Annotated in this window: 58 protein-coding genes, 1 tRNA gene and 1 pseudogene (1 of these 60 cut by a window edge); 42 read left to right on the top strand and 18 right to left on the bottom strand. The window is 46.2% G+C overall.

Features of this window, described 5'->3' with window-relative positions:
- Window positions 1-574: the 3' portion of a homoserine kinase gene (locus A3Q3_RS0111430; protein ID WP_020183722.1), read on the top strand. The gene continues 353 nt to the left of window position 1, outside the view; the window shows 574 of its 927 coding nt (coding positions 354-927); its start codon lies off the left edge, out of view; it ends in the stop codon at window positions 572-574.
- 47 nt (window positions 575-621) lie between these two features.
- Window positions 622-1,419: a BPSS1780 family membrane protein gene (locus tag A3Q3_RS0111435; RefSeq protein WP_020183723.1), complete on the top strand. Its 798-nt coding sequence runs from the start codon at window positions 622-624 to the stop codon at window positions 1,417-1,419.
- 56 nt (window positions 1,420-1,475) lie between these two features.
- Here the strand turns inward: A3Q3_RS0111435 and A3Q3_RS0111440 are convergent, their stop codons facing one another.
- The 7 genes from A3Q3_RS0111440 to A3Q3_RS0111470 form a co-directional block, all read right to left on the bottom strand.
- A complete protein-coding gene (locus A3Q3_RS0111440; protein WP_020183724.1) occupies window positions 1,476-3,641 on the bottom strand; it encodes a UvrD-helicase domain-containing protein in 2,166 nt (721 codons plus the stop codon).
- 325 nt (window positions 3,642-3,966) lie between these two features.
- Window positions 3,967-4,668 carry a uracil-DNA glycosylase gene (gene ung, locus A3Q3_RS0111445; protein ID WP_369751680.1) on the bottom strand — a complete coding sequence of 234 codons (702 nt, stop codon included), beginning with the start codon at window positions 4,666-4,668 and terminating at the stop codon, window positions 3,967-3,969.
- Window positions 4,669-4,706: 38 nt separating this feature from the next.
- Window positions 4,707-5,024: a hypothetical protein gene (locus A3Q3_RS0111450; RefSeq protein WP_020183726.1), complete on the bottom strand. Its 318-nt coding sequence runs from the start codon at window positions 5,022-5,024 to the stop codon at window positions 4,707-4,709.
- Between the two features lie 146 nt (window positions 5,025-5,170).
- Complete coding sequence (sodC, locus tag A3Q3_RS0111455) at window positions 5,171-5,692, bottom strand: superoxide dismutase family protein (protein WP_020183727.1); 522 nt, start codon at window positions 5,690-5,692, stop codon at window positions 5,171-5,173.
- Between the two features lie 48 nt (window positions 5,693-5,740).
- Window positions 5,741-6,181, bottom strand: coding sequence for a hypothetical protein (locus A3Q3_RS0111460; RefSeq protein WP_020183728.1), 441 nt, complete (start codon window positions 6,179-6,181; stop codon window positions 5,741-5,743).
- 179 nt (window positions 6,182-6,360) lie between these two features.
- A complete protein-coding gene (groL, locus tag A3Q3_RS0111465) occupies window positions 6,361-8,007 on the bottom strand; it encodes a chaperonin GroEL (protein WP_020183729.1) in 1,647 nt (548 codons plus the stop codon).
- A gap of 77 nt (window positions 8,008-8,084) precedes the next feature.
- Entirely contained in the window at window positions 8,085-8,372 is a 288-nt protein-coding gene (locus A3Q3_RS0111470; protein ID WP_020183730.1) for a co-chaperone GroES, read from the bottom strand.
- 187 nt (window positions 8,373-8,559) lie between these two features.
- On the opposite strand from A3Q3_RS0111470, the gene A3Q3_RS0111475 reads away from it, so the two are divergent.
- The 4 genes from A3Q3_RS0111475 (at window position 8,560) to A3Q3_RS0111490 (ending at window position 11,869) form a co-directional block, all read left to right on the top strand.
- On the top strand, window positions 8,560-9,153 hold the full coding sequence (locus tag A3Q3_RS0111475) for a hypothetical protein (protein ID WP_020183731.1): 594 nt from the start codon (window positions 8,560-8,562) through the stop codon (window positions 9,151-9,153).
- Window positions 9,153-10,211, top strand: a complete 1,059-nt coding sequence (locus A3Q3_RS0111480) for an aldo/keto reductase (protein WP_020183732.1) — start codon at window positions 9,153-9,155, stop codon at window positions 10,209-10,211. The genes A3Q3_RS0111475 and A3Q3_RS0111480 overlap by 1 nt, the downstream gene beginning before the upstream one ends.
- A gap of 79 nt (window positions 10,212-10,290) precedes the next feature.
- Complete coding sequence (locus A3Q3_RS0111485) at window positions 10,291-10,632, top strand: zinc ribbon domain-containing protein YjdM (protein WP_020183733.1); 342 nt, start codon at window positions 10,291-10,293, stop codon at window positions 10,630-10,632.
- A gap of 106 nt (window positions 10,633-10,738) precedes the next feature.
- Entirely contained in the window at window positions 10,739-11,869 is a 1,131-nt protein-coding gene (locus A3Q3_RS0111490) for a phospholipase A (RefSeq protein WP_020183734.1), read from the top strand.
- Between the two features lie 28 nt (window positions 11,870-11,897).
- Here the strand turns inward: A3Q3_RS0111490 and A3Q3_RS0111495 are convergent, their stop codons facing one another.
- Entirely contained in the window at window positions 11,898-13,826 is a 1,929-nt protein-coding gene (locus A3Q3_RS0111495; RefSeq protein ID WP_020183735.1) for a U32 family peptidase, read from the bottom strand.
- Between the two features lie 102 nt (window positions 13,827-13,928).
- On the opposite strand from A3Q3_RS0111495, the gene bioA reads away from it, so the two are divergent.
- The 6 genes from bioA (at window position 13,929) to A3Q3_RS0111525 (ending at window position 18,749) form a co-directional block, all read left to right on the top strand.
- Window positions 13,929-15,248: an adenosylmethionine--8-amino-7-oxononanoate transaminase gene (gene bioA, locus A3Q3_RS0111500; RefSeq protein WP_033425146.1), complete on the top strand. Its 1,320-nt coding sequence runs from the start codon at window positions 13,929-13,931 to the stop codon at window positions 15,246-15,248.
- Complete coding sequence (gene dacB / locus A3Q3_RS0111505) at window positions 15,245-16,642, top strand: D-alanyl-D-alanine carboxypeptidase/D-alanyl-D-alanine-endopeptidase (RefSeq protein WP_020183737.1); 1,398 nt, start codon at window positions 15,245-15,247, stop codon at window positions 16,640-16,642. Before bioA ends, dacB begins: the two co-directional genes overlap by 4 nt.
- A gap of 173 nt (window positions 16,643-16,815) precedes the next feature.
- The gene (locus A3Q3_RS0111510) at window positions 16,816-17,130 is read left to right on the top strand and encodes a hypothetical protein (RefSeq protein ID WP_020183738.1); all 315 of its coding nucleotides are present in this window, start codon (window positions 16,816-16,818) and stop codon (window positions 17,128-17,130) included.
- A 116-nt stretch (window positions 17,131-17,246) separates the two neighbouring features.
- A complete protein-coding gene (locus A3Q3_RS0111515; protein WP_025223712.1) occupies window positions 17,247-17,717 on the top strand; it encodes an FKBP-type peptidyl-prolyl cis-trans isomerase in 471 nt (156 codons plus the stop codon).
- 199 nt (window positions 17,718-17,916) lie between these two features.
- Window positions 17,917-18,348 carry an OsmC family protein gene (locus tag A3Q3_RS0111520; protein WP_020183740.1) on the top strand — a complete coding sequence of 144 codons (432 nt, stop codon included), beginning with the start codon at window positions 17,917-17,919 and terminating at the stop codon, window positions 18,346-18,348.
- The gene (locus A3Q3_RS0111525; RefSeq protein ID WP_026361896.1) at window positions 18,348-18,749 is read left to right on the top strand and encodes a VOC family protein; all 402 of its coding nucleotides are present in this window, start codon (window positions 18,348-18,350) and stop codon (window positions 18,747-18,749) included. The genes A3Q3_RS0111520 and A3Q3_RS0111525 overlap by 1 nt, the downstream gene beginning before the upstream one ends.
- Before the next feature lie 7 nt (window positions 18,750-18,756).
- Here A3Q3_RS0111525 and A3Q3_RS0111530 read toward each other — a convergent pair whose 3' ends face one another.
- The 4 genes from A3Q3_RS0111530 to A3Q3_RS0111545 form a co-directional block, all read right to left on the bottom strand.
- Window positions 18,757-19,083, bottom strand: coding sequence for a DUF2322 family protein (locus A3Q3_RS0111530; protein ID WP_020183742.1), 327 nt, complete (start codon window positions 19,081-19,083; stop codon window positions 18,757-18,759).
- 28 nt (window positions 19,084-19,111) lie between these two features.
- Window positions 19,112-19,735: a 2-polyprenyl-3-methyl-6-methoxy-1,4-benzoquinone monooxygenase gene (gene coq7, locus A3Q3_RS0111535; protein WP_020183743.1), complete on the bottom strand. Its 624-nt coding sequence runs from the start codon at window positions 19,733-19,735 to the stop codon at window positions 19,112-19,114.
- A 9-nt stretch (window positions 19,736-19,744) separates the two neighbouring features.
- Complete coding sequence (locus tag A3Q3_RS13925) at window positions 19,745-20,935, bottom strand: (Fe-S)-binding protein (RefSeq protein WP_033424960.1); 1,191 nt, start codon at window positions 20,933-20,935, stop codon at window positions 19,745-19,747.
- Window positions 20,936-21,069: 134 nt separating this feature from the next.
- Window positions 21,070-22,491 (bottom strand): S41 family peptidase, encoded by a 1,422-nt coding sequence (locus tag A3Q3_RS0111545; RefSeq protein ID WP_020183745.1) that lies wholly within the window; start codon window positions 22,489-22,491, stop codon window positions 21,070-21,072.
- 137 nt (window positions 22,492-22,628) lie between these two features.
- Between A3Q3_RS0111545 and A3Q3_RS0111550 the strand changes: the two genes are divergently transcribed.
- Window positions 22,629-22,931 carry a SelT/SelW/SelH family protein gene (locus A3Q3_RS0111550; protein ID WP_020183746.1) on the top strand — a complete coding sequence of 101 codons (303 nt, stop codon included), beginning with the start codon at window positions 22,629-22,631 and terminating at the stop codon, window positions 22,929-22,931.
- 101 nt (window positions 22,932-23,032) lie between these two features.
- Window positions 23,033-23,494: a bacterioferritin gene (locus tag A3Q3_RS0111555; RefSeq protein WP_020183747.1), complete on the top strand. Its 462-nt coding sequence runs from the start codon at window positions 23,033-23,035 to the stop codon at window positions 23,492-23,494.
- Between the two features lie 124 nt (window positions 23,495-23,618).
- On the opposite strand, the gene A3Q3_RS0111560 is transcribed toward A3Q3_RS0111555, so the two are convergent.
- Together A3Q3_RS0111560 and A3Q3_RS0111565 are read right to left on the bottom strand one after the other, a co-directional pair.
- Entirely contained in the window at window positions 23,619-24,149 is a 531-nt protein-coding gene (locus A3Q3_RS0111560; RefSeq protein WP_020183748.1) for a C40 family peptidase, read from the bottom strand.
- Between the two features lie 60 nt (window positions 24,150-24,209).
- Window positions 24,210-24,497, bottom strand: coding sequence for a hypothetical protein (locus A3Q3_RS0111565; RefSeq protein ID WP_020183749.1), 288 nt, complete (start codon window positions 24,495-24,497; stop codon window positions 24,210-24,212).
- A 181-nt stretch (window positions 24,498-24,678) separates the two neighbouring features.
- On the opposite strand from A3Q3_RS0111565, the gene A3Q3_RS0111570 reads away from it, so the two are divergent.
- From A3Q3_RS0111570 to A3Q3_RS0111625, 12 genes and pseudogenes are all read left to right on the top strand, one after another.
- The gene (locus A3Q3_RS0111570; RefSeq protein WP_020183750.1) at window positions 24,679-26,622 is read left to right on the top strand and encodes an ATP-dependent DNA helicase; all 1,944 of its coding nucleotides are present in this window, start codon (window positions 24,679-24,681) and stop codon (window positions 26,620-26,622) included.
- Window positions 26,623-27,029, top strand: a pseudogene (gene arfB / locus A3Q3_RS14040) (alternative ribosome rescue aminoacyl-tRNA hydrolase ArfB). It begins immediately after the preceding gene.
- A 43-nt stretch (window positions 27,030-27,072) separates the two neighbouring features.
- Entirely contained in the window at window positions 27,073-27,762 is a 690-nt protein-coding gene (gene tsaB, locus A3Q3_RS0111580; RefSeq protein WP_020183752.1) for a tRNA (adenosine(37)-N6)-threonylcarbamoyltransferase complex dimerization subunit type 1 TsaB, read from the top strand.
- Window positions 27,759-28,235 carry a ribosomal protein S18-alanine N-acetyltransferase gene (gene rimI, locus A3Q3_RS0111585; protein ID WP_020183753.1) on the top strand — a complete coding sequence of 159 codons (477 nt, stop codon included), beginning with the start codon at window positions 27,759-27,761 and terminating at the stop codon, window positions 28,233-28,235. The genes tsaB and rimI overlap by 4 nt, the downstream gene beginning before the upstream one ends.
- Window positions 28,232-28,840: a hypothetical protein gene (locus tag A3Q3_RS0111590; RefSeq protein ID WP_020183754.1), complete on the top strand. Its 609-nt coding sequence runs from the start codon at window positions 28,232-28,234 to the stop codon at window positions 28,838-28,840. Before rimI ends, A3Q3_RS0111590 begins: the two co-directional genes overlap by 4 nt.
- A 117-nt stretch (window positions 28,841-28,957) precedes the next feature.
- Complete coding sequence (locus tag A3Q3_RS0111595; protein ID WP_020183755.1) at window positions 28,958-29,557, top strand: LemA family protein; 600 nt, start codon at window positions 28,958-28,960, stop codon at window positions 29,555-29,557.
- Window positions 29,558-29,603: 46 nt separating this feature from the next.
- Window positions 29,604-30,461, top strand: coding sequence for a YgcG family protein (locus A3Q3_RS0111600; RefSeq protein WP_081623309.1), 858 nt, complete (start codon window positions 29,604-29,606; stop codon window positions 30,459-30,461).
- 1 nt (window position 30,462) lies between these two features.
- A complete protein-coding gene (locus tag A3Q3_RS0111605; protein WP_020183757.1) occupies window positions 30,463-30,972 on the top strand; it encodes a TPM domain-containing protein in 510 nt (169 codons plus the stop codon).
- Complete coding sequence (locus tag A3Q3_RS13935) at window positions 30,941-31,564, top strand: hypothetical protein (RefSeq protein WP_026361898.1); 624 nt, start codon at window positions 30,941-30,943, stop codon at window positions 31,562-31,564. The genes A3Q3_RS0111605 and A3Q3_RS13935 overlap by 32 nt, the downstream gene beginning before the upstream one ends.
- Before the next feature lie 89 nt (window positions 31,565-31,653).
- Complete coding sequence (locus A3Q3_RS0111615; RefSeq protein ID WP_020183759.1) at window positions 31,654-33,363, top strand: proline--tRNA ligase; 1,710 nt, start codon at window positions 31,654-31,656, stop codon at window positions 33,361-33,363.
- Between the two features lie 20 nt (window positions 33,364-33,383).
- On the top strand, window positions 33,384-33,977 hold the full coding sequence (locus tag A3Q3_RS0111620) for a lytic transglycosylase domain-containing protein (protein WP_020183760.1): 594 nt from the start codon (window positions 33,384-33,386) through the stop codon (window positions 33,975-33,977).
- Between the two features lie 211 nt (window positions 33,978-34,188).
- Window positions 34,189-34,692: a DUF1097 domain-containing protein gene (locus A3Q3_RS0111625; RefSeq protein WP_020183761.1), complete on the top strand. Its 504-nt coding sequence runs from the start codon at window positions 34,189-34,191 to the stop codon at window positions 34,690-34,692.
- A 67-nt stretch (window positions 34,693-34,759) separates the two neighbouring features.
- Here A3Q3_RS0111625 and A3Q3_RS0111630 read toward each other — a convergent pair whose 3' ends face one another.
- On the bottom strand, window positions 34,760-35,617 hold the full coding sequence (locus tag A3Q3_RS0111630; protein WP_029647242.1) for a hypothetical protein: 858 nt from the start codon (window positions 35,615-35,617) through the stop codon (window positions 34,760-34,762).
- A 131-nt stretch (window positions 35,618-35,748) separates the two neighbouring features.
- Entirely contained in the window at window positions 35,749-36,780 is a 1,032-nt protein-coding gene (gene queA / locus A3Q3_RS0111635; protein WP_020183763.1) for a tRNA preQ1(34) S-adenosylmethionine ribosyltransferase-isomerase QueA, read from the bottom strand.
- A 49-nt stretch (window positions 36,781-36,829) separates the two neighbouring features.
- Between queA and A3Q3_RS0111640 the strand changes: the two genes are divergently transcribed.
- The 6 genes from A3Q3_RS0111640 to A3Q3_RS0111670 all read left to right on the top strand — a co-directional run bounded on the left by A3Q3_RS0111640 (window position 36,830) and on the right by A3Q3_RS0111670 (window position 42,125).
- Window positions 36,830-36,916: transfer RNA gene (locus tag A3Q3_RS0111640), tRNA-Leu, on the top strand.
- A 187-nt stretch (window positions 36,917-37,103) separates the two neighbouring features.
- Window positions 37,104-37,565, top strand: a complete 462-nt coding sequence (locus tag A3Q3_RS0111645) for a DUF2244 domain-containing protein (RefSeq protein WP_020183764.1) — start codon at window positions 37,104-37,106, stop codon at window positions 37,563-37,565.
- 22 nt (window positions 37,566-37,587) lie between these two features.
- Window positions 37,588-38,754 (top strand): cytochrome c oxidase subunit II, encoded by a 1,167-nt coding sequence (gene coxB / locus A3Q3_RS0111650; protein WP_025223730.1) that lies wholly within the window; start codon window positions 37,588-37,590, stop codon window positions 38,752-38,754.
- Between the two features lie 43 nt (window positions 38,755-38,797).
- On the top strand, window positions 38,798-40,390 hold the full coding sequence (gene ctaD / locus A3Q3_RS0111655; RefSeq protein ID WP_020183766.1) for a cytochrome c oxidase subunit I: 1,593 nt from the start codon (window positions 38,798-38,800) through the stop codon (window positions 40,388-40,390).
- Window positions 40,391-40,597: 207 nt separating this feature from the next.
- Window positions 40,598-41,143, top strand: coding sequence for a cytochrome c oxidase assembly protein (locus A3Q3_RS0111665; RefSeq protein ID WP_020183768.1), 546 nt, complete (start codon window positions 40,598-40,600; stop codon window positions 41,141-41,143).
- A 70-nt stretch (window positions 41,144-41,213) separates the two neighbouring features.
- A complete protein-coding gene (locus A3Q3_RS0111670; protein WP_020183769.1) occupies window positions 41,214-42,125 on the top strand; it encodes a cytochrome c oxidase subunit 3 in 912 nt (303 codons plus the stop codon).
- Between the two features lie 62 nt (window positions 42,126-42,187).
- On the opposite strand, the gene A3Q3_RS0111675 is transcribed toward A3Q3_RS0111670, so the two are convergent.
- Window positions 42,188-42,388, bottom strand: coding sequence for a twin transmembrane helix small protein (locus A3Q3_RS0111675; RefSeq protein WP_020183770.1), 201 nt, complete (start codon window positions 42,386-42,388; stop codon window positions 42,188-42,190).
- Between the two features lie 51 nt (window positions 42,389-42,439).
- Here A3Q3_RS0111675 and A3Q3_RS0111680 point away from each other — a divergent pair, with 51 nt between their 5' ends.
- The 6 genes from A3Q3_RS0111680 to A3Q3_RS0111705 all read left to right on the top strand — a co-directional run bounded on the left by A3Q3_RS0111680 (window position 42,440) and on the right by A3Q3_RS0111705 (window position 48,307).
- Window positions 42,440-43,210, top strand: coding sequence for an SURF1 family protein (locus tag A3Q3_RS0111680; RefSeq protein ID WP_020183771.1), 771 nt, complete (start codon window positions 42,440-42,442; stop codon window positions 43,208-43,210).
- Between the two features lie 3 nt (window positions 43,211-43,213).
- Entirely contained in the window at window positions 43,214-43,819 is a 606-nt protein-coding gene (locus tag A3Q3_RS0111685) for a hypothetical protein (protein WP_020183772.1), read from the top strand.
- 7 nt (window positions 43,820-43,826) lie between these two features.
- Window positions 43,827-44,810, top strand: a complete 984-nt coding sequence (locus tag A3Q3_RS0111690; protein ID WP_033424961.1) for a heme A synthase — start codon at window positions 43,827-43,829, stop codon at window positions 44,808-44,810.
- 35 nt (window positions 44,811-44,845) lie between these two features.
- A complete protein-coding gene (gene cyoE, locus A3Q3_RS0111695; RefSeq protein ID WP_051086479.1) occupies window positions 44,846-45,745 on the top strand; it encodes a heme o synthase in 900 nt (299 codons plus the stop codon).
- A gap of 96 nt (window positions 45,746-45,841) precedes the next feature.
- Window positions 45,842-46,858, top strand: a complete 1,017-nt coding sequence (gene galE / locus A3Q3_RS0111700; protein ID WP_020183775.1) for a UDP-glucose 4-epimerase GalE — start codon at window positions 45,842-45,844, stop codon at window positions 46,856-46,858.
- 57 nt (window positions 46,859-46,915) lie between these two features.
- Window positions 46,916-48,307, top strand: a complete 1,392-nt coding sequence (locus tag A3Q3_RS0111705; protein ID WP_020183776.1) for an undecaprenyl-phosphate glucose phosphotransferase — start codon at window positions 46,916-46,918, stop codon at window positions 48,305-48,307.
- A 9-nt stretch (window positions 48,308-48,316) separates the two neighbouring features.
- Here the strand turns inward: A3Q3_RS0111705 and A3Q3_RS13940 are convergent, their stop codons facing one another.
- Window positions 48,317-48,625: a hypothetical protein gene (locus tag A3Q3_RS13940; RefSeq protein WP_020183777.1), complete on the bottom strand. Its 309-nt coding sequence runs from the start codon at window positions 48,623-48,625 to the stop codon at window positions 48,317-48,319.
- Window positions 48,626-48,697: 72 nt separating this feature from the next.
- Between A3Q3_RS13940 and A3Q3_RS0111715 the strand changes: the two genes are divergently transcribed.
- From A3Q3_RS0111715 to A3Q3_RS0111730, 4 genes are all read left to right on the top strand, one after another.
- Window positions 48,698-50,176 carry a DUF4118 domain-containing protein gene (locus A3Q3_RS0111715; protein ID WP_081623280.1) on the top strand — a complete coding sequence of 493 codons (1,479 nt, stop codon included), beginning with the start codon at window positions 48,698-48,700 and terminating at the stop codon, window positions 50,174-50,176.
- A 37-nt stretch (window positions 50,177-50,213) separates the two neighbouring features.
- Window positions 50,214-50,903: a response regulator gene (locus A3Q3_RS0111720; RefSeq protein ID WP_026361902.1), complete on the top strand. Its 690-nt coding sequence runs from the start codon at window positions 50,214-50,216 to the stop codon at window positions 50,901-50,903.
- Window positions 50,904-50,988: 85 nt separating this feature from the next.
- Window positions 50,989-52,866, top strand: a complete 1,878-nt coding sequence (locus tag A3Q3_RS0111725) for a potassium transporter Kup (protein ID WP_020183780.1) — start codon at window positions 50,989-50,991, stop codon at window positions 52,864-52,866.
- Window positions 52,867-53,270: 404 nt separating this feature from the next.
- Window positions 53,271-56,918 carry an EAL domain-containing protein gene (locus A3Q3_RS0111730; protein WP_198288918.1) on the top strand — a complete coding sequence of 1,216 codons (3,648 nt, stop codon included), beginning with the start codon at window positions 53,271-53,273 and terminating at the stop codon, window positions 56,916-56,918.
- The last annotated feature ends 35 nt before the right edge of the window (window positions 56,919-56,953 follow it).

Below are 56,953 nucleotides of genomic sequence, written 5' to 3' on the forward strand. Positions count from 1 at the left end.
GGCAGTGGCAACTACGCTGGCCAATATGCATTTGGCTGGGTTAAGTTTTCATCAACAATCACACAATCAACGCGGACAGGGCTGGCGCACCATGACCGCGCAGCAAGTCATGCCTAAAATGCAAGCCGATCAAAGCGCTTTGTTGCAGGCAGAGTTGGATTATCAACATGGTTTAGATCTGACAGCACTGCCTCATGGCGTGATTCATGGCGATTTGTTTAGAGATAACGTGTTGTTTGATGGCGACCGGCTTGGCGGCTTTATTGATTTTTACTATGCGTGTCATGATGTGCTGGCTTATGATGTTGCGATTGCTGCCAATGAGTGGTGCATCAGTGAACATGGCAGTTTTGATACAGCGAAACGCGATGCATTTCTAGCGGCGTATCAAGCAGTAAGACCGTTTGAGCTGGCGGAACAGCAGCATTGGCAAGCTTTATTGCGTCGTGCGGCTTTGCGTTTCTGGTTATCGCGTTTATACGATTATCATTTTCCTGTAGCAGGCGAGTTAACGCATGCTAAAGACCCCATGCATTTTGAGCAAATCTTGAGACAACGCATTCAGAGCGTATAAACTAGCAGCAAGCACATCATTAATAGAAATACATTGGCAAGGTACCTATGGCAATTTTAGAATCTCGCACCAAAACCGGATTAAGCTGGGTCAAAGAAAGTCTAGAGTTGTTTAAAACACAACCATCCAGATGGATGCTATTGGCCATCGCTTATGTCGGCATTTTTATGATGTTGCCTTCTATTCCGGGCTTGGGTATTTTTGCCTTGCTCACAGTATTAATTTGGCCAGTATTTATTGCATTTGCCGTGATGATGTACCGCAACGCAGAAATGGGCAAGCAAGAAACCGTACAAGCTGTACTGGCAAAAATTCAACCTAAATTCACGCTGCTGATGTTATTGGGGCTGGCCTGTTTGGTCTATGCCACATTGGCTACTTTTCTATTGAATTCTGATATTCAAGGGCTAATGAGTTTTGCGGATAAAGGCGCGCAGATGAGTGAGTCAGAATATGTAAAATTCATGGATAAATTTATGCCGTTTATCCTCAAGCTGCTGTTGCTGTTATTCCCTTTGTTTATTGCCACCTGGTTTTCACCAGTGCTTATCGTTATCAATAACTACACATTGGTCAAAGCCATTAAATCCAGCATCGCTGGTGTGTTGCAATACACGGTAGCCATGGGTGCCGCGTGGTTAGTGCTATCAGCTGGCGTGATGGGCTTGATGTTAATCGTAGGTCTGGTGATTGGGGTGGTAGGCGCGCTGGTGCCAGCATTGGCACAGGCGCTGATGCCCATGTTGGTATTTGGCTGCTTACTGCTTGCTACAGCGCTCATGTTTGCGTTTCAATACGTCAGCTATCGCGATGTGTTTAGAGCAGCACCGGTTGAGTTACCCTAAACCTTAACTGCATTATCCTAATTGAGTAATCTTGAGCAAGCTGAGACTGGCTTGTGTTAAATCTTTTCCAATTTAGCGTATTCCATCATCAACGTCTTTAAGCCTTGGCGGCCAAAATTGATTTTGATGGCTAGGTCACTGGCATTGCCTTCGTAGCTCACCACTACGCCATCTCCAAATTTTGCATGCCGCACACTTTGCCCGATTTTAAACGGGTACTGCTGGCTTGCGGAAGGCTTGGCTTGGTAGTTACCACCAGTCGCATAAGCTTTAGGCGAAGGCTTGCTGTTTAGCCGTTTGAGCAGTTCGTCCGGGATCTCATCCAAAAAGCGTGATGGAATGCCATAGCGCACTTGGCCGTGCAACATGCGGCTTTGCGCATGGCTTAAATACAGGCGTTGACGCGCGCGCGTCACCGCCACATACATCAAGCGGCGTTCTTCTTCTACGCCGCTGTTTTCATAAGTACTTTGTTCGTGTGGAAATAAGCCTTCCTCTACGCCGCTAATAAATACCGCTTTAAATTCCAAGCCTTTGGCAGCATGCACGGTCATCAACTGTAGCGCCTCACGCCCAACGTCTGCTTGATGTTCGCCGGCTTCTAAACTGGCATGGTTTAAAAACTGTGTAAGTAAATCGGCATCTTCTTCTACGTTGTTGTGGTTACCAAAGTCTTGGTTGCTAAAGGCTACCGCCGCGGTGACCAACTCTTCCAAGTTGGCAATGCGGTCTTCCCCTTCTTTATCGGCTTGGTAATGCGTTTTTAAGCCAGACATTGTAGTGGCTAACTCTGCTAGCTCTGGCAACTTAATGCCATAAGCTTGATTCACCATCTCACGGATTAATCCAACAAAACCATCGATACCTTTACCGCCTAATGTGCCATTGCCCACTTTATTGATAGCGGCTTGCCACAGGCTGCAGTTTTGCTGACGCGCTGCTTCTTGCAGTTGCTCTAAGCTGCGGGCGCCAATACCACGTGCCGGAAAATTGATGATACGCAACAGAGCCGTATCGTCATTGGCGTTGGCAATCAAGCGCATATAGGCCAATGCATGTTTGATCTCTGCACGTTCAAAAAAGCGTAAACCGCCATATACGCGATACGGGATATTGGCTGAAAATAGGGTGTGTTCCAAGATGCGCGATTGTGCATTACTGCGGTAGAGTAAGGCCATATCCCCTAAGCTGGTGCCTTCGTTCTGCAGCATATTCACTTCATCCACAATAAACTGCGCTTCGTCCGTATCGTTATAGGCATCATACACACGCACAGGCTCACCTTTACCGGCGGTGGTCCATAAATTTTTGCCTAAGCGATGTTTGTTGTGCGAGATAATCGCATTCGCAGCATCCAAAATATTGCTGTGCGAGCGATAGTTCTCTTCCAGCTTCACAATATTTTCTACATGAAAATCAGATTCAAAATCACGCATGTTGCCCACACGTGCACCGCGGAAACCATAGATAGATTGGTCGTCATCACCTACTGCAAAAATACAATTGCTGGTGCCGGCTAACAGTTTTAACCATAAGTATTGTAGACGATTGGTGTCTTGAAACTCATCCACCAGAATGTAGTGAAAGCGGTTTTGATAATGCTGGCGAATATGCGCATCGCGCTCCAGTAGTTCGTAACAACGCAATAGCAATTCGGCAAAGTCGGCCACACCTTCGCGGTTGCATTGTTTATCGTATTCCTCGTAGATTTCTCGCAATTTTTGCGAATGTGCATCGTAAGCATCTACTGCATGCGCGCGCAGACCTTCTTCTTTGCAGCTATTGATATAGCCTTGCACTTGTTTGGGCGGATATTTCTCATCGTCCACATTCATCAGCTTAATTAAGCGCTTGATGCTGGACAATTGATCCGCAGTATCTAAAATTTGAAACGTGCTGGGTAAGCCAGCCTCGCGATAATGTGCACGCAATAGACGATTACATAAGCCGTGAAAGGTACCAGCCCACATGCCACGCGTGTTGATCGGCAACATAGCGGTTAGGCGCGTCAACATCTCTTTAGCCGCTTTGTTGGTAAAGGTCACCGCCATCAATCCCATGGGCGATACCTGTCCGGATTGAATCAGCCAAGCAATACGGGTGGTCAGTACACGCGTTTTTCCACTGCCTGCCCCAGCTAAAATCAGCGCGGATTGTCGGGGGAGGGTAACGGCTTCCAGTTGTTTATTATTGAGGCCGGATAAGATTGAGTCGGTGTCCATAGCGGTATTATCGCATGGCTACCGGTTTCAATTAACTGTGATAATAAAAATAGAAATTTAGACTAAAAAAGTTGGAACTAAGCCCGAAAAGGCTTAGTCATAGAGTACATGATGTGCAAGTTGACGCTTGCCATCTTTCCGCTTCTTTCCTCCCTGAGCGGAAGCCTTAGACGATGAGGCTATTTGCCCCGATTTAATCCCCTTAATCGGGGCTTTTTTTGTGCGGCGTTTATTTGTAAATAAATCTTAATTAAGTGTAAACAAGTTGTAATGCCATGACAAGCGGTTTATGTGCGTGCGCTCATGACACACACCACTCACAACGTTAAAGCTGCCAATCAATAGGCGCTTGTCCATGCTCAATTAAATATTGATTAATGCTAGAAAACTGGTGGTTGCCAAAAAAACCACGATGCGCAGAGAGTGGCGATGGATGCACAGATTTAAGCACCAAATGGCGTTTTGCATCAATCACATCGCCTTTTTTCTGTGCGTAACTGCCCCACAATACAAACACCAAACCTTCCCGATGCTTGTTCAATGCAGCAATCGCTGCATCGGTAAACTGCTCCCAACCTTTGTTTTGGTGTGCACCTGCTTTGGCTTGTTCTACTGTCAGCGTGGCATTGAGCAACAACACACCTTGATCTGCCCACGGCGTTAAGTCACCATTTCTGCTCATCTTAATATTTAAATCGGCTGAGATTTCTTTGAAAATGTTGAGGAGGGAAGGGGGTAAATCCATGCCTTGCGGCACCGAGAAGCTTAATCCATGCGCTTGTGGCTGTCCTTTATTATCTTGCCCATGGTAGGGGTCTTGCCCAATAATCACCACGCGCACTTGATCAAACGGCGTGTGATTAAAGGCATTGAAAATCAGCGGGCCTGGGGGAAAGATGATTTTCCCAGCCGCCTTTTCTTGCTGAAGAAAAGCACGCAAGGCTTCCATATAAGGTTGATGGAGCTCGTCACCAATGACGGCTTGCCATGAAGGGTGGAGCTGTCCGGATTTTTGGAGTGCTGTCAAAATAATACTTCTTGGGTTAGACGTGAATAATGTTTTGCTTATTGAACGCGTTTAAGTGTGCCCAGCTCGGTCACAGCAGAATCGTCGCCAGTGATGGTGTATTTTACAACGGTGCCTTTTGCTACCCCTGTTTTGTAAGTCACCAATATATCTCGCCCCTTGGCTTCATAGGTGACTTTCTCTGTGATATCGAGCGCGGTTACTTCACCTTGTTTGAATTCCATGGGGATGGAGATCAATCCATCCAAACGCCACTTACCTGCTAACTCTCCAGGGTTATCCAGAGTATTGTTTGCGCAGCCAATGAGTAGCGCAATGCAATAAAACGTAGTGAAAAAATATTGTTTGAATGGCATAGTGCCGAGCCTTAAATGTGTGGAGACTGCAATAGATGCCCGTATCGTAATTGACGCTGTATTAATCGTCAAACTTAACGGTTTGGTAGGTTTATGTATATTGCATGCGGCGCACTGAAAATGAGTGCGCCTAAAGTGCTACTGTTTTAATTGCCAATTACCCCGCACGCCACGCGCGCGCCACCACCGCCAAGAGGCGCAGGGTGATCGGAGTGGTTATCACCACCGGCATGAATCATCAACGCGCGGTTTTTGACATCTGCCAGCTTTAGTCTTGGTGCAAGCACCGCATTGCTTGCGCTTCCATCAGTAGCTACGTATAGCGGCGGAAGGTCGCCAAGATGTCCGTCACCCCAAGGCTCGCCATGACGCTTGGTTGCTAGTGGGTCAAGATGAGCGCCCGCACCCAATGCGGCTACTGGAGCGCCATCTTTTTCTGCTGCTGCACACGATGGTTTCTCATGCACATGAAAACCATGAAGCCCAGATGGGAGGCCTTTGAGGGTCGGGTAAAAAGCAAGGCCGTAAGGCGTTTCAACAATACGGATGGTGCCTACATCTGCGCCTGTTCCTTGTGTTTCTGCTATGTTTAAACTAACGGTTATCTCGGCAGCGGTTGCTAAAGAGCTAATAAGCAATAATGCAGCAAGTATTATTTTGTTTTTCATGATGTTTCCTTGGCGATGACTATTGAAAATCGGAGACTAATGTTTGAGTTAAGGAGTGTCCTTAGACGCTCCATTTGAATGGTGGGTCAGGGGTGTTTTAGGCTGCCCTTCAGCTTTTGAGCCTTTTATTAGGTACCATAAGCCTATAGATAAGAGCATAACGATGCCCAATAAGGCTTTGAAGCTAATTTGCCAATTACTATCATAAGCCATATATAGGCCACCAAGCCCTAATGATAAAGCTATTGAGCCCATAACTCTGTTACGTAAGTCGAACCACTTTGACTGATGTATTTCAATTTCTCGCAACACGTCTTTGTCACGCACATGCTGTGGCGAAAACTTCGTCACCCAACCCATTACCCATAAGCCAAGTGAAGCAAACACCATAGTAAAAACCACCATAAATGGAGACTCGAACCACATTGGAATTGTACAAACCGCCAAGCCAAGAAACATTAGTCCGATGACACCACGTACAAACCACATAGACTTGAGCCTTAACGTAAAATAGCCATCCTAATTGACGGATTACTTCGCGTCAAATAGCCAGTTGCAATAAAAAAACCTCGCCGAAGCGAGGTTTTTTATACTACGGAGTAGCAAGTTTGCACTTCGTGATTGCATCAACCCGCCATAAGCGGAAAGTTGATGCAACATTAAAGAGCCTACATCATACCGCCCATGCCACCCATGCCACCCATGCCGCCCATATCCGGCATTGCTGGTGCGTCATCTTTTGGCAATTCAGCAACCATACAGTCAGTCGTTAACATTAAGCCAGCTACTGAACCCGCATTTTGCAATGCAGAACGGGTGACTTTAGTTGGGTCAAGAATACCCATTTCAATCATATCGCCGTAAGTTTCGTTAGCAGCGTTATAGCCATAGTTGCCTTTACCAGCCGCAACGTTGTTGACTACTACAGATGGCTCAACACCAGCATTAGCAGTGATTTGACGTAATGGCTCTTCTACCGCGCGCAATACAATTTTAATGCCTGCTTCTTGGTCTAAGTTATCGCCTTTTACTTTGCTGATTGCATCACGTGCACGGATCAATGCAACGCCACCGCCAGCCACAATGCCTTCTTCAACCGCTGCACGTGTTGCGTGTAATGCATCTTCTACACGTGCTTTTTTCTCTTTCATTTCGATTTCAGTCGTAGCACCCACTTTAATCACTGCAACACCGCCAGCCAATTTAGCTACGCGCTCTTGTAGTTTTTCACGGTCGTAGTCGCTTGAAGCTTCTTCGATTTGTGTTTTGATTTGTGTAATGCGTGCTTTGATGTTTGCTTCAACGCCGTGGCCATCAATGATGATGGTGTTTTCTTTGCCCACTTCAATACGTTTTGCTTGGCCTAACATTTCAAGCGTTACGTTTTCAAGTTTCAAGCCAACTTCTTCAGCAATCACAGTGCCGCCAGTCAAGATAGCAATATCTTCTAACATAGCTTTACGACGGTCACCAAAACCAGGTGCTTTCACAGCAACAGTTTTCAAGATACCACGGATGTTATTCACTACCAATGTTGCCAGTGCTTCGCCATCTACATCTTCTGCAATGATTAGTAATGGACGACCTGCTTTAGCCACTTGCTCTAATGCTGGTAATAAATCACGGATGTTTGAGATTTTTTTGTCATGCAACAACACAAATGGATTGTCCATTAAAGCGATTTGACGTTCTTGGTTGTTGATGAAGTATGGAGATAAGTAGCCACGGTCAAATTGCATACCTTCTACTACGTCTAGTTCGTTGGTTAAGCCTGAACCATCTTCTACGGTAATCACGCCTTCTTTACCTACTTTGTCCATTGCGTCTGCAATGATTTGACCTACTGATGTATCTGAGTTTGCTGAAATTGAACCTACTTGTGCAATTTCCTTGCTTGTCGTACATGGTTTTGATTGTGCTTTTAAATCAGCAACAGCAGCTTCAACAGCTTTATCGATACCACGTTTTAGATCCATTGGGTTCATGCCGGCGGCTACAGATTTCATGCCTTCACGGATGATGGCTTGTGCTAGTACGGTTGCAGTGGTTGTACCGTCACCTGCGATGTCATTGGTTTTAGAAGCCACTTCTTTTACCATTTGTGCGCCCATGTTTTCGAATTTGTCTTTTAATTCGATTTCTTTCGCTACTGAAACGCCATCTTTAGTGATGGTTGGTGCGCCGAAAGAGCGCTCTAACACTACGTTACGGCCTTTAGGGCCTAGTGTTACGCGTACTGCATTGGCTAATACGTTTACGCCATTTACCATTTTTTGACGAACGTCATCGCCGAATCTTACGTCTTTTGCTGCCATGTTAAATTCTCCTGAATACTATATTTGATCAATAGATGTTTTAAATTTGATTATTCAACCTTAAATTTCCGTTGAAATTATTCAACAATCGCCATGATGTCTTCTTCGCGCATCACCAATAATTCTTCGCCATCCACTTTTACAGTTTGGCCAGCGTATTTACCAAATAACACTTTGTCGCCAACTTTAACGTCTAAGGCATTCAATTTGCCGCTGTCGTCGCGTTTGCCATTGCCTACTGCTTGTACAATGCCTTGATCAGGTTTTTCAGTTGCGCTGTCTGGAATCACAATGCCAGAAGCCGTTGTACGTACTTCTTCAGAACGTTTAACAATCACACGGTCATGTAGTGGACGAATTTTCATTAGTTTTCTCCTTGGTGTATGCTTAAACTATCAAAAGTTTAAAAACAATAGTTTAAAAATGCGTTAGTAATTACGGTGCGTGATTTTAGCACTCACCTACCTTGATTGCTAATTTTGGGATGATTTTTATAAATTCAAGTGTAAAACTTAAAAAATCAGCCTTCTTTTTTGAGGTTGGAACATTATTTTGTCGATAGAACCAAGTGAACAATCCCCAGGCGCAGAGATTGCGGTACAGCAGTTAAATTTGAGCTATTCGCAGGAGCAAGATCGCTTGCTGCTGAAAGTGGGTTTAAGTGACCAGACTGAAATCTTATTATGGTTAACGCAACGTGTTGCACGCATGATTTGGCAGCTGTTAAGCGCGGAATCGCATTTGCCTGCTGCGGTTGTCAGTCAAGCATCCTCAGCAAATATAGCGCCGCAACAGGCAGTGCAACAATTTAAGCAAGAAGTCAAAGCAGTAGAAACCTTGCAAAAGCTCGATTTTGAAACTGCGTACCAGCCCAGAAAAGAGGCATTGCAAGCGGGTGGTACGTTAATTAAAGAGGTACAGTTACTGCAGGCAGATGCTTCAACACATCTCAACACGCAAGCCTTGGAAATGCAAAGCGTTGATGGGGTGAATCTGCGTTTGAATCTCACCAGCGAAACCGTTGTGGCAATATGCAATATGCTGCAACTCAGTACAAAAGAAGCTGGGTGGACGTTGAGCGCATCGGCCAGTGCAACTGCATCCATCGCTATCACTTCAACCGATCAAAAACAGGTATTACATTAATGGACTACACCTTACTCGGAAACACGGATATTCGCGTGTCTAAAGTATGTTTAGGCACCATGACCTATGGTGACCAAAACACGCAGGCCGATGCCAATGATCAGCTCGATTATGCGCTTAGCCAAGGGATCAATTTTATCGATACGGCAGAAATGTATCCGGTGCCGCCGCGCGCTGAGACGGTGACGCGTACCGAAACCATTCTCGGCCATTGGATTAAGACCAAGCCGCGGGATAGCTTTATTTTAGCGAGTAAAATTGCCGGGCCCAGACGCGGCATGCATTGGATACGTGGCGGCCCCAGTGGGCTGGACAGAGACAATATTCGCGCTGCCGTACACGATAGTTTGCAGCGGCTGCAAACCGATTATCTGGATCTATCTTATTTGCATTGGCCCGAGCGCAATGTGCCGATGTTTGGCCAATATCAGTTTGACCCCCTGGCAGAATTAGACAAAGACGGTAACCCAATCGCTTGGGTCAGCATGCAAGCGCAGTTAGAAGCGCTAGATGAGCTGATTAAAGAGGGGAAAATCCGTGCGATTGGCTTGAGCAATGAGCAGCCGTGGGGATTGATGGAGTTTTTACGCATTGCCAAAGAACGTAATCTACCAAGAGTAGCCGCGCTGCAAAACTGCTATAACTTGATGAATCGCGGTATGGAATTTGGCATGACAGAAGTGCTGTACCGTGAGGGCATCAGCCTCATGGCGTACTCACCACTTGCATTCGGTCATCTCACAGGTAAGTATGTGGATGATCCACAAGCGGTGGGCCGTGTAACGCAATTTTTGGGCTATGCCCAACGTTACAAAAAACCGGGTGTGCCCGAAGCCAGCAAACGTTACACGGCGCTTGCTCGTGCGCATGGTTTGTCACCTACTCAGCTTGCGCTGAGCTTTGTCTATCACCGCTGGTTTGTTGGCAGTACTGTGATTGGCGCTACCAGCATGACGCAGTTGGCAGAAAATGTATCGTCTTATTTTGTGAAGCTAAATGCAGATGTGCTGGCAGAAATCGAACAGATTCATCTGACCATGATGAATCCTGCACCGTAGCGCGCAGATGACGTGGTTACATTAACCCTGTAAAGTATAGGGTTTTGTCGTCGCTGCTTGTCAGCCAAGAAAGTTCTGCATGTCACAACTGCCCAATTGCCCGCAATGCCAATCCGAATACACCTATGAAGATGGTGACCAGTATATTTGCCCCGAGTGTGCACATGAGTGGAGCAAAGCTGCGCGTGCTGATAGCGAAGACACTGCGAAAGTAGTGCATGACGCCAATGGCAATGTGCTGCAAGATGGCGATAGCATTACCGTGATTAAAGATTTGAAAGTCAAAGGCTCTTCATCTGTGGTGAAGGTGGGGACCAAAGTCAAAAATATCCGCTTGGTAGAAGGTGACCATGACATTGATTGCAAGATTGATGGGTTTGGTGCGATGAAATTGAAATCTGAGTTTGTGAAAAAAGCATAAAGTTAAATCCCTTTGTAGGATAAGCACTGATAGTGCGTGTAGGCGCGTGGTGATACATTCTTAACTATCATACTGGTAGTACTTTTGTCGAATAGGGATGGTCATCATGCAAGGAATTAAAAATAAAACGGCTCAAGCATGGGCTGTAGTAATGCTTTGTTGGCCAGCGCTATTATTTGCACAAACGCCCGTCACGGTTGAGCAAGCACTAATCAATTGCAAAAAATTATATCCCTCTGAATTTGAATCAAAAAAGCGCTTAGCTTGTTTTGATAGCATCAGTACACCAACAGAGTTTGTAGCAGAAACCACGCCAACCAACACTGTTACTGAAGGGGATGGGGATGCACCCAACGCCATTGCAAAAACAGCACCGCCTATTGCCATTGAAAAACCCAGTACGCTTAGTTATTTAGAGAGAAAGTGGCGGTTAACATCTCAGGGTGATTGGAGCATCAGCGATTTTGAAACGTATAAATCCAATTATTTGTTGGTGACCAAAACGAATAATACGAACGATACACCGCAATCCCCAAGCTATATCAATACAGAAGATCGACATTTGGATGATAAAGACTTGCGGTTTCAAATCAGCTTAAAAACGGAGATGATGAACAACATTCCCATCGTGCGTGAGCTGCCATATGTCACCAGCTCCCGTATCTGGGCAGCTTATACCCAGCAATCTAATTGGCAGGTATTTGATTCTGCAGCTTCAAGGCCTCTACGTGAGAATGTGTATGAGCCAGAGATTGTGTTGTCATTGGGTATCGATAACGAAGTGGATGGCGAAAAGAAACACTATATTCCCAGGATGCTCAATGTTGGCTTGGTGCACCAATCCAACGGACGTTCAAATCCAACGTCTAGAAGTTGGAATCGTTTTTATTTGGAAAGCGGTTGGGAGCTGAGCGATAGCCTCTCGTTAATGGTGCGCCCGTGGTGGCGCATTCCTGAATCAGAAGACGATAACCCAGACATTGAAAAGTACATGGGTTATGGTGATATGAGTATTCGCTGGGAAGACCGTAAGCGTAAAAACGCAGCGACGCTATTGCTACGAAATAATTTACGCAGCGACAATAAAGGATTTGCGCAATTGGATTTACAGCGGCAAGTGATGAACAACCCTTACCTCAAGTTGCATCTGATGGCTTCTAGCGGCTACGGTGCTAGCTTGTTAGATTATAACCATAGCCAAACTATATTGGGTGTGGGTATCTCTTTAGGGGAGTAGGTCACGGTTAAACTTAAATGAGATAAGTTTAACTGGGCGTGTATGCGCCTTTGGGGAAAAAGTTGATCGCTTGCGGCGGCCCCAATTTTAAAATGGGTTTTCTAATCTGACCCATCACGTGCATCTCGCACGGTTTGCAATCAAACTTCAGAGTGTAACGATCGTTGCCACTAATCAACGTCATGGGTTCTGCCGTGACGGTGCCTTGTACACCAATCACGCCTTTGGCCTCTTTCGGGCAAAGCCCGTGGCTAAAACGTAAGCAGTGTTTGGTGATCATCACTGGCACTTCGCCTAATTCTTCATTGGCCTCGTACGCTTTGGCGATAATTTTTACGCCGTGCTTGTGGTAAAAGTCACGCGCTTTTTGGTTATAGACATTGGCTAAGTAAGTCAGGGTGTCCTCTGGATAGATTGCAAGCGGCACATTGGATGGGCGACGCAGCGGGCGCTGATAACTTAATGCACGCGTCTGAATCAGCTGTTCAATGGCTTCACGGCGAAGATTGTTGATAATTGAAGCAGGGATAAACCAAGCTTGTGCAAGCTCCAAGTGTATGTCTTTGGCTATAAAGTCAGTGTTGCCGAGTTTGCCTAGATTCTCACGTACGCTTGTTTCTGCTTTTGCAGTGTCGTTAGCTGCTTGTTTTTCCGCCGTAATTTGCGCTGTTGCACTCAAGCCCTGTGCATCCGTGACGGTGAGTGCAAAGCCATCGCGTGTTTCATAAACAGTCATGCTCACTTCAATTTTGCGTACGGCAGAATCTTTTTCGAGTAAACGCATAAACGCGTGGTCGCGATTTCTATACATCAAGGTGTTGTTACGGATATCGACTGGCATTTCATTTGGAAAAATACGCTTGCCTTCCACCGTGTTGACTCGCAACCCCACCAACTCTTTATGCACATCAAAAAAGCATACGCCATCACCGTTATGTAACTCAACGTCGGTGGATATTTCAATAAAGTCTTTGCCTACTTTAGTGACTTTACCTAGTACTTCACCCGAAAATTTTGGCGTATCAAATGCACCAATATCGGCCTGACGGCCATTGGCAAAGTAGTCGGTGGCGCTACGGTTAAACGTCTTTTCTGGTTGCGGGGTAAAGGTATAAGTGGTATTGCCCGCTGAGGATTTTTGATACTCAGGATAATGATCTAGGATTTCATCCAATAGCTGGCGGTAGTGTGCGGTAGCATTTTTAACATAGGGTAAATCTTTATAACGGCCTTCAATTTTGAAAGAGCTCACGCCTGCATCAATCAGGGCGCGCAGATTGGCGCTTTGGTCGTTGTCTTTCATGGATAGAAAGTGTTTATCTTTGCCCAAGATACGACCTTTTTGGTCCTCTAGTGTGTATGGCAAGCGGCACTCTTGTGAGCACTCACCACGATTAGCGCTACGCCCGGTATGCGCGTGGCTGATAAAACATTGCCCGCTGAATGCCACGCACAATGCGCCGTGGATAAAGTATTCCAAGTTGCAAGTGGTGGCTACTGCAATTTTTTTGATGGTAGGAATATCTAGCTCGCGCGCCAACACAATTTGACTAAAGCCGACTTTATCTAAAAATTGAGCTTTTTCTACCGTGCGGATATCCGTTTGCGTGCTGGCGTGGAGTTGGATAGGTGGTAAATCCATTTCCAATAAGCCCATGTCTTGCACAATCAGTGCATCCACTTCTGCATCATAAAGCTGATGCACCAACTGACGTACGCCCTCTAATTCGTTATCGTGAAAAATCGTGTTCAGCGCGACAAACACTTCTGCATGATAGCGATGCGCATGTTTTACTAATCGCGCAATATCGGCCACCGTATTGGGTGCTTTTGCGCGCGCACCAAACGCTGGGCCGCCAATATAGACAGCATCGGCGCCATGGTTGATGGCTTCAATACCGAACTCTGCATTTTTGGCAGGGGCAAGTAGTTCTAAGTGGCGACGCGTTTTTAGCATGTGGAACAAAAAAATATTTAAAAAACAGCATTTTAGACCAAAGTACTGTTTTGCACGACATTTTGCATGAATGTACGTGTGAAAACATCGTACAATTTGCGCATGAGTGAAAACCAATCTTTAATTGCGCGTAGCTTGCAAGCAGTGTGGCACCCCTGTACGCAAATGAAACATCATGAGCAATATCCGCTTATACCCATCGCGCGTGGAGAAGGGGTTTGGTTGTATGATACAGAGGGCAAGCGCTACTTAGACGCAGTGAGCTCTTGGTGGGTCAATTTGTTTGGACATAATCATCCCACCATCAAAGCCGCTATTAAACAGCAGCTAGATACGTTAGAGCATGTGATGTTGGCTGGTTTTACGCATGAGCCGGTGGTTGCGCTGTCTGAAGAGTTGGCCAAGCTCACAGGTTTAGGCCATGCGTTTTATGCCAGTGATGGCGCGAGCGCTACAGAGATCGCGCTCAAGATGAGTTTTCACTATTGGCGCAACAGTAGTAAGTCTAGTAAAACCAAGTTTATCAGCCTGCAAAACAGTTATCACGGTGAAACATTAGGTGCGCTGGGCGTGACCGATGTGGCGATTTTTAAAGACACATATGCGCCTTTGCTCATGCAATCGGCACAAATGCCTAGCCCGGATTTTAGGTTGGCCGAAGTTGGGGAGAGTGCCGAGCAGTTTGCGTTGCGTTGTGCAGATACGTTAGATACTTATATCTCAGCACACCATGATGAGTTGGCGGCATTTATCATAGAACCAATCGTGCAATGCGCTGCTGGCATGGGCATGTATCACCCCGTGTATTTGCAACGTGCTAGGGAAATTTGCACGCAGTACCATGTGCATTTAATTGCAGATGAAATTGCGGTGGGCTTTGGGCGTACCGGAACGATGTTTGCCTGTGAGCAAGCCGCGCATCAGGTGAGTGATATTGCAGATTTCGTATGCTTATCTAAAGGCATTACTGGAGGCTATTTGCCATTATCTGTAGTGCTCACTCAGGATCATATCTATCAAGCTTTTTATGATGACCGCACGGTAAAAGGGTTTCTGCATAGCCATAGTTATACTGGCAACCCCTTAGCCTGTAGTGCTGCGCTCGCAACTTTGGCTATTTTTGAGCAAGAGCAGGTGTTGCTCAAAAGTCAGGCCACTTCACAGGCGATACAAGCGAAAATGCAAGCACTTACTCACTTGCCTATTCAATATCTACGTCATCAAGGTATGATGCATGCGTTTGATGTGCAAACACATAACCCACAGTTCTCACGGGATTGTTACGCAGGCGGATTAGCCCATGGTTTGTTGTTAAGGCCTATCGGTAACACCCTTTACTTTATGCCGCCCTATGTGATCTCCGCAGATGACATTGATTGGATGGTGACGCAGACCGCATTGGTAGTGCAACAAGCTTTATGAAACGTTTAACCCTATTTTTCGTCCTCAGCTTGCTGCATGTATTGGCCTATGCAGCATTGCCAACCGCGGTATCCGACGCATTAAAACATGCAGGTATTCCACAAGAAAATGTGGCTGTTTATGTACAAGCTGTCGATGCTAATATGCCGGTACTCAGCCTGAATGCAGATAAGCCGATGAACCCTGCGAGCGTGATGAAGCTGGTCACGACTTATGCTGCTTTAGAAAAACTCACGCCTGCGTATCGCTGGAAAACAGAAGTGTATCGTGATGGTGAGGTGAAGCAGGGGGTGTTGTATGGGGACTTGGTCATCAAAGGCTATGGCGATCCTGATTTTCAACCCCACCATTTTTGGCAATTGCTGATGCAATTACAACAGCTAGGGATTCGCAAGGTTACTGGCGATTTGGTCATTGATAAAACCTACTTTACTCCACAAGCAAACAACATAGCTTTCGATGATGAGATCTGGCGTGCCTACAACGCCCCGCCTAGCGCATTCTTGGTGAATGGCCGTAAAACTAGCTTGCAATTTCAGGTGTTGGACAATCAGGTCTATGTCCATCAAGAGTTTCCATTGCCGCAAGTCAATGTTGAGCAACATCTGACATTACGTGCGGGCGAGTGTGGCGATTGGCGCAGCAATATCGACTACAAAGTGGTGCCGGAAAAAAGCCGTGTCAATGTGTATATCACAGGTAGCTACGCTGCAAGTTGTGAGTCTCGTTATTTGGAGTTGAGTTTGTTCAATGATGAGGAGTATGCGCTTTATACATTTAAGACTTTGTGGAAAGAGTTGGGCGGTACCTTTGGTGGAAAGCTTAACATCCGCCCAACCCCAGAACGTGCAGTCAAAATGCTTGAGCACTGGTCAGCGCCTTTGGGCGAGCAAGTGCAAGACATCAACAAATGGAGCAATAACTTAATGGCTCGGCAATTATTGCTCACTTTGGCGGCGGTGGATGATGCAACCTTGGCTACAGAGCAACACGGCGCTGAAGTCATCAAGCAACAGATGGTAAAGCTGAATATGCCGATGGGCGCATTGGTGGTGGAAAACGGCTCTGGCTTGTCAAGACTAGAACGCGTGAGTGCAGGACAGTTAGGCGGTATGTTGGTGCGTGCGTTTCATCGCCCGGTCATGCCTGAGCTGATGGCCTCGTTACCCATTCTGGGTTTGGATGGTACAGTAAAAACTAGAATGCAAGCTTCTGATGTGCAAGCAAAAGCACACCTTAAAACAGGCTCTATTAATGGTGTCAGTGCAATTGCGGGCTACATACTGGGCCAAGATCAGCGCCGGTATGTCATGGTGATGCTGGTGAATGATGCAAAATCTGCGCAAGCGAGAGCCGCCCAAGATGCATTGATCACATGGGTCTATCAGCATTAAAAAACATGCCAGTCTCATACGTCAAAATTGACCCACACGGGCTATTGTGGCGTGGTCAATAAAGTCCTAAATTGGTTTATGCGTTAAAGGTTAATCGAATCTAAATCAGCATAACAATAATCAAAAATAAATATAGTGTTGACGCCAAATAATCTGATTATTCGGGAGGAGCTATGTTTAACAATGTGTTTCTTCGTATCGTACTTCTTTGCGGTTTACTACTTGCATTCACCGCCCATGCGGCAATCGATGGGTTTGTAAACGCGTCAAAGCCTCGCCCGGCAAGTATTCAAGTGTCTAGCAGTGACAATGTCGGCAATGATTATTATCAAGTAGCGCTTGCTGTAAAAATGATGGATGTGCGTACTGACGCCAATGCTTATTTGGCTACAGCCAGTATGCAAGACCAAGGCTTACCTAGACCAGTTTGGGCGCTTGCCTGTGGCTTGGCTTTTCTGAGTGTAATGAGGCGACGTTTGAGTAGATAGAACCTACAGATGATAAAAAAGGGACTAAGATAGCTCCCTTTTTTATTGTGAATTATCAGTCAATTCCGAATTTCAAGTATCATATTGGATTGCTTATTATTCAAGTGAACTCTCGTATGAAACGCATTCAAAGTAGATGGTTCTTAAGCTTATGTGCAGCCCTTGTTGTCTCTGGCTGCCAAGCAGAGACAGCTCCCACCAATAACACTCAAGAAGGAAAACCTGCGATGACAACGCAAATTACAGAACTACAGAAAATTGATACACAAGTGGGCACTGGCCGTGAAGCTGAAGTTGGCTTCAACGTGACTGTGCATTACACCGGCTGGTTGTATGACCCAGCGGCAGAAGACAAAAAAGGTAAGAAATTTGATAGCAGTGTCGATAGAAAAGAGCCGTTCAATTTCTTTTTAGGTGGCGGACAAGTGATTCAGGGCTGGGATGAAGGCTTTGCCGGCATGAAGATTGGTGGTAAGCGTACGCTTATCATTCCACCAGAAATGGGCTATGGTGCACGTGGTGCGGGTGGAGTGATTCCGCCGAATGCTACTTTAGTATTTGATGTGGAACTGCTCGACGTTAAATAAAGTCAACACTTTGCGAGCACCCGCTTTGCGAATTGCTTGCTTAAAGCATTGCGTTGCCATATGGCGTTGCTAGGTCAAAAAATCCTGGTTACATACTACATGTATGCCGCGCAGGCTTTTTCGATCTCGTGTCTTATCTGGCTTAGAAATTGATGGTTTTGCGGCTGGAGACAGTCATCAATAGATTTAGGGTTCAATCATGAAAGTAAGAATCAAATGGGTGGAAGGCGTGAGTTTTGTCGGTGAATCCGAAACTGGTCACGCGGTGGTATTGGATGGCGCGCCAGAGAATGGTGGCCGTAATATCGGCATGCGTCCCATGGAAATGTTGCTGATTGGGATGGGTGCTTGCACCTCATTCGATGTAGTCGCCATTCTAAAAAAAGCAAGACAGCCCATTGTGGATTGTGTGGCGGAAATTCAAGCTGAACGTGCAGCGGAGATTCCCAAAGTGTTCACCAAAATACATGTGCACTTTGTGATCACGGGCGATGGCTTGAATGAATCCCAAGTGGAGCGTGCAGTTAAACTATCTGCCGAGAAATATTGCTCAGCGTCCATTATGCTGAGCAAAAGTGTGGACATTACACATGACTTCGTTATTCAACCAACGACTCAACAGGGCGCATAATGCATAGACCATCCGGGATGGTGGGTATTCGCCATGTCGCCTTGTTTGTGCAAGACCTGGAATCAGCCATTGATTTCTATACACGCATAATGGGGATGCATATTGAGTGGCATCCAGACCCAGACAATGTGTATCTGACCAACCAAGGGGATGTATTTGCGTTGCACCGTGTGGATTACACCCCGCAAGCGCAACAGCGCTTAGATCATATTGGGTTTGTGCTAGATAGTCCTGAAGCCGTCGATACTTGGCACGACTATTTTTTATCGCACCAAGTACGTATTACTGAAGCGCCCAAAACACACCGTGATGGTTCACGCGGTTTTTACTGCTTGGATAGCGTAGGGCACTTACTTGAGTTGATTTATCATCCGCCTATCATGCGCAGCTTGATAAAATAGGGATCGTTTAGTTGGATAGATTGTCTGTGATTTTGACAGTCAGCGGTGCTTCGTTTTCTAGAATATTTAATAAACGGTCTACATTAGGGTGTTTGCCTGGACAGTTTTCCGCATCCTCGGTGTGTTCTGCATACAATGACAATCCCTCTACCGCAGCATCTAGCGTAATTGCCCCGTACATCTTGTAAAGATGGTGATAGACCTTGAGTGAGCCTAGGCTACCAGGCTTGTTCTCAATGACGCCCGCCGGCTCGTTATTTTCGTCAAATAACTCAATGCGCTGCACATGGTCGGCACTGTCAAGCGTTAATAGAATGTCGCTAAATTTTTGCATGGTTTACCTAAATCTTGTAGAAATAAAATTAAACATAATAAGCAGTTTTGGTCATGATTTTAGAGGCGAATTTCATACCAAACTGTACAGGAATCGGCAGTGCCACGCCGCCCAATTGATGCGCAGTATCTGCATGCTCGCGTTCGTCAGCTTGCATTTGTGCTACGATTTTTCGCGTTTTGTGGTCTGCGGGTGATAGTACCTCCAAGTGGCTTGCCAAATGTGCTTCCACTTGTTTTTCGGTTTCTGCCAAAAACCCCAAATTCCAACGGTCACCTAATAATCCTGCTACTGTACCCAAGCCAAAACTGCCCACATACCACAACGGATTTAACAAGCTTTTGCGTCCGCCCAGTTCATGAATGCGACCTTCACACCAAGCCAAATGGTCGGTTTCTTCGGTTGCCGCTTGCTTTAACGCATTGACGATGGTGGCGTCACGCGATACAAAGGCTTGGCCGCTGTACAGCGCCTGTGCACACACTTCGCCTACATGATTAATGCGCATTAGCGCCGCAGCTTGATTTTTTTCTGCAGTTGAAAGTGGTGCTTCTTCGGTATTGCCATCTGGTCTGGCACGTGAGGCAACTGGCTGCGCAAAGAGCGTACGCAATCCAGTGTCAAATGTAGTAATCAATCGATCTATCATCATATGCGTAGTTTAATCTAATTCGGATTTAAACCCCATCTGTTTTGCAATCAGCACAACGGGATGCAGGATTTTAATCGGCATCGCTTGTTGGCGAATACCCGAACCTAGCTGCATGGCACAGCCAATATTCGAGGTCGCTAAATAATCGTAAATATCCCCCTCTAGCGCCACCATTTTGTCTGCCAACAGCGCTTGCGCCATTTCCGGTTGTTGTAGCATGTAAGTGCCAGCGCCGCCACAGCACTGCATATTGCCTTTTATCGCAGACACTTGAATCTGCGGAATGCGATGCAGCAATGTGGTTACGGATTTTCCGGATTTCATGACATTGCGTAAGGTACATGGCTCATGTAATGCAACATGGACGGGTAAGGGGCTTAACGCGACGTCATTCCAATCGCATTGCGTCAAAAAGTCACTGATGTCTTGCACAGGTAGCTGTGTGTAATCTTTTAAGCCAGCCCCACATCCGCTGGCTGTCGTGAGTACAGGTAGACCATTCTCAAAAGCATCCACGTTATTGGCGATCAATTGCTCTGCAGTTGTACTCTCCCCTTGTTGGCGCGCAATGCCCCCACAACAGCTTTGTGCTGGTGGAATGTGTACGTCATGCCCAAGGCGTGTGAGTACATGAATGCTCGCCCTTAGGGTTTCGGCATCAAAAGCATTGGTGATGCAACCTAAGAACAAATTCACAGCCCCACGTTTGGTCTGCGTTGCAGGGTAAAAAGCTTGCCAAGTTTGTGTGTGTGTCAGTGGCGGCAGCAGTGCAATCTTGTGTGAAATATTTACATTCAGTTTACTTAATATTGCTAAACCGCCAATACGCTGCACTATTCGTAATAGCTGGCTGCTAAGGCGCAAAGCGAATGGCTTTTGCGTCAACCAGTATAGCCAATTCGCGAGTGTATTCGGCTGTTGGGTAATGCTGCGTGTACTATCAATCAGTGCGCCATAATGTACGCCATTGGGGCATGCTGTTTCACAGTTACGGCAACTTAAACATGCGTTGATATGCGCTTTAAAGCGTGCATTGTTGGGGATGATTTCTTTGGCAACGGCACTGATGAGTTGAATGCGTCCGCGTGGCGAGTCTGCTTCTGAGCCGGTTTTAAAATATGTGGGGCAGTGTGGCAAACACAGTCCGCAGGCGACACATCGATCGGCTTCCTGAATGGTGTGTTGGATAGATAAGGTCATGTCTACTTACAAAATAAAGCTTGCTACCATAGTAAAACAAAGCCCCGCAGGTTTCTACTTGTTAAGTGAAAAACATGCAGGGCATTGTTCAGTCCAGCCGGATATCAGTCCGGTGTAATCATTGAGTGAGCCGATTATTTTTTGGTGTCGCTCACTTTTGCCGGCTCTGGGGCTTTTTGTACTGGTAAGCCTTTCAATACGTTCATGGCTTGATTAAATTGGAAGTCATCTTTGCTGGCAGGCTCAATCGGGCCTTTAGCTTCTGCAAATTTTTTCTCATTCAATTTTTCTTTGGCTACAGGCGCTTTAGCTGCATCTTCCTCTTTTTTAGCAGCATTATTATCGGTTGGGTTAGATAAGTGCTTGCTCAAATCTGCCTCGTGCAGGCTGAGAGAAGGGTCAGAGCCATCTTCTACCACAATGTCCGGCACAATGCCTTTGGCCTGAATAGAGCGGCCATTTGGCGTGAAGTAACGTGCAGTGGTTAACTTGATTGCACTACCATTGTTCATCGGCAAAATCGTTTGCACGGAACCTTTACCAAAGCTTTGAATGCCCAAGATCGTGGCGCGTTTGTGATCTTGCAATGCGCCCGCCACAATTTCAGACGCTGAAGCAGAGCCTGCATTGATGAGCACGACCATTGGAATTTGTTTGTATTCTTCAGGCAAGTCTTTTAAATAGTCCGTTTTTCCGCGACGTGCATAGTCACCCGGCGTGGCAGATAAGCGCATTTTAGAATCCGCTACACGGCCTTCTGTATATACCACTAAATCATTTTTTGGTAAGAATGCCGCAGATACACCGACCGCTGCATCCAGTAAACCACCTGGATTGTTACGCAGATCAAGCACCAAGCCTTTAAACGGGCCTTTGTTTTGTTCACGTAATGTTTTCAGTGTTTTGGCTAAATCTTCACCGGTGTGTTCTTGGAACTGGCTGACTCGCACATAACCGTAGTCTTTTTCAATCAGTTTGTTTTTCACGCTTTGTGATTTGATGATGGCGCGGGTCAATGTAAAGCTCAGCGGCTTTTCCTCACCTTTACGTATCACAGTCAGCGTAATTTTAGTGTCTGGGGTGCCGCGCATTTTTTTTACGGCATCATTTAATGTCAAGCCCCGTACTTGCGTTTCGTCCAACTTCATAATCAAGTCGCCAGATTTTAAGCCTGCTTTGTAAGCTGGGCTGTCTTCAATCGGTGTGACTACTTTGACTAAGCCGTCTTCCATCGCCACTTCAATGCCTAAGCCGCCAAACTCGCCTTGTGTACCCGCTTGCAAGTCTTTGTAGGCATCTGCATCCATAAACGTAGAGTGCGGGTCTAAGCCTTGTAGCATGCCGGACAACGCTTCGTTGATGAGTTTTTTGTCTTCAACGGATTCGACATAATCGGATTTTACTTTGCTAAACACTTCTGCAAATACACGCAGTTCATCAATGGGTAATTGAGGGGCTAAGTTTTTTTCTGCCCAAGCAGAGATATTTAAACTCACCAATACGCCAATGAGCACGCCAGAACCAATCAGACCGAATTTTTCTAATGAAGAACGCATGTAAAACCTTTATAGTGAATAGGTAAATAGAACAGCTAGAGTAAGAGTTGCTTACAAAACAATAGGTTCATTTTCCGCTATTTCAATATAATTGCATATACCCAATGCGCAGAATTTAATGAATTTTAAGGTGAGACATGCAAAAACATGTAGTAGAGATTGAGTTTTGTACCCAATGCAGATGGCTGCTACGCGCGGCTTGGCTGGCTCAAGAACTATTGACAACATTTGAACAGGACTTAGCTTCTGTGAATTTAGTGCCGGGCACTGGCGGCATATTAGAGGTGCGTTTAAATGGCGCAGTGTTGTACTCACGTAAAGCAATGGGACGGTTTCCAGAGGCCAAAGAGCTCAAGCAATTGATACGAGATGTGATTGATCCAGAACGCAGTTTGGGGCACAGCGATGGCCATCAGGCCGATAAACCGGGTGCTTCTTAACTGAGACTCGCAATGTGAACTATTCTCAATTCTGCAAGGGTTGAAAAGTTTGGTTACACTGCGGTTGTCGTATCGAATAATCAGGTGCAAAGGAGCATAAAATGGCAACAGATCACGCAGCAAGTACCCCGGTAGTCAAAGCATTGAATACTATTTTAGAGTTTGAATTAGCCGGCGTAGTACGTTATACACATTACGCATTGATGGTGTTTGGTTACAACCGTATTCCAATTGTATCCTGGCTGCGTAGCCAAGCAGCAGAATCGCTCACACATGCCGATAAAGCAGGCGAACTCATTACGCACTTAGGTGGACATCCCTCATTATCGATTGGGCCTTTGCTAGAAACGCATAATCACGATATCGGCGATATTTTGCGCGAATCATTGGCGCATGAAACCGCTGCACTCAATAGCTATAAAGCTTTGCTGAAGCTGGTAGAAGGCGAGTCTGTCATGCTGGAAGAATATGCGCGTGAAATGATTTATCAAGAAGAATTACATTTGGGCGAAGTGGATAAAATGTTGCGTAAGCCAGGTGAAATTGCAAAATTTCATGAGTAAGTGGTGAATGCAAGGCGTTATTCTAGGCACAATATTTTTCCGTAATATTTTTCTAGAAGCAATACTTAAAGCCTAATAAAAAAAAGCAGCTTCAGTTGGCTGCTTTTTTGTTGCGTGTGGTGTCTTAATGAGGGTTTTCCGGAGCGGCTTCAATGCGCTGCGCACCGTTAAAACGCTTGTTCCAGTATGCGCTGTCCATACTTTCCACGCGCACGCTGCCACCAGCACTAGGCGAGTGAATGAATTTGTTGTCGCCCATATAAATACCTACATGTGAGAACGCAGTTTTTAATGTATTAAAGAACACTAAATCGCCGGGCTGCAATTCATCTTTTTTAACGGTCTTACCCATTTGGCTAATGGCGCGCGCGGTTGGGGGAAGTGTGATTTTGGTGGCTTGGCTAAACACATAGCGCACAAAGCCACTACAATCAAACCCAGTTTCGGGCGATTTTCCGCCATATTTATATTGAATGCCGGTTAGGCTAAGCGCTTGCATCAAGACTTCTTGTGCTTTATCCGACCAAGTTGGTGTGGTGTTGACTGCCTCTGGCGTTTCTTCAGCCATCGAGGCGTGGCTTGCAGCTTTAATCAGATCATCTGCAAGACAGATGTTGCTGCATAACAAGCTCATCAGAAAGAGTAATTTGTACATAGAAACTGATCAATAAAAAAGCCTATCTGTCATTGTCTGCAGATAGGCTTGAGTGATTGATTATTGTTTTGCCATTGCGTTTTTGACTGCGCCGACAATAGCGAGTAATACTGCGCCACCCACTCCGCCACCTGCCACTTGAGTGATGATGGTGCCAATATCCATGCTACCAGCTGCAGCAGCACCGCCAACGCCTAACATGCCGAGTAGCTGACCACCAATACCACCACCTAAAATACCCACCAATGAGTTACCAAGCGTGCCTAAGCTTGCATTTTTCATTAGATTGCCTGCAATGTTGCCACCTACTGCACCACTAATTAACTGAATAATAAGACCTAGATCCATACAACCTCCCAAAATAATATTGATACAAGGTACAAAAATGTGATTTGGTGAAACGTACAGCATGCTTAGGCTAACAGGCTATTATTCGTATGACAAGATTATTTTTGCAGATTAAATGTGAAAAAGCCTTAAATAACAGGATGTTTGCGGAAAATTTACATATTCATGGGATAATTTTGGGATGTCAGTTCCATCATCATTACACGACGTTTTTAAAACGGGTGGTGCATTAGCACAAGCAATCGAAGGTTTCAGCGAGCGCACGCAACAGCTTGAAATGGCGTTGGCGATTGAGTCCGCAATTCAGGAAAACAAGCAATTGGTAGCAGAAGCAGGCACCGGTACCGGCAAAACCTTTGCCTATTTAGTCCCTGCGCTACTTTCCGGGGGTAAGGTCATTATTTCCACCGGGACGAAAACCTTACAAGACCAATTATTTAATCGTGATTTACCCAATGTGCGAGATGCGCTCAAAGTGCCAGTCACGGTAAGTATGCTCAAAGGCCGTGCCAATTATGTCTGCCATTATCATTTGGCACGGGCCAGCCAAGAAGGGCGCTTTGCCTCGCGCGAAGATGCGCAATATCTCCCAATCATTCAAAGTTTTGCAGAAAACTCACCCACTGGTGACAAAGCTGAACTAACAACTGTGCCTGAAAACGCGACAGTCTGGCAGCAAGTCACCTCCACCCGTGATAACTGCTTGGGGCAGGAGTGCCAATATTACAAAGAGTGCTTTGTGATGGAAGCGCGTAAACAGGCGTTGGCTGCGGATGTGGTAGTGGTCAATCATCATTTGTTTTTTGCCGATGTGATGTTGCGTGATGAAGGCGTGGCCGAACTGCTGCCTAGCGCCAATACCGTCATTTTTGATGAGGCACACCAGCTGCCGGAAGTGGCCGGCTTGTTTTTTGGTGAGGATATTTCTACCAGCCAGTTGATGGAGTTAGCGCGCGATTGCATGATGCTGTACTTGAGTATTGCCAAAGACTGTGCAGCGTTGGGTGATGCTGTGCCTGTGCTGGAAAAAGCATGTAAAGATTTTAGGCTGGTGTTCCAATACGAAGGCTCGCGCATGCCGGTGCAAAAAGCATTGGCATTGAAAAAATTTGAAACCGCTTTTAGCGATATGCAAGCGGCGTTGCGCCAACTCAATGCCGTGCTAGATACGCAAGCAGCACGCGACCCGGCGCTGGAAAAATGCTGGCAACGTGGTGAGGCCTTGTTAGCGCAACTCGAAAGTTGGCTGAAAGCCAGCAATACCAATTTAGTGCGCTGGGTTGAGGTGTTTACGCAAAGCGTGCAATTGCATGCTACACCGCTGAGTGTGGCAGAAAGTTTTGGTAAACAATTGAATGCGCAGCCGCGTGCCTGGATATTTACATCGGCTACGTTGGCGGTGAAAAGTGATTTTAGCCATTACATTGCCCAAATGGGCTTGCATGATGCGGCTACTGGGTTTTGGGAGAGCCCGTTTGATTATGGCAACCAAGCCTTATTATATGCACCAGCCAATATGCCGGATCCGAATAGTTCTGCCTATACTGCCGCCGTGGCTGCAGTCAGTTTGCCTGTGATTCAAGCCAGCCGAGGGCGGGCGTTTGTATTATGTACCTCACTCAAGGCCATGCGCGAAGTACACGCGCTACTAAAAGAAGCTTTTGCCGAACAGGGCATGGAGTATCCGTTGTTGATGCAAGGCGAGAGTACGCGTACTGAGTTGCTGGACCGTTTCCGTACACATGGTAATGCCGTGTTGGTCGGCTCTCAAAGTTTTTGGGAGGGCGTGGATGTGCGTGGCGAAGCACTGAGTGCAGTGATTATTGATAAGTTGCCATTCGCACCGCCCGATGATCCCGTACTGTCTGCGCGCATTGACAAAATGAACGAGGAAGGCAAAAACGCCTTTATGGAATATCAATTGCCGTATTCCGTGATTACCTTAAAGCAGGGTGCCGGCCGATTGATTCGAGATGAACAAGACCGAGGCGTATTAGTGATTTGCGATCCCCGCCTAATTACCAAACCCTATGGCAGACGCATCTGGCAAAGCTTGCCGCCGTTTAAGCGCACTAAAGAGTTGGCGGACGTAGAGGCATTCTTTACTGAAAGTGATTCACAGTAAATGTTATTGATACCTGAGTTTGAATACGAACTCACCGCCATACGTGCACAAGGGGCGGGCAAAATGTGAATAAAGTATCGAGTGCAATTCACCTGCGATTTGATATTCAGGCTTCATCTTTAAGCGACTGGCTGAAGACGCGTTTACTAGAGAGCAAAGATAGCCGGATTACGGAACAGGGCGTGTTGATTATTAAGGCACAACAATACCGCACGCAGGAAGCCAATAAAAAAGACGCGATTAAACGCTTGCATGAGATAGTGAATGCCGCGAATTTTGTGCTGCCAACACGTTATGCCACGCGCCCTACACGTGCTTCACAAAAGCGCAGAGTCGAGGGAAAAGTACAGCGCGGTAAAATCAAGCTAGGGCGCGGTCGTGTAGATTATGGCAAAATAGGCGAATGATTTTTCACATCTGTTTTGCAGATGGCACAGCCCACACATACTCATGAATTTACTCGCTTTTGATACCTCTACTGAATTTTTGTCTATTGCCCTACAGGTAGGTGTGCAGTCTTGGGCGTTTGATGTTGAGGCTGGTGCAACCGCCTCTCAGCGTATTTTGCCGGAGATTCACGCCCTATTACAAAGCGCTAATATTGAATTAACCGCGCTGGATGGTGTTGCATTTGGCGCCGGGCCTGGTGCATTTACCGGTGTGCGTGTTGCTTGTGGCGTCGCCCAAGGCTTGGCATTTGGTGCAAACCTGCCAGTAGTAGGGGTGCACACCTTAATGGCAGTCGCGCAGGCCAGCGGACAAGATAAAGTGATTGTTTGTCAGGATGCGCGCATGGGTGAGGTGTATTTTGCGGCCTATGAGAAAGTAACGGATGTGTGGACAGCGATCTCTCCGGCGATTGTATGTAAGCCAGAGCTAGTGCCAGCGCTCACAGGCAGCGATTGGGTAGGCGCGGGCAGTGGTTGGGGGGTGTATGCGCCACAATTAACGGCTATATATGCAGATCAGTTACGTAAAATACTGCCAGCCGTGACGCCGAATGCGCAAGCTATTTTGGCATTGGCGCAACCTATGTTTTTGGCTGGATTAGCACAAGCGGCAGAAGACATTGCACCGATTTATATTCGGAATCGTGTTGCTTTAACCACGCAAGAGCGTGCACAGGGGTTGCGTATATGAGTGCGGTATTAGCGCAAGCATTGGCATTGCGGCCCATGCAGATGGAGGATATGGAGGCTATCATGGTGATTGAGCCTACTATTTACTCGCATCCGTGGACACGTGGCAATTTTGTAGATTCGCTTAACTCAGGATATAGCGCTTGGGTGCTGTTACAACAACAAAAAATCATTGGCTATGCTTTAATGATGATGGTGCTGGATGAAGCGCATTTGCTCAATATTAGCGTGGCTAAGCCCCAACAAAAACAGGGCTTAGGCCGCTATTTGCTGACGCATATGATAGAGGTTTCTAGGCGTCACAAGGCCGCCAATATGTTTTTGGAAGTGCGCACGAGTAATCTTTCTGCCATCACTTTGTATGAAAGTATGGGTTTTTGCGAGATGGCGATACGCCGAGGGTATTATCCTGCTGACCCGGTTATCTTTAAATCGGGGCGTGAGGATGCGATGTTAATGGGGCTGGCCTTATGAGTGTAACGCGTGAAGATATATTCCGTGAGTTAGAATTACTGCCGGTATGGCAATTGAATTCTGCACAGGTGGCGGCACCTCTGCCTGTGTCTCAATCTATTGCTACACCTAAAGTGGCTGATGTGCCTGAACCCCCGCAAATCATTTTGCCACCGGAAATTGAAACGCCTCATTCAACGCTGTCTCCAGTATCGGCAGAACCACCGTTAGAAAAAGTGGCGGTGACATGGCTATTGTATTGTCCGTTACCAGATACCAATATTGAAGCGCCTGCCAGTGCAGACATGCTGACGTTATTGAAGAATATGATCAATGCCATGCAACTATTGTCTACTGACTATCAACTGGTACATGATGAGCAAGTGTTGCTGCGCTATCAACCTGAGTACGCACTGCTGTTTGGTTTGGCCGCCGCCAATACTTTTTTGGGCACGCAAGCGCCAGACGTGGAAACTTTAGGCAACCAACCTGTTCTACATGCACAAAGCAATTGCTGGGTGATCGATCATCCAGCAGATCTACTGCAAACCCCCATGCTTAAACGCAATGCATGGCGTGTGATGTGTGATGCTAAAGCGTATGCAACGCAGAAAAATACGCAGTAAACGCGTATAGTGCATCATCAGGCAATATAGCTTAGGCTTGAAATTGCTAGCTTAACCGCCATCTTTTAATCAACGATCATTGCACAAACATATTCCACACTAATTAAGGAGTGAATCATGCGTCAACTTTATACCAAACTACTTCCGTTGTTACTGGTGCTGGGTTTGTCCGGCTGCGGATACAATGCATTTCAAACGCTGGATGAAGAAACCAAGGCCAGTTGGTCAGAAGTGCTCAACCAATATCAACGCCGTGCCGATTTGGTACCAAATTTAGTGGAGACTGTAAAAGGGTATGCTGAACACGAAAAAGAAGTGCTGACTGAAGTGGCCGATGCACGTTCTAAAGTAGGCAGCATTCAAGTGACCCCAGAAGTGCTGAACGACCCGGAAGCGTTTGCTAAATTCCAAGCGGCTCAAGGTCAATTAACAAGCGCACTATCACGCTTAATGGCGGTGGCTGAGAATTATCCTAACTTGAAAGCAGACCAAGGCTTTAGAGATTTACAAGCGCAGTTGGAAGGCACGGAAAACCGTGTGACCGTGGCACGTAATCGCTATATTGAATCAGTGAAAGAATACAATATTTCAGTGCGTAGCTTCCCCAATAACTTAACGGCCATGATGTTTGGCTACAAAGCAAAACCTTCATTTACCGTAGAGAATGAAAAAGCCATTTCCTCTGCGCCTAAAGTTGATTTTGGAAACACTAAATAATCTACGTGATGGTAGTGAAATACACGGCATTATGCAGGTGAACGTCATGTTGAAACTAGTGCAGTGGGTGCTGCTAGTGCTGAGTTGGATTGCACTGCCGGCATTTTCTGCGCCTATGGCAATCCCGGCAGTGATTTCACCGGTCACGGATTTAACACAGACCTTATCCCCTCAATCGCAGCAGTCGCTTGCACAAAAGCTTAACCAATTGTCGAAAGAAAAAGGCAGTCAGATCGCGGTGCTGATAGTGGATACGACACAGCCAGAAGACATTGCCCAGTTTGGCATACGTGTCGCTGAGGCTTGGAAAATCGGGCGTGACAAGCAAGATGATGGTGTGATTATTATTGTGGCCAAAGCGGACCGTAAAATGCGCATTGAGGTAGGTTACGGATTAGAAGGCGCTATCCCGGATTTAACTGCCAAACGCGTGATTAGCGAGACCATGGCACCGCGTTTTCGCCAAGGTGATTTTGAGGGTGGCCTCAACGCTGCGATCGATCAATTAACAGCGTTGATTGCAGGTGAAGCGCTGCCTGCGCCACAAAAAAAATCGTCGCAAGGTGGTGGGTTGTTAGAGTGGTTGCCTATTTTGATGTTTGTGGCCATTTTTACCGGTATGGTGCTGCGCAGTATATTTGGTACCTATGCTGGCAGCGCGCTCAATGGTGGCGCGCTCAGTGTGTTGGTGTGGGTGTTGGGCGGTGCATTGCTCACGGTAGGATTAGTCTTTATTGCCGCATTTATTTTCACACTAGCTATGGGTGGTAATCGCGGTGGTGGTTATGGCGGTTACCCAACTGGCTATGGTGGCGGCTATGGTGGTGGTGGTTTGAGTGGGCGTGATATTTTTAGTGGTGGCGGTGGTGATTTTGGCGGCGGCGGCGCTTCTGGAGATTGGTAATATGAAGAGACTGCATCCCATTCTGCGTTTTATGCGACACGCACTGAGTACGCCGTGGCATGTGTGCCGCCATTTCTCGCCACAAGCGCTTCGGCGCATTGAGGCCGCCATTGCCAATAGTGAGCGCCTGCATGCAGGGGAGATGCGCTTTGTTGTTGAAGCTGGCTTGCATCCTATGGATATTATTTGGAAGAAAACTCCCAAGCGACGTGCGCTGGAATTATTTGGGCAATTGAATATTTGGGATACCGAACATAACAATGGGGTGCTGATTTATCTGCTACTGGCTGACCGTGATGTGGAAATCGTGGCCGACCGTGGCATTCATCGCTTGGTGGGAGATGATGGCTGGGAGTCAATCTGCCACCATATGGAACAGCAGTTTAGACAAGGTGCTTTTGAGGAAGGTGTTGTGAGTGGCATCGCCGAAATCGGCGCATTATTGAGCCAGCATTTTCCCACGCAGAATGAGCAGCGTAATGAGCTCTCAAATCGTCCAGTGGTGCTGTAGTTTATATTGTTTAGTATTGGCGCTCGGCGCACATGCCGATATGGCCGACATTAACCGTATTTTTCGCCAGTCTCCTAGTTTGGATCGTATGGAGATTTGTCATGGCGGCGGTTGCGCAAAGTTATCGCTGACCCAACTCTCGCAAGCGGAGTGGGATCAAATCACGTATTTATTTTCACCAATGCCAGAAGACGCGCAGCAAGAACGTTTGATGATTGCGCGCGCAGTAGGCAAGTTGGAGTCACTGATAGGCGTCAATATTGGTACCGCTGGTGATAAAGCAGGTACTTTTAATAACGCTAAGTTTCCTGGTCAATTGGACTGTAATGACGAGTCCATCAATACCACCACTTATTTGCGCTTGCTCGTCCAAGCTGGGTTGGTGAGGCATCACACAGTGGAAGATACCCGCACTCGACATTTCTTTTTTTCTGGCTGGCCACATACCACTGCGGTGATTCGCCAAACCGATACTGGGCAGCGCTATGCGGTGGACAGTTGGTTTTATGATAATGGGCAGCCTGCGACGATTATACCGTTTGAAGTTTGGAAAGATGGGTATGTGCCGGAGGATAGTCCGGTACCGCGCTAACGGTCGTCCACAAACTCTGCTGACTAATTGATCGATTCCCTATAAAATTCATCCTTCTCAAGATTTGCTAGTTAAAGGCTATATTCGCTATGCGCGCTTCAAAATTTTTTATTGCCACTCAAAAAGAGGCACCTGCCGATGCAGAACTCATCAGCCACAAATTGATGGTACGTGCAGGCTTAATCAAAAAGCTAGGCAGTGGCCTGTATAACTGGATGCCGCTTGGCTTGCGTGTGTTACGCAAAGTTGAAAACATTGTGCGCGATGAAATGAATAAAGCCGGTGCGTTGGAGTTGCTGATGCCTGCCGTACAACCTAAAGAACTGTGGGAAGAGACAGGTCGCTGGGCAGTATTCGGGCCACAAATGCTCAAAATTCAAGATCGCCATGAACGCGATTTCTGTTTTGGCCCAACGCATGAGGAAGTGATTACCGATATTGCACGTAAAGAAATCAATAGCTACAAGCAATTGCCATTGAATTTTTATCAAATTCAAACTAAATTCCGTGATGAGATTCGCCCACGTTTTGGGGTGATGCGCGCCCGTGAGTTTTTGATGAAAGACGCGTATTCGTTTCATACCAGCTACGACTGTTTGCAGAACACCTATAGCGAGATGCACCAAGCCTACAGCAATGTATTTACGCGTTTGGGGCTCAAATTCCGTGCGGTCAAAGCAGATTCAGGCGCCATTGGTGGTGATGGCTCACAAGAGTTTCACGTGCTGGCCGATAGCGGTGAAGATGCGTTGGCTTACTGTGAGCAATCCGATTACGCAGCCAATGTGGAATTGGCTGAAGCTGTGACGACGATAACCCGCGCAGCGCCCAGTGAATCCATGCGTGAAGTTGACACCCCTAAGCAAACCGCCTGTGAAGATGTGGCAAAACTGTTAGGGGTTGGCATTGAACGCACGGTGAAAGCGGTGGCCTTTGTTGCACAAGAAAAGTTTTACCTCGCATTGTTACGTGGTGACCACATGCTGAATGAAGTAAAACTGACAAAATTGTCAGGTTTGGCCGATTTTAGGCTGGCCACTGAAGAAGAGATTCGCGCCAATTTAAATTGTCCACCCGGCTTTATTGGGCCGGTCAATGTAGGTGCAAACGTGCATGTGATTGCAGATAGCACGGTTGCAGCCATGAGCGACTTTATTTGTGGGGCGAATAAACCTAAATTCCATTTGGCTGGCGTGAATTTTGCTCGTGATTTACAGGAGCCTAGCGTGGTGGCCGATATCCGCAATGTAGTTGCGGGTGATATCAGCCCAGATGGCAAAGGCACATTGTCTCTTTGTCGTGGTATTGAAGTCGGGCATATCTTCCAATTGCGTACCAAATATGCCAAGGCCATGAATGCGACTTATTTGGACGAGCATGGACAATCGCAAGTCATGGAAATGGGCTGTTATGGCATAGGCGTATCTCGTATCGTGGGTGCTGCCATTGAGCAAGGCAATGATGACAAAGGGATTATTTTCCCATTGAGCATGGCACCGTTTGAAGTGGTAATTTGTCCAATTGGGATGGATAAAAGCGATCAAGTGAAAACAACGGCTTTACAGCTTTATGCAGATTTAACAGCGGCCGGTGTCGATGTGTTACTCGATGATAGAAATGAACGCCCGGGCGTCATGTTTGCGGAAAGCGATTTGATGGGTATACCACATCGGGTTGTGATTGGTGATCGCGGTTTGGCTGAGGGTAATGTGGAATATAAATCACGTAAATCGCCTGATGCACAAACGATCGCGTTACCAGATACTTTAAATTTTATTCAACAGGTATTAATCAGTTAAAAAAGTGACTTAATATATCCATGCGTAAAACTCTTTTCATTGTGCTGATGTGTCTCGTGGCTACTTGCTTTGCAGGTGGTCAGCGTGAAGAGCCGCTATCGAATAGTGTGAAGGCGGTGATGCAAAAATCCATCAGTGATTTGGCGGCACCGCAGTTGATATTTGATAATCCGGCAGAGGGTGAGGCTTGGCTTGAGCAAATGTCAGTGAGGCTGCAAAAGCGCATTCCTGATGAGACATACAGAAGAGATTTCTTGAGATCAGTCCATTACGAGGCCACGCGGGCAGGGTTGGATCCGCAAGTGGTATTAGGGTTAATCCAGGTGGAAAGTGGGTTCAAAAAATATGCGGTATCGAGTGTGGGCGCGCGTGGTTATATGCAAGTGATGCCATTTTGGGTGCGTAGTATCGGCAGTCAAGATCATAATTTGTTTGATATGCGCCTAAACTTACGCTATGGATGCACAATTTTAAGGCACTATTTAGACATTGAGCGTGGTAATTATTTCCGTGCACTAGGTCGCTACAATGGTAGCCTTGGTAAGCCCCAATACCCTAATTTAGTTGTCAATACTTGGCGTAAGCACTGGGATTACGTAACCGCATCACGTTAAACACCTCGCTTCAAACTCTCCAACTCGCCCTAGATTGGGGCGGTCAAATTTAAAAAAACTTGCAACATGCACCAAAATGAGACTAGACTGCGTTTCAGTTAGCGCATGGCGTTCTTGTGCTTAAAGTTTTAAACAAGGGCTGTATGCACTAACGATTTAGCATAGAAGACTTTTTTAAAAATGAGCAGGACCAAAACAAAGGGAGAACAGAATGTCGAAGTTAACAGCATTGGCAGTAAGTATCGCGGTTTTAGGGGGCGTTTGGGCATTTTTAGCTTTTAATCCATTGGCAAGTGTTGCGCTGGTGTGGGTTGGGTTTATTGCATGGGGGTGTTTTTTCCATACGGGTGGAGACACCGCAGCATTACAAAAAACAATCGCAGGCATGGTGTATGGTGCAGTGATTGCCGGGGTTGCGCTGTACTTGGTGAACTCAGGTATGCTGGCTGGTTTGGGTGTATTGGCAGTGCCAGTCATTATTGCCGTCACTGTATTTTTGTTGGTAATTGTGGCGGGCTGTAACCTTTTGTCTGTTGTGCCTGCTAATGTCTACGGCTATGCAGCTGCAGCTGGTTTGGCGTTAACCGCTGGCTCTGCTGCCAATGTGACTGCATTAGATGCTACTAACCCTGTGATCATGGTGATTATTTCAACTGTCATTGGTGCATTGTTCGGGCTGGCCTCCGGTAAGCTTGCAGGTGCGCTTGGTAAATAGCTTGTTCCTGTAACAAAAGAAAAACCGCATCTCGATGCGGTTTTTTTGTATCTGTTGCGATTGCATTTTATTTGACGACTTTAAACCCACAATAGGTGCCAAACTCGCCTTCGGTTTCGTGATACACAAACAACATATCATTGGTATAGCCGAGTCCGTTGTAATGGTTTTGTGCACGCAACTTCATGTCTTTGGGTAATTCGCTTTTGGCAATAAATTTCCCGGTCAGGTCAAACACCAGCGCTGCTTTGTGATCGACATCCAGCAACACAAGCTCATGGCCTTTGACGCCGGTATACGCAATAAAATGATCGCTGATATCATCGTGCAGAACATTTGGGGTTTTAAAATCCAAGCTAATCTCACTCAGTTTTTCGCGATTCTTTGGATCTACAATCCACACGATATTGCTGCGCTCTTGTTTGGCAAAGTAGCGCTTATTCTCAGCGTCGTAGGTGGGCATGGTAGCAGCATCACCAAACGCAGGGTTAAATTGAATCACTTCGCCAGAGGTGTCTTTGACTTCACCGGTCTCAGCCAAATCGATCGAGTAAATGCCGGTGTTCGGTGAGAAGCCAACACTACTGGAAATATTGTAGGTCACCGTTTCTAGCTTGCCAGTATTGGGGTTGAAGTAGATCGAGCGATTGTCATAGCCTGGCTTGGCCGAGTTGATGTATTTGCCCTCTTTGGAGTATGCATGAATCTCAGACTTGGAGCTGGGTGCTTCAAACTCAGAGCCTATCGGCGCCAATCCGCCATCGGCAATGTAGTAAGTCTGATTGAAAGGGACATAGGCAACGGTCATCGGACGTGTGGTTGGTTTTTTAACCAATGGAATCTTAATGCCTAGTTGCGCCTCGGAGATAACTTCAGCTTGCAGAGACGGCGTGCATAGCGCGCCTGTTGAAATGAAGATAGCCATTAGGCTTGGCTTGAATACAGAGTGGCGCAATTTGAATCCCCGTGTAATAAATACGTATGATAAATAAATGATTGTGATAAGTAGTAGTGCAATCGAATAGTCAATCGACATGGTTTAAGTCAACATAGTTCCTACAGTGTTGCACGCTCAATCAGCATGGCATCCCCATAACTAAAAAAGCGGTATTGTTGCTTAATAGCATGTTCATAAGCCGACATGATGTGGGTGTAGCCAGCAAAGGCTGACACTAGCATCATTAAGGTACTTTTGGGCAGGTGAAAGTTAGTCAGCAAGCGATCCACCACATTAAAAGAATAGCCAGGCGTAATGAAAATATTGGTTTCGCCACTGCCGGCTGACAGTGGTCCGTGTTGTGCTGCGCTTTCTAAAGCTCTCAGCGCGGTAGTGCCAACGGCCAAAATGCGTCCGCCATTTTGACGAGTGGATTGAATCAAGGCCACGGTTTCTTCTGGAATTTGGTAGCGCTCACTGTGCATTTTGTGGGCGCTAATCTCATCTACCTTGACTGGCTGAAAGGTGCCTGCCCCTACGTGTAAGGTCACATAAGCAATACGAACACCCATCGCCTGTATATTACTTAGCATGGTTTCATCAAAATGCAGACCGGCAGTTGGTGCGGCGACTGCGCCAGCATGTTTCGCATATACGGTTTGGTAGCGTGTTTCGTCTTCAGATTCGGCTGCATGTGTAATATAAGGTGGCAGTGGCAAATGCCCATACTGATCCAGCAGATTAAAGATAGACGATGCGTGATGAAATTTGAGTAAAAATAAATCATCTTGGCGCGCGGTGACTTCTACTTCAATGGCATTCTCTAACAGTAGTCGCGCACCGGGTTTGGGTGCACGCGATGCGCGGACATGGGCTAGCGCTTCGTGGTCATTCAGTACACGCTCGATCATGACTTCCACAGCACCTCCTGTCGACTTTTGTCCAAACAGCCGCGCTTTGATCACGCGCGTGTCATTGAAGATAACGAGGTCATGCGGAGATAACCAGTCTGTCAGGTGTGCAAATGTACCGTCCACCAGTTGACCGGAATTGCCATCCACATGTAACAGACGGCTACCATTACGTTTTTCTGCCGGAAATTGTGCAATTAACTCAGAAGGTAAATAAAAATCGAATTCTTGGGTTCGCATAATGCGAATAGCTTGTTATAATAGCGAAGTTGCACATTATATACCTCCTGCCGGGATGGCGGAATTGGTAGACGCACGGGACTCAAAATCCCGCGTTGGAAACAACGTGCCGGTTCGATTCCGGCTCCCGGCACCAGCAATCGTAAAATACATCTGCGATGGCTAGATATTAAGTAAATATAACCGCATAAAATCATCATGGTACGACGCAAGGGCTTGAAAAAGCCCTTTTTTTGTGCTATTTTTCACGGGCTTGTAACAGTTTGTAACAAGTCTTAAGTGTGTTGTTACAAGATTGGTTGTCTGTCACTGGGATTTGTTCCATGCTATCAGTGTTTGATTACAAAATTATTGCGCGACCAAATAACTCCCTGACTTCTGAGGGTGCTTATAAGTTGTTAGCGATTCTTGCAGTGATTGCATTGATGGTTGCGGTGGGGTTTACGCATATTGGGGCATGGTTAGTGTTGCCGTTTGCTGGGTTGGAATTGTTGGCATTTGCGTTAGCGTTCTACTACATTAGGTTGCATGCTGCTGATTTTGAGAGCATTACAATCGATGGTGACCAAGTGCTGGTCGAAAAAAAACACAATCGAGATGTGAGTGCGACAGTGTTTCAGCGTTATTGGACACAGGTCAGTGTGAAAGAGTCCGCAGGCGGTAAGCATGCTCTAATGATTGGATCGCACGGCAAAGAGGTGGAGTTTGGCAAGCATTTTATCGACGATGAGCAGCGACTTGCTCTGGTGCGAGAACTAAAAAAGAAATTAAGAAACATTAACTAAATTTGATTTTGGAGTAATGGAGATGCAAGTGTTTAAAAAAATTGGGGTAGGTTTAGCTGCATTGCTGGCTTCGCTCAATGTATATGCGGATTACAGTTGGAACTTTCCTGAGCCAGTGACCCCAATGGCGTTGGATACATTGCATGTGCATAACAAATTCATGATTATTACTGCGATTATTTTCTTCGCAGTGCTCGCAATTATGATCTATTCAATTTTTGCACACCGTAAAAGCAAGGGTTACAAAGCCGTTGCAGACAAAGCGCCATCTACAGCCGTAGAGATTTTTTGGACACTGATCCCTTTTGCAATTCTGCTCTTAATTGACTTTGTGATCATGGGTATTCCGGCGTACCACAGTGTGGTGATGATGGAAGACACGCGTGATCAATCGAATATGGTCATTAAAATTACCGGTTCACAATGGCGTTGGCAATATGAGTACTTAGATGGTGACGCAAAAGGCATTAAATTCGTCAGCAACTTAGTGACGACAGATGACCAACTGCACAATAAAGCAGAAAAAGGTGAGCACTACTTATTAGAAGTGGATAATCCTTTGGTGTTGCCAGTGGGTGAGAAGGTGCGTATTTTGATGACAGCATCTGATGTGCTACATAACTGGTGGGTGCCTCAGTTTGGTTCATCACGTGTGGCAGTGCCTGGTTTTATTCGTGAAACATGGGTGCAAGTGGAAAAAGCTGGTACTTACCGCGGCCAATGTAAAGAATTGTGCGGTAAAGGTCATGGTTATATGCCTGTAGTGGTCAACGCAGTGCCGATGGAAGAATACAAGGTTTGGGTTGCTAAAAAGCAAGAAGAACAAAAAGCGGCAAGCGAAGTCAAAGAAATGACTAAAGAAGACTTGGTTGCGCAAGGTAAAACTGTATACGAGAAAAACTGTGCTGTATGTCACCAAGTGACGGGTGCTGGTTTGCCTCCTGCTTTCCCTGCACTGACAGGCAGCAAAATCGCAACTGGGCCGATTTTTGGCGCAGATGGAAAATATTTAAAAGACAGTCATCTGGATCGTTTGTTAAACGGTAAAGGTGTCATGCCGGCTTGGAAGGCAACGTTGAATGATACTGAGATTGCTGCAGTCATTACTTACGAAAGACAAGCGCTAGGTAATGCAGCAACTGTAGACCCAATTGTTCAGCCTACGCAAGTTAAAGCGGCACGTGAATAATTAGTATTTTTTTAAATAGTTCTAAGGCGATTAGGAGAGCATTATGAGTACTACAACTGTAGCGCATCATGAAGAGCACAGCGATCACCCAACCGGTATCATGCGTTGGTTGACAACAACAAATCACAAAGACATTGGTACGATGTATCTTACCTTTTCTTTAATTATGTTCTTGGTAGGGGGCTCAATGATTTTGGGTATCCGTGCCGAGTTATTTAAGCCAGGTCTTCAGTTGATGAACCCTGACTTTTTTAACCAGTTGATTGGCGTGCATGCGTTGATCATGATTTTCGCGGCCTTGATGCCTGCAGCCACTGGGTTTGCTAACTGGATGATCCCGTTGCAAATCGGTGCACCAGATATGGCGCTTCCGCGTTTGAATAACTGGGGCTTCTGGTTACTTCCTCCTTCAGCAATTCTGCTTACCCTACCATTTACCTTGGCTTTATTTGGCATTGGCGATGGTGCACTAGCAACAGGCTGGACATTCTATCCACCACTGTCTGTGCAAGGCGGTATTGGTGTAGATTTCGCTATTTTTGCCGTTCACTTATTGGGTATTTCATCTGTGATGGGTTCTATCAACATCATTGTGACGTTATTCAATATGCGCGCACCTGGCATGACGTTGATGAAAATGCCAATGTTTGCATGGGGCTGGTTGATTACTGCATTCTTATTGGTTGCGACTATTCCTGTATTGGCTGGTGCAGTGACCATGTTGTTGACAGACCGTCACTTCGGTACGCACTTCTTTGATGCGGCTGGTGGTGGTGACCCAATCATGTTCCAACACTTATTCTGGTTCTTTGGTCATCCTGAAGTGTATATTTTGTTATTGCCAGTTTGGGGTTTCATTCCACAAATCTTACAAACATTCTCACGTAAACCAATGTATGGCTACAAAGCACAAGTGTACTCACTTTGGGCAATTGGTGCGTTAGCTGTGGTTGTTTGGGCGCATCACTTCTTTACAGCGGGTATGCCTGTGCCTGCATTGCTCTACTTTATGTATAGCACGATGGCGATTTCACTCCCATTGGCCGTGTTGTTCTTCTGCTGGATTAAGACCATGTGGAAAGGCTCCATGACCTTTGAAACACCGATGTTGTTTGCGGTGGGTTGGATTATCTTGTTCGGTATCGGTGGTTTAACCGGCTTGGTATTGGCGGACGTAGCAGCTGATGCGCAATACCACAACAGCTATTTCGTTGTAGCGCACTTCCACTACACACTGTTTGCTGGCGGTATCATGGGTATCATGGCAGGCGTGTACTACTGGTTGCCAAAAATGACTGGTCATATGTACAACGAGAAGTTAGGTAAACTGCATTTCTGGTTAACTGCTATTTCTTTCAACGTGACTTTCATTCCACAATTCTTTGTTGGTTTAGCAGGTATGCCACGTCGTATTCCTGACTATGCATTGCAATTTGCTGAGTTCAATATGATCTCGACAATAGGTGCCTTTATCTTGGGTCTATCGCAATTGTTGTTTGTGTATAACATCATCAGTTGTGCTCGAGGCGGTCAAAAAGCAACAGATAAAGTGTGGGAAGGTGCAGAAGGCTTGGAATGGACATTACCATCTCCACCGCCATACCATAGCTTTAACGAACAACCTGTTATTAAGTAATTTATTGTTGAGTAACTAAGGAAATATGGGGCTTGGTACAGCCAAGTCCTGTTTTAAATGGAACAAAAAGAAGCTTTAAAAAACGCACGCAACAAAAAAATTGCCATCATTATTGGTGCCATTGTGTTCGTTTGGTATGTGGTTTCGATATTTACTGTTTGGCATCAGTGATTTTGACCGGTAAATGTCATTGTAGGTGTGGGTTCAATGGCTGAGCATCATTCGACAGAGCAGAAAGCTGCCAACAAAAAATTGGCCATCAAAGTACTGTATGTGGTCATTGGCTCGTTGCTGTTTGCTTTTGCATTAGTGCCTTTGTACGATGTGTTGTGTTCGATTACCGGTTTAAATGGTAAAACTGACAATACCGCGGCGACGTTGGCAAAAGCAAAAGTAGATGCTTCAAGAATGGTGACGGTACAGTTTGTGTCTGCAGTGATGCCTGGTTTGGGTTGGAACTTTTATCCCAAACAAACGAGTGTGACGCTACACCCTGGTCAGATTGAAACGGTATTGTTTGTGGCAAAAAATACGACCAGTGAAACTGTGTCTGGTCAGGCGGTGCCAAGTGTAACGCCAGGTAAAGCATCAACGCACTTAAAGAAAATCGAGTGTTTTTGTTTCGTGAATCAGGCCTTAAAGTCTGGTGAAACAAAAGAAATGCCGTTAAGGTTTTTTATCAGTCCTGATTTGCCAAAAGATGTGAAGGAATTGACGCTGTCATACTCATTCTTTAAAGCACCGGGTAAGTAATGAAGCAGTAAAGTAATACGCAGTTTAATCGTTGTTAAATATAAATATTAGTATGCTTGGGAGTTAGCGCATGGCAACACATTCTGAAAATCAATATTTTGTGCCACACGGAAGTATTTATCCTTCAATACTTTCTGCTGGTTTGTTATCAATGGCTTCAGGATTTATATTTTCTGTCGCAACGGATCGTGGCGGCAAGTCGCTGGCTTACCTTGAGGGTCCTGGCCACTGGATGATGTACTTTGGTTTAGCCGTTGTGGTATTCATGATGTTCAAGTGGCTGGGCACTGTGATTACTGAGAGTATGACCGGTAAATACAAGAGCTGGGAAGACAAGTCATTCCGCTGGGGTATGGTGGTCTTTATTGCTTCAGAAGTGGCATTTTTCTCAGCCTTCTTCGGTGCTTTATTCTACATGCGCGTACTGTCTGTACCCGATTTGGCGAGTTACGCACCAGACATCACGCCCTACAAAGACTTTTTGGCTGTTTGGCCTTCACAAGGTCCGGGTGGTCATGTACTAGGTGCAGAATACACACCAAACCCTGCTTTTAAACCAATGCACTGGTCTGGTTTGCCACTGATCAACACCATTTTGTTATTAACTTCTGGCGCGACCATTACTTGGGCACATTGGGGTTTGATTAAGAACAATCGTACGCAATTAATTATTGGTATGTTCTTAACAGTAGCATTAGGGATAGCCTTCTTGATTTGCCAAGGCATGGAATACCATCATGCGTATACTGAAATGGGCTTAACGCTTGGTAGCGGTGCTTATGGCGCTACATTCTTTATGCTGACTGGCTTCCATGGTTTCCATGTGACCATTGGTACAATCATGTTGATTGTGATCTTATTACGTTGCATGAAAGGCCACTTTACGCCTGAGCATCACTTTGGTTTTGAAGGTGTGGCTTGGTACTGGCACTTTGTGGATGTGGTGTGGTTAGGCTTGTTTATCTTTGTTTACATGCTGTAATCGGTAGAATGAAAAAAGGGCGATGCAATGCATCGCCCTTTTTATTTATGTTGGCATTTGCGTTAAAGCGAGTGTCCGATAAGCCCAAAATAAGCGGCGATAATCAATGCAGCAAATAAGGTAATGGATAACCCAATTCTCACAGTTAGCGCTTTTACTGTACGGTCATTGCCTCTTTTGTCTTTCATTAAAAAAAACAGTGCCGAGAACAGGCTGCTGACAATGATGATTAACACGAGTACGGTTGCAATTTTAATCCACATGATAATGTCCAATATGTTTACTTTAAAGATTATGCGACTGGCTAATTAAAAATGCAATTTAACTTTCTGTACAATTCGTTTAAGGGCAACTGGCGGTTTGAAACAAATTGGATCAGCATACTGATTGTGCTGGTATGTATTCCACTGTTTATCAAACTTGGTTTATGGCAATACCATAAAGCGGCGACTAAACAGGCGATTCAAGACCAATATCAAACCAGCTTAACGAAAAAAATTGCCCAGTTAACAGATCATTTGAATGCGCCTGAAGCATTACAGTTTCAGCAAGTGCAGGTTTCCGGCCATTATGAGACGCAGTATCAGATACTGATTGATAATCAGGTTGAGGATAGTCAGGCCGGTTTTCATGTCGTGACGCCTTTTAAAATAGAGGGTACTGAGCGCTATGTGTTGATCAATCGTGGCTGGGTTGTAGGCGCTGCTGATCACCAAGCCTTACCTGTATTTGATACATCGACAACAACACAAGAAATTAAGGGCATGGTGTGGATTCCTTCTAGTAAAATATTTACGCTTGAAGAAAAACCGAATACGGCGGCTGAACAGAATAAACCATGGACGCTGGTGTGGCAGCATTTGGATATGAAAAAATATCATCAGCTGGCACCCATTCCGATATTGGATGTCATTATCAAACTGGACCCAACCGTGGCAAAAGATGGGTTTGTAAGAAACTGGCAAATGCCACCCAGTAAAATCATGACCAATCTGGGTTATGCCTATCAATGGTTTGGATTTGCTTTCGCTACCCTAGCGATTTATTTATATACCAGCGTGAAACGCGTGCAAACAAAAGAGTAGATTATGCAAAATGAATTGAATATAGAGGCTGCGCAGCAACGTCGCGGCCGCATGATATTTTTGATGATGGCGGTTTTCTTTATCGTGCCCATCGTTGTGGTCGTCACCATGATTAAAATGGATTGGCGACCTGGTGGCCAAAGTCTTGGTGAGTTAGTGCAACCACCACGCCTACTTCAGGCCGATGCACACTTATTGGATGTGAAAGGTACGGCGCTGCCCAAGTTTTGGGGCGACAAATGGAATATGGTGTATGTGGCCAATGCCTGTGAGCAATCATGCTTAAATAAACTGCACGATATGCGTCAAATCCATGTGTCGACGTATAAAGACATTATCCGTGTGCAACGCGTACTGATAACGCATCAAGCTGATGTGAATGCAATGCAGACGATGTATCCGGATATGCTGATTTTGAATCAATCCGTAGAGAGTATCGATGCGCTGGCCAAACAATTTAATATTCAGGCCGAAGATGCGCTAGTGGGCAACCGCATTTATTTTGTGGATCCGCTAGGTCATCTGATGATGAGCTATCCGCAAACGACCCCAGCAGCCAATATTCGGAAAGATTTGGTTCGACTACTCAAATTCTCTTGGGCGGGATAAACGTATCATGATATTTAAACGATTAAGTCTTATCGCTATGCTCACTGCTCTGTGTTTAGTGTCGTTGGGGGCGTATGTTCGATTGTCTGACGCCGGACTGGGTTGCCCGGACTGGCCAGGCTGCTATGGTGCTTTGACAGTGCCACAAAGTGTAGACGCTATTGCGCAAGCGCAGACGGTGTACCCCCATGCGCCGGTAGAGGCTGGGAAAGCTTGGAAGGAAATGGCACACCGTTATGTTGCTGCTGTATTGGGCTTGATGGTGCTTGCATTGTTTATATTGGGCTGGAAAAACAAATCATCCATTCGCACCTCGCCTTGGGTGACCACTGGCTTAGCTGGCCTCATTGTGTTTCAAGCCTTATTGGGCATGTGGACAGTCACCCTATTATTAAAACCAGTAGTGGTCAGTGCACACTTATTAGGCGGCATGAGCACGTTGGCCATATTAGTATGGATTGCGCACCGGCATTGGGGGACGCAAATTGGACGCCATATGATTCCAGCCAGCTATTACTGGCTGATACGGGTTGCCTTATTGGTCTTGTTTGCCCAAATCTTTTTGGGTGGATGGACCAGTACTAACTATGCAGCATTGGCGTGTACTGACTTCCCTACCTGTCACGGACAATGGCTGCCGGCCATGGATTTTAAAGATGCGTTTCACTTGCATCGCGAATTAGGTGAAAGTGCGGATGGTGGAAATCTTACCTTGGCATCCCTCACTGCGATTCAATGGACACACCGTATCGGTGCAGTCATTACATTGATTTATTTAGGTTTTATGGCAGTAAATGGTTTAAAATACGGCCAATTAAAAACATTAAGTATTGCGTTGTTGTGCGTGCTGTTAGCCCAGATTAGTTTGGGTATCGCTAACCTGTTATTGCATCTGCCTTTGGTGCTAGCGGTTGGCCACAACTTTGGTGCGGCGTTACTCGTTGTGATTGTCGTATTGTTGAATTCAAAAATTACCGCGCAGTCGCGTTAGTGCAATGCGGCATTAAAGACAGAAAAGAGTTTGAATTGAGTGTGAGTTTTGCAAATCAGTTAGATGCGTTTGGCGTCAGTGTTAAAAATTTCTATGCGCTATGCAAGCCACGTGTAACAGCGCTGATTGTATTTACCGCACTCATCGGCATGTTTATGGCCACACCGGGAATGGTGCCGTGGGATATTCTTATCGCTACCACCATCGGCGTTGCATTTTCATCCGGTGCTGCCGCTGCTTTTAATTGTTTGATTGAACACAAAATTGATGCAGTGATGGCGCGCACACGTGGCCGACCTTTGCCAACTGGACAGGTTTCCAATAAAGAAACTATGGTATTTGCCACCATTTTGGGTGGTGTAGGCTTGGCAATTTTATATCTATTCGTGAATCCACTGACCATGTGGCTCACCTTTGCCACCTTTGTTGGCTACGCAGTGATTTATACCGTGTTTCTTAAGCCCGCAACGCCCATGAACATCGTGATTGGTGGAGCATCCGGCGCGATGCCGCCGATACTTGGCTGGGCAGCGGTGAACAATAACGTATCCCCTGAATCACTCATTATGTTCTTGATTATCTTTGCTTGGACGCCGCCGCATTTTTGGGCGTTAGCATTGTATCGCCGTGAAGAGTACGCCAAAGTAGGTATGCCGATGCTTCCGGTCACCCACGGCGAAGCATTTACCTTGCTGCACATCCTGCTCTACACCATTATTTTAGTGGTGGTTTCACTGATGCCGTATGGCTTAGGCATGAGTGGTCTGATTTATTTGGTGTCTTCACTGGTATTGAATGCCGTATTTTTGGCTTATGTGATTGGCTTGTATCGTCAATATTCGGATGATCTGGCTAAAAGAACATTCAAATACTCGATTCTTTATTTGAGCTTGATCTTTGCTGCCTTGTTGGTGGACCACTACTGGAAATATTAATTCTGTTTGATTTCATACGATACAAACGGGCTATGGTAATTCAAAACAATTACTTGTAAGCTTTTGATTACTTATTACTAGAATTAGCATTTATCTATGACCGTATTAGTCACCGGCGGCGCCGGCTACATAGGCTCCCACACTTGCCTGCAATTGCTACAATCTGGCCAAGAGATTGTCGTATTGGATAACTTCTCTAACAGCCAATCCACATCGCTGGCGCGCATTCAACAGATATCAGGTGTCGAGTTCCCAACGATTATCGGCGATATTCGTGATAAAACCGTCCTGAGAGACCTGTTTAGCAAGTACTCGATTTCAAGTGTGATTCATTTTGCAGGCTTAAAAGCAGTGGGCGAATCCACTGAAAAGCCCATGATGTACTACGATAATAACGTGGCAGGTAGCTTGAGTTTATTGCAGGTCATGGCTGAGTTTGATGTCAAAACCATCGTATTTAGTTCATCTGCCACCGTGTATGGTGACCCCGCTTCGGTGCCGATTCGTGAAAATTTCCCTTTGAGTGCGACTAACCCGTATGGGCAAACTAAGCTGATGATTGAGCATATGCTCCGGGATATTTATCAGGCTGATAATACTTGGCGTATTGGGATCCTGCGTTACTTTAACCCAATAGGCGCGCATGAGAGCGGCATGATTGGGGAAGATCCCAATGGGATTCCGAACAACTTGCTACCCTATGTAGCCCAGGTTGCTGTGGGTAAGTTAAAAAAATTAAGAGTATTTGGCAATGACTATCCCACCCATGACGGTACCGGCGTGCGTGATTATATTCATGTGGTGGATTTAGCCGAGGGGCATTTGGCAACGTTGCGCTACTTGGAAAAAGCGCCTAACTTATTGACGGTGAATTTAGGCACAGGTCATGGCTACAGTGTATTGGACGTGGTGAACGCATTTTCCAAAGAATCTGGCATTGAAATTGCTTATGAGTTCATGCCGCGTAGAGCTGGAGATGTTGCGTTGAATTATGCTGATCCAGCATTGGCAAAAACTTTGCTGGGATGGACTGCATCAAGAGATCTCGCGCAAATGTGTGCTGATACGTGGCGTTGGCAATCTCATAACCCATTAGGATATAAAACAGAATAATTGAAGCGGTGCGCGTAAAATAGATTCAACCGCACCAACTTGTTACTCAATAATATAATGAAGTCATCACAGCCGTTAGTTTATAGTAAAGAACTGACTATCCAGTCTTTGATCAAGATGCTGGCAGACCCAGTATTGATGATTGCTTCTCTCGTCATGCTCAGTGTGTACTTTGGCGAGGAATTGGATGAGAAATACTATCTGATCGCCATGCTGATTTTTGCCATTAGCTTTCCTGGCACTTGGTATAAAAACACCTCCATCTGGCAGCAGTTTATAGGTATCCTCACCGACTGGTTTTTCATCGTTGCGGTCATTTTATTCTTCGGTTATTCCACCAGTTACCTCAATGTATTTCCACGCAATATGATTATGTATTGGGTGCTCATCACACCCATACTGATTTTATTGGTACATATTGCGGTCGATAGCTACCTGACCAGTAACCTGTATCGCGAAGCTGTCACGCGCAATGCGGTGATTGTGGGTGTGGGTAATCAGGGCATGCAATTGCGTGATCGCATGGATAGTGATTTGGAACTAGGTCTACAATTCAAAGGCTTCTTTGATGACCGCGATCTCAGCCGTACTGTGCTGGAAGATCATAATAGTTTGCAGCTGATGGGTAGAATCAGCGAGCTGTCTGACTATGTGCGTAAAAACAGCATTGATATTATTTACATCGCGTTACCAATGACTTCGCAGCCTCGGGTGCTCGATTTACTGGACGGCTTAAAAGACACCACAGTGTCTATTTACTTTGTGCCGGATATTTTTGTGTTTGATTTGATCCAAGCACGTATTGACGATGTCGGTGGTATTCCTGTGGTGGCGGTGTGTGAAACACCATTCTCTGGCTTCAACGGCTTTATTAAACGCGCGAGTGATATTGTGCTATCACTGATTATCCTGTTACTGATTTCACCCGTTTTATTGGCAGTGGCGATTGGCGTGAAACTAAGCTCTAAAGGGCCGGTGTTGTTCAAGCAGCGCCGATATGGCTTAGATGCCGAAGAAATTTTGGTCTATAAATTTAGATCCATGACGGTAGAAGAGAATGGCGATAAAGTCACACAGGCCACTAAAAACGATGTACGCATTACACGGTTTGGCCGCTTTATTCGTAAGACTTCTTTGGATGAATTGCCGCAGTTCATCAATGTGTTACAAGGCCGCATGAGTATTGTCGGGCCAAGGCCGCATGCGGTTGCGCACAATGAGATGTACCGTAAAGTGATTAAAGGCTACATGATTCGCCACAAAGTGAAACCGGGCATTACAGGCTGGGCACAGGTGAATGGCCTGCGCGGCGAGACAGATACTGTCGATAAAATGGAAGCGCGTATTGAGTTCGATTTAGACTACTTGAGAAGCTGGTCTTTGTCTTTAGACTTGAAAATTATCGTGCGTACCATCTTACTGGTATTTAAAGACAGAAACGCTTATTAGCGCAGTATTTTAGCGCTCTACACGTTGTTGGTATAAACGTTCGTAAGTATCCATTTCTGCATGTAAACGCACAATGTCATATACCGTGACAGTGCCTAAACCAATCGCCTCATGCGCATAATTTGCACGATGCATTTCCATGGCTTGTATGCGTTCATTTCTTAAATCACGTAACTTATTCAATAATTTCATCGTATTCTCCTGTGAAGTTTTCTTGTTGAATAGCGCCAGTCTACGTATCAATTGTTTCAGTTTGATGAGCATTTCGTCGATAGTCCGCTCTGTACTGCCTAAAAATTCTGCAAGACTTGATTGCATCGTATGGCTTGGCGTATGCTCATTGCATGACTGAACGAGAGCGATGATGTTGACTTGTATGAAAGATAAGCGTTGAAACCTCACCCTAGGCTAATTCAGTGGGCAGCCATATGCCTATTGCTAACACTCGCTACTTGGGTTGGCCATCATTACCAACAAGTGTTGAGTACCACAGGCGTGGTCATGATCTATTTACTTGTGGTGGTGGTCGCGGCTTATTTCTTTGAAATAGCCCTTGCACTTATCTCGGTTGGCGCCGCTTTTGTGGCGATTAACTATTTTTTCATTGCGCCTACCTATACATTCCAAGTGGGGAGTGTGGCGTCATGGGCAAGCCTCATCAGTTTTCTGGTGGTAGCTGTGGTCATTGCTTCTTTGGTTAAGCGGTTACAGTCTCAAACCGCCTTATTTATGGCAGCTTCTAAGCATGCGGAGTTTGCGAGAAAGTTATCTGAGCGGCTAGCGGTGATGGATGATCTGCAACTGCTCGCGCAAGAAGCCTGTGAGCTGCTATCAGGGCAGTATCACATGGCATTTCAAGTGGTAGGCGCACAGCACGCACTCGCTGATGTACTGCAAGGGCCAGATCCGCATGCATTGGCTTGGGTGACTTCGACTGGGCAAACGATTGGCCCATTTACACAAAACTGGCCAGAAAGTCGTTATTGGCTGATTCCATTTAGCCGATTGCCCAGTACCTTGCCGAGTATGTGGATTGCACATGAACAGCTCCCCGATGTGGCGGCGCTGAATAAAAGCACATTGGCTGCTATCCAGTCCCATGTCGAGCAAGTGTCACAAGCATATCAACGGGTGCAACATCATGCACGTGCAAAACAAGCGGAGTGGCAGGCGCAGCAAGAGGCGATGCAAAATGCACTGCTCGCCTCTATTTCGCACGATATGCGTACACCATTGACAGCCATTTTAGGCGCATCGACCGCATTGCAGCAGTTTCCGCTGATTCAGCAAGACAAGCAGATCAGCCATTTGGCTGCGATGATTGCCACGCAGGCGACGTATTTAAGTACCACGACAGAAAATATCTTATCGCTCATCCGTTTAGAGGCTTCTACGCCATTGAGTATTCCCATGGATTGGCAATCGCCGGAGGAAATTATTGGGATTGTAATGACCCATTATCAACAGCGTGGCGAGGCTTTGAATATCCAAACGCGCATAGATGTCAGTGATGCACTGATCAAAGCCAATGCCCATTTATTGACACAAGCGCTTATTAACCTGATTGACAATGCCAAGCAAGCCAGCACGGTGGACGCGCCAATTGTGCTGGAGGTGAGTGCAGAAGATGCATGGTTAGATGTGTCTGTAATAGACCAAGGCCCAGGCTTTGCTGCAGGGTTTGAAGTGACGCAGATTAAAAAATTTTCGACCAAGCGCGCGCACGGGTTAGGCTTGGGCCTGCCGATTGTACAATTGATTGCAAAGTTACATGAGGCACAGCTCATCATTGAAAACCATCCGGAGGATTCAAGCCAGTCTGGCGCGCGCGTCACGCTGCGCTTTCAACGTATGCGGTTTGAGGCTTGACGATGCGACCTATAGTAGAGACTGAATGGCTGCTAACATGTTAGAAAAACCATTGATCCATGTGATTGAAGACGATGTACAAATCAGTGATTTTCTACAGCTCAGTTTGCAGTCGCAGGGGTATGTTGTGAAAACCAGCCGCACGTTAGCGCAGGCGACCGCCGCATTTTTTGAAACCAAACCCGCGCTGGTGATTTTAGATTTGAATTTGCCGGATGGCGATGGCCGCCAGTTTATCCGTGAAGCGCGACAGCAATCAGATATTCCCATTTTGGTGCTATCGGCAAGGCAAATGGAGCAGGAAAAAGTAGATTGTTTTACCGATGGTGCAGATGATTATTTAGCCAAGCCATTTGGGGTGCATGAGTTAGTCGCGCGCGTCAAAGTAGCATTAAAGCGCAGTACCATGATGTCTTTACGCGATCATATTGTGCGCATAGGTCCTTTGATGATTGATCGAGAGCATCAAGCGGTCACGCTCAACGATGAAGCCTTACACCTTACGCCGATAGAGCTGAAGCTGTTACTCATTTTGGCTAGAAAACCGGGTAAGGCTTATTCGCACCGACAACTGCTCACGGAGGTGTGGGGTGCAGAATATGTGGATGATACGCATTACTTACGAATACACATGGGGCGCCTGCGCGCGCGCATAGAAACCAATACGGCAGCGCCTAGTTTTATTCTGACAGAAGCGGGCGTTGGCTACCGGTTAGCGTCTGCCTAACGCACTTTAAAATATAGGCAATGTTTATGTGATTGATATATCTCCACTGATTGAATGGCATGGTCATCATTCATCAAGGAAATATATGCATACACAAACCGCATCCAAAGGGCTTGCCGGACTGACCTTAGGCGCCATTGGCGTTGTTTATGGAGATATCGGCACCAGCCCGCTGTATACCATTAAAGAAATCTTTAGCACATCGACCGGCATCGCCCTTACACAAACCAATATTATTGGTGCCATCTCAGCCGTGTTTTGGGCATTGATGCTGGTAGTCACGCTCAAATACGTGGTGCTGGTGTTGCGCGCAGATAATCGTGGGGAAGGCGGCATCATGGCGCTGCTGGCACTCGCCGTATCTAGTGCTAGTCAGACGCCACGTAGTAAAAAGCTCTTGCTAGGTTTGGGCGTGTTTGGGGCTGCCTTGTTTTATGGCGATAGCATTCTTACCCCGGCAATCTCTGTGCTATCTGCCGTAGAGGGGTTGAGTTTAATCACACCTAATTTAACTACCTGGGTAATGCCGATATCGATTGGGATATTGATGGCCTTATTTGCCATTCAACGGCACGGCACGCATACGGTTGGCAAGTTATTTGGCCCCATTATTGTGGTTTGGTTTGCTGTGTTGGGCGCGGTTGGGGCTTACCACGTCATGCAGAATCCTGTGATATTACAAGCACTGAATCCGTTGTATGCCGTACAATTTTTAGCAGCACGTGGCGCAGGTGTGTTTTTAGCAGTAGGGGCTGTGGTGTTGGCCATCACTGGGGCAGAGGCCCTGTATGCGGATATGGGGCATTTTGGCAAACCGGCCATCCGGATTGCTTGGACCGGCTTGGTGTTGCCAGGTCTTGCCCTTAATTACTTAGGCCAAGGGGCGCTGCTGTTAGCCAATCCGGCAGCAGTGAGTAACCCGTTCTATTTGGCATTTCCACCATCGTTACTTATCCCGGCAGTGATGCTGGCAACAGTCGCCACCATCATTGCATCGCAAGCTGTGATTTCCGGTGCGTATTCCATCACGCAGCAAGCCATTCAATTGGGCTTTTTGCCTAGAATGAAAATCACCCATACCTCTGCCAGTGCATCCGGTCAGATTTATATTCCTATGATCAACTGGCTGTTGTTGATTGCAGTGGTGGTCACTGCAATTGCCTTTCAAAATTCATCGGCGATTGCTGCTGCCTATGGCATTGCGGTGACCGGTACCATGCTCATCACCACAATCCTGACGTATTTTGTGTTACGCCATCAGTGGCATTATCCACTGTGGCTGACATTGAGCGCTACCAGTCTATTTATATTGTTAGATGTGTTGTTGTTGGCATCCTGTTCGGTTAAGTTTTTCAAGGGCGGTTGGTTTCCGGTGGCGCTCGCCATGTTGCTGGTACTGGTGATGTGGACATGGAAACAAGGGCGTGAGATATTGTTTCAACACATGCATGAGGGTGACCCAAAGCTAGAAGATTTTGTGCGCATGATTACACAAGATAAGCGGGTGAGAGTTGCACGCACAGCTGTGTTTTTAAGCGCCGATGTAGATGTTGTGCCACAAGCGTTGCTCCACAATATGAAACATAATCAGGTGCTGCATGAGCGTAATATTGTGTTGACCGTGCTGTTTAAAGACGTGCCCAAAGTGAACCCTTTACAAAGGATGCAGATACATGGCTTGGGTAATGGGTTCTGGCAAATTAAATTAGCCTATGGCTTTATGGAAATTCCGGATATTCCACAGGCGCTGGCAGGCTGTGAAATAGGGGATTATCGTTTAGATGCTTTTAACACCTCTTATTTCGTGAGTCGCGAAACGGTAGTGCCTGGCCCTGGTGGAAAAATGGCCCATTGGCGAGATCAACTGTTTGCGACTATGTCGCGCAATGCAGGCAGTGTAGTGAGTTATTTCAATATCCCTAGCAACAGTGTGATTGAGTTGGGCACACGCATCCATATCTAACACATCTCTGATCTAATCACTCTCTAGGCTCAGACTTAAACAATTGGCATGTGTTGTTGTGGCACATGCCAATTGCATTCACATATCGGTTTCTTTGCCAAATTCTCATGATACAAAGTAATGCCAATAAATGACTTGTACGGTAAACTATTTGCGCAATAGCTATATTAAGCAGGTTTTTCTGTAGCTATTCGATAAGACTTTGTGATGGAATACGCGTAAAGTCTTCACTGGTATAAGCGAATGGTTGGGTATGCCTGTGGGCAATGGTGGTGGCGTGTTTAATTTATATCGTATTACATGTGATCAAAATTGAATGTACATCATTCATTAGGGTGCCTGAATCAATGCGCGTGTTGCAATTTAAGCTTTATTTAACTACTTGGTGTGTGGGTTGTCTGCTTATGGCTACTGGCATGCAAGCGGACGCGCGCAGTCAAGTGAAGCTGCAATTAAAGTGGCACCATCAATTTCAGTTTGCTGGTTATTATGCTGCCTTAGAAAAAGGCTACTACCGGCAAGAAAATCTAGATGTGGAGATTATTGAAGGTGGCAAGCAAAGGCCGCCTGTCAAGCAACTGCTGGCCGGTGCTGCAACCTATGCCATTGGCGATTCCGATATTCTCATTGATCGTGTGGCAGGCAAGCCGATTGTTGCAATTGCCTCTACTTTCCAACACTCTCCTTATGTGCTGTTGAGCTTGCGCGAGCAGCAAATATTTAGTCCTCAAGATTTAATTGGCAAACGCATCATGCTCTCGAATGGTTTGGGCGAAGCGCAGTTTATAGCCATGATGAATAAGCAGGGCATTGATATGAAGCTGCTGAAGATCGTGCCTCACACTTGGAACTTGAATGACTTAACGCAAGGTAAGGTGGATGTCATGTCTGCTTATGCTTCTGTTGAGCCGATACAGCTGGAATTACAAGGTTATTCGCCTGCCATATTAAGTACACAAAAGTTTGGGGTGGATTTCTATGGCGATATTCTGTTTACCACTGAGCAAGAAATTCGCACCCATCCTGAGCGTGTAGAAGCATTTTTGCGCGCCACCAAAAAAGGCTGGAATTATGCATTTAGCCATCCGGAGGAGTTGGCTGACCTCATTCTCAAAAAAGAAAGTGTTTCAAAAAACGGTATCACCCACGACACCTTATTGAGAGAGGCTTATGCCATGAGGCCCTATGTGATGTCTGACATTGTTGAAGTGGGGCATATGAATCAAGAGCGTTGGGCGCATATAGCAAAAACACTGTCAGACCTCAACATGATCCCCAAACGCTATGTGTTGGATGGCTTTATCTATCACCCCAAAAGCAATATGGATGCAAGTGCTGCACGCTGGTTAGGTGGGTTAGGGCTGGCGTTACTTGCATTGATAGGTACTGTATCGGTATGGAATTTACAAATTCGTAGAAAAGTACGTATTAGAACAAAAGCCCTTCAAGACGAAGTCCTAAGGCGAGAGCACGCGGAGGAGCTGCTCAAAATTGCCGGTGAGGCGGCAAGGTTAGGGGGGTGGATTTTAGAGCTAGAGGAACAGCGCGTGCTGTGGTCGGATGAAGTCGCGGCCATTCATGATTTGCCGGCCGGCTATACGCCCAGTATTGAAGAGGGCGTAAGTTACTTTGTGCCAGAGCATCGCCATATCATTCAAAAAGCTGTGCACGACTGTATTCATCAGGGCGAGCCATACGACTTGGAGCTGGAAAAAATCACGGCTTTAGGTCGCCGAATTTGGGTGCGCACTATTGGGCAACCAGTGCGCGATGCGTATGGCAATATTGTCCGATTGCAAGGTGCTTTTCAAGACATATCCGAACGTAAGAAATTAGAAGCATTTAAAATGGGGCAACGTGCCATTTTAGAAAAAATTGCCGTCGATGCAACTCTGAATGAGATATTGCATGCCGCAGTAGCATTGATAGAGGCGCAGTTCCCACACTGTTTGTGTTCTGTCATGTTGCTGGATCATGACGAAATGCATCTGGCGGATGGCGTCTCGATTAAGTTGGACTCTCGCTATGTGACACAACTGCACGGACTCACCATTGGTGCGCGGGCAGGCTCGTGCGGAACTGCCGCATATGAAAAAAGACGGGTCGTTGTCACTGACATTGCACAAGACCCGCTGTGGGAAAGTTACCAACACTTGGTGACAGACTTTGGTCTAAAAGCCTGTTGGTCCTCTCCTATCTTTTCGAGCAAACAAAAAGTACTAGGCACGTTTGCCGTGTATTACCAAACAGTGGCGGGGCCAACCGATGCTGAGCTGGAGTTAGTGGATGCACTTTCCCACTTGCTTGGTATTGCCATCGAGCGCCACCAGTCGCAACAACATTTACGCTTACTGGAGACCGGGATTGCCAGACTGAATGATGTTGTGATGATTACCGAGGCTGAGCCGATTGACGCTGGTGGGCCGCGTATTCTTTTCGTCAATGATGCCTTTGAGCGGGTGACCGGATATAGCCGCGAAGAAGTGATTGGTAAATCGCCACGCATATTGCAAGGCGAGCATACGCAAAAAGAAGAGTTAAGAAAAATGAGGCAGGCGCTTGAAGCTTGGCAGCCAGTACGGGCCGAGGTGATTAACTATAAAAAGTCCGGCGAAGAGATTTGGCTGGAGTTGGATATTGTCCCAATCAGCGATGACACTGGCTGGTATACCCATTGGGTAGCAGTCGAGCGTGATATTACGCAGCGTAAGCAGGCCGAAAGCAAAATTCAGCAGTTGGCATTTTACGACCCAATGACCAACTTGCCCAATCGGCAATTGTTGCTAGATCGCCTAGAGCAGCGCCTTGCTTCCAGCACACGTACACATCACGCTGGCGCGGTTATCTTTATTGATTTGGACAACTTTAAATCACTCAACGACACGCACGGGCATGATGTGGGTGATTTATTACTGATTGAGGTGGCGCAGCGCGTGGTGGCGTGTGTACGGGAAACCGATACCGTGAGCCGGTTGGGCGGCGACGAGTTTGTGGTGATTATTGACGAGCTTGATGAAAACCTGCAAGAGGCGGCAGTACAGGCCAGCGCAGTGTGTGAAAAAATACTCAATAGCTTTAAAAAGCCGTTTCATTTAAAGCAATATGTGCATCACAGCTCGCCTAGTATTGGCGTTACGCTGTTTAACTACCAACAGCCCACCACTGTGGATGAACTATTAAGGCGTGCAGATTTGGCGATGTACAAAGCCAAAAGCTCCGGCCGCAATACCTACCGATTCTTTGACCCGCAAATGCAAGCCGTGGTCAATGACCGTGTATCTCTTGAGGGAGATTTGCATTTGGGGATTCGCTATCAGCAGTTTGAGTTGTATTACCAGCCACAGATGGATAGCGCACGGCATGTGATTGGCGCAGAAACTTTGATTCGCTGGCATCATCCTGACCGTGGATTGGTGATGCCCGGCCAGTTTATTCAATTGGCCGAAGATTCAGGCCTGATCTTGCCGATTGGCCAGTGGATACTTGAAACCGCCTGTAAACAGTTATTGGCTTGGGCCGCACAGCCGCATACTGCACACTTGGTGCTTGCTGTGAATGTGAGCGCGCGTCAATATTTACAAGCGGATTTTGCAGAAAAGCTGATTGCACTGCTAGATAGAACAGGTGTAGACCCTACGAAGTTGAAGTTAGAACTGACGGAAAGTATGTTGGTGGAAAATGTAGAAGACATCATTGTTAAAATGTCTGCACTCAAAGCCAAAGGCGTGGGCTTCTCTTTAGATGATTTTGGTACGGGTTATTCTTCGCTTTCTTACTTAAAACGTTTGCCACTCGATCAGCTAAAAATTGACCAGTCCTTTGTGCGTGATGTGATGACTGATCCCAATGATGCTAGCATCGTACGCGCGATTATTACCCTAGGGTTAAATTTGGGCTTGGATGTGATTGCGGAGGGCGTGGAGACAGAGGCGCAATTACAAATATTGCTGGCCAATGGATGTAAAGCATTTCAAGGGTATTTGTTTAGCAAGCCTGTGCCTATTGCACAATTCGATAGCTTACTAAATGCAGCCACACTTCCAGCCAATTAATTTAGGCACACTGCTTAATCACTGAAATCACTATT

The sequence above is a fragment of the Methylotenera sp. 1P/1 genome (genome assembly GCF_000384355.1).
In the GTDB taxonomy this organism is placed as follows: Bacteria; Pseudomonadota; Gammaproteobacteria; order Burkholderiales; family Methylophilaceae; genus Methylophilus.

Bases quoted from the DNA above. Each gene is read 5' to 3' on its own strand.
- A3Q3_RS0111435 (WP_020183723.1), top strand. From the start codon at position 622: ATGGCAATTTTAGAATCTCGCACCAAAACCGGATTAAGCTGGGTCAAA.
- A3Q3_RS0111440 (WP_020183724.1), bottom strand. From the start codon at position 3,641: ATGGACACCGACTCAATCTTATCCGGCCTCAATAATAAACAACTGGAA.
- A3Q3_RS0111450 (WP_020183726.1), bottom strand. From the start codon at position 5,024: ATGCCATTCAAACAATATTTTTTCACTACGTTTTATTGCATTGCGCTA.
- sodC (WP_020183727.1), bottom strand. From the start codon at position 5,692: ATGAAAAACAAAATAATACTTGCTGCATTATTGCTTATTAGCTCTTTA.
- A3Q3_RS0111460 (WP_020183728.1), bottom strand. From the start codon at position 6,181: ATGTGGTTTGTACGTGGTGTCATCGGACTAATGTTTCTTGGCTTGGCG.
- groL (WP_020183729.1), bottom strand. From the start codon at position 8,007: ATGGCAGCAAAAGACGTAAGATTCGGCGATGACGTTCGTCAAAAAATG.
- A3Q3_RS0111470 (WP_020183730.1), bottom strand. From the start codon at position 8,372: ATGAAAATTCGTCCACTACATGACCGTGTGATTGTTAAACGTTCTGAA.
- A3Q3_RS0111480 (WP_020183732.1), top strand. From the start codon at position 9,153: ATGGACTACACCTTACTCGGAAACACGGATATTCGCGTGTCTAAAGTA.
- A3Q3_RS0111485 (WP_020183733.1), top strand. From the start codon at position 10,291: ATGTCACAACTGCCCAATTGCCCGCAATGCCAATCCGAATACACCTAT.
- A3Q3_RS0111490 (WP_020183734.1), top strand. From the start codon at position 10,739: ATGCAAGGAATTAAAAATAAAACGGCTCAAGCATGGGCTGTAGTAATG.
- A3Q3_RS0111495 (WP_020183735.1), bottom strand. From the start codon at position 13,826: ATGCTAAAAACGCGTCGCCACTTAGAACTACTTGCCCCTGCCAAAAAT.
- bioA (WP_033425146.1), top strand. From the start codon at position 13,929: ATGAGTGAAAACCAATCTTTAATTGCGCGTAGCTTGCAAGCAGTGTGG.
- dacB (WP_020183737.1), top strand. From the start codon at position 15,245: ATGAAACGTTTAACCCTATTTTTCGTCCTCAGCTTGCTGCATGTATTG.
- A3Q3_RS0111510 (WP_020183738.1), top strand. From the start codon at position 16,816: ATGTTTAACAATGTGTTTCTTCGTATCGTACTTCTTTGCGGTTTACTA.
- A3Q3_RS0111515 (WP_025223712.1), top strand. From the start codon at position 17,247: ATGAAACGCATTCAAAGTAGATGGTTCTTAAGCTTATGTGCAGCCCTT.
- A3Q3_RS0111520 (WP_020183740.1), top strand. From the start codon at position 17,917: ATGAAAGTAAGAATCAAATGGGTGGAAGGCGTGAGTTTTGTCGGTGAA.
- A3Q3_RS0111525 (WP_026361896.1), top strand. From the start codon at position 18,348: ATGCATAGACCATCCGGGATGGTGGGTATTCGCCATGTCGCCTTGTTT.
- A3Q3_RS0111530 (WP_020183742.1), bottom strand. From the start codon at position 19,083: ATGCAAAAATTTAGCGACATTCTATTAACGCTTGACAGTGCCGACCAT.
- coq7 (WP_020183743.1), bottom strand. From the start codon at position 19,735: ATGATGATAGATCGATTGATTACTACATTTGACACTGGATTGCGTACG.
- A3Q3_RS13925 (WP_033424960.1), bottom strand. From the start codon at position 20,935: ATGACCTTATCTATCCAACACACCATTCAGGAAGCCGATCGATGTGTC.
- A3Q3_RS0111545 (WP_020183745.1), bottom strand. From the start codon at position 22,491: ATGCGTTCTTCATTAGAAAAATTCGGTCTGATTGGTTCTGGCGTGCTC.
- A3Q3_RS0111550 (WP_020183746.1), top strand. From the start codon at position 22,629: ATGCAAAAACATGTAGTAGAGATTGAGTTTTGTACCCAATGCAGATGG.
- A3Q3_RS0111555 (WP_020183747.1), top strand. From the start codon at position 23,033: ATGGCAACAGATCACGCAGCAAGTACCCCGGTAGTCAAAGCATTGAAT.
- A3Q3_RS0111560 (WP_020183748.1), bottom strand. From the start codon at position 24,149: ATGTACAAATTACTCTTTCTGATGAGCTTGTTATGCAGCAACATCTGT.
- A3Q3_RS0111565 (WP_020183749.1), bottom strand. From the start codon at position 24,497: ATGGATCTAGGTCTTATTATTCAGTTAATTAGTGGTGCAGTAGGTGGC.
- A3Q3_RS0111570 (WP_020183750.1), top strand. From the start codon at position 24,679: ATGTCAGTTCCATCATCATTACACGACGTTTTTAAAACGGGTGGTGCA.
- tsaB (WP_020183752.1), top strand. From the start codon at position 27,073: ATGAATTTACTCGCTTTTGATACCTCTACTGAATTTTTGTCTATTGCC.
- rimI (WP_020183753.1), top strand. From the start codon at position 27,759: ATGAGTGCGGTATTAGCGCAAGCATTGGCATTGCGGCCCATGCAGATG.
- A3Q3_RS0111590 (WP_020183754.1), top strand. From the start codon at position 28,232: ATGAGTGTAACGCGTGAAGATATATTCCGTGAGTTAGAATTACTGCCG.
- A3Q3_RS0111595 (WP_020183755.1), top strand. From the start codon at position 28,958: ATGCGTCAACTTTATACCAAACTACTTCCGTTGTTACTGGTGCTGGGT.
- A3Q3_RS0111600 (WP_081623309.1), top strand. From the start codon at position 29,604: ATGTTGAAACTAGTGCAGTGGGTGCTGCTAGTGCTGAGTTGGATTGCA.
- A3Q3_RS0111605 (WP_020183757.1), top strand. From the start codon at position 30,463: ATGAAGAGACTGCATCCCATTCTGCGTTTTATGCGACACGCACTGAGT.
- A3Q3_RS13935 (WP_026361898.1), top strand. From the start codon at position 30,941: ATGAGCTCTCAAATCGTCCAGTGGTGCTGTAGTTTATATTGTTTAGTA.
- A3Q3_RS0111615 (WP_020183759.1), top strand. From the start codon at position 31,654: ATGCGCGCTTCAAAATTTTTTATTGCCACTCAAAAAGAGGCACCTGCC.
- A3Q3_RS0111620 (WP_020183760.1), top strand. From the start codon at position 33,384: ATGCGTAAAACTCTTTTCATTGTGCTGATGTGTCTCGTGGCTACTTGC.
- A3Q3_RS0111625 (WP_020183761.1), top strand. From the start codon at position 34,189: ATGTCGAAGTTAACAGCATTGGCAGTAAGTATCGCGGTTTTAGGGGGC.
- A3Q3_RS0111630 (WP_029647242.1), bottom strand. From the start codon at position 35,617: ATGGCTATCTTCATTTCAACAGGCGCGCTATGCACGCCGTCTCTGCAA.
- queA (WP_020183763.1), bottom strand. From the start codon at position 36,780: ATGCGAACCCAAGAATTCGATTTTTATTTACCTTCTGAGTTAATTGCA.
- A3Q3_RS0111645 (WP_020183764.1), top strand. From the start codon at position 37,104: ATGCTATCAGTGTTTGATTACAAAATTATTGCGCGACCAAATAACTCC.
- coxB (WP_025223730.1), top strand. From the start codon at position 37,588: ATGCAAGTGTTTAAAAAAATTGGGGTAGGTTTAGCTGCATTGCTGGCT.
- ctaD (WP_020183766.1), top strand. From the start codon at position 38,798: ATGAGTACTACAACTGTAGCGCATCATGAAGAGCACAGCGATCACCCA.
- A3Q3_RS0111665 (WP_020183768.1), top strand. From the start codon at position 40,598: ATGGCTGAGCATCATTCGACAGAGCAGAAAGCTGCCAACAAAAAATTG.
- A3Q3_RS0111670 (WP_020183769.1), top strand. From the start codon at position 41,214: ATGGCAACACATTCTGAAAATCAATATTTTGTGCCACACGGAAGTATT.
- A3Q3_RS0111675 (WP_020183770.1), bottom strand. From the start codon at position 42,388: ATGTGGATTAAAATTGCAACCGTACTCGTGTTAATCATCATTGTCAGC.
- A3Q3_RS0111680 (WP_020183771.1), top strand. From the start codon at position 42,440: ATGCAATTTAACTTTCTGTACAATTCGTTTAAGGGCAACTGGCGGTTT.
- A3Q3_RS0111685 (WP_020183772.1), top strand. From the start codon at position 43,214: ATGCAAAATGAATTGAATATAGAGGCTGCGCAGCAACGTCGCGGCCGC.
- A3Q3_RS0111690 (WP_033424961.1), top strand. From the start codon at position 43,827: ATGATATTTAAACGATTAAGTCTTATCGCTATGCTCACTGCTCTGTGT.
- galE (WP_020183775.1), top strand. From the start codon at position 45,842: ATGACCGTATTAGTCACCGGCGGCGCCGGCTACATAGGCTCCCACACT.
- A3Q3_RS0111705 (WP_020183776.1), top strand. From the start codon at position 46,916: ATGAAGTCATCACAGCCGTTAGTTTATAGTAAAGAACTGACTATCCAG.
- A3Q3_RS13940 (WP_020183777.1), bottom strand. From the start codon at position 48,625: ATGCAATCAAGTCTTGCAGAATTTTTAGGCAGTACAGAGCGGACTATC.
- A3Q3_RS0111720 (WP_026361902.1), top strand. From the start codon at position 50,214: ATGTTAGAAAAACCATTGATCCATGTGATTGAAGACGATGTACAAATC.
- A3Q3_RS0111725 (WP_020183780.1), top strand. From the start codon at position 50,989: ATGCATACACAAACCGCATCCAAAGGGCTTGCCGGACTGACCTTAGGC.
- A3Q3_RS0111730 (WP_198288918.1), top strand. From the start codon at position 53,271: ATGGCTACTGGCATGCAAGCGGACGCGCGCAGTCAAGTGAAGCTGCAA.